Source organism: Mycobacterium sp. URHB0044 (genome assembly GCF_000620625.1).
In the GTDB taxonomy this organism is placed as follows: Bacteria; Actinomycetota; Actinomycetes; order Mycobacteriales; family Mycobacteriaceae; genus Mycobacterium.
In genome coordinates, this window is record NZ_JIAW01000012.1 from 57672 (window position 1) to 115342 (window position 57671).

At 65.9% G+C, this 57671-nt stretch carries 56 protein-coding genes (2 of these 56 cut by a window edge); 43 read left to right on the top strand and 13 right to left on the bottom strand.

The genetic code is table 11. The features are described 5' to 3' along the window. Window positions 1-965, top strand: partial view of a thiolase family protein gene (locus tag N536_RS0122850; protein WP_231514608.1) — the 3' portion only. It extends 199 nt beyond the left edge of the window; the window shows 965 of its 1164 coding nt (coding positions 200-1164); the start codon falls outside the window, past its left edge; it ends in the stop codon at window positions 963-965. Window positions 966-1023: 58 nt separating this feature from the next. On the opposite strand, the gene N536_RS0122855 is transcribed toward N536_RS0122850, so the two are convergent. Together N536_RS0122855 and N536_RS0122860 are read right to left on the bottom strand one after the other, a co-directional pair. Then, on the bottom strand, window positions 1024-1914 hold the full coding sequence (locus tag N536_RS0122855) for an SDR family NAD(P)-dependent oxidoreductase (RefSeq protein WP_029115739.1): 891 nt from the start codon (window positions 1912-1914) through the stop codon (window positions 1024-1026). Between the two features lie 24 nt (window positions 1915-1938). After that, a complete protein-coding gene (locus tag N536_RS0122860; protein ID WP_029115740.1) occupies window positions 1939-3408 on the bottom strand; it encodes an aldehyde dehydrogenase family protein in 1470 nt (489 codons plus the stop codon). A gap of 265 nt (window positions 3409-3673) precedes the next feature. On the opposite strand from N536_RS0122860, the gene N536_RS0122865 reads away from it, so the two are divergent. The 14 genes from N536_RS0122865 (at window position 3674) to N536_RS0122935 (ending at window position 13877) form a co-directional block, all read left to right on the top strand. Further along, window positions 3674-4060 carry a Zn-ribbon domain-containing OB-fold protein gene (locus N536_RS0122865; protein WP_081809345.1) on the top strand — a complete coding sequence of 129 codons (387 nt, stop codon included), beginning with the start codon at window positions 3674-3676 and terminating at the stop codon, window positions 4058-4060. A 2-nt stretch (window positions 4061-4062) separates the two neighbouring features. After that, window positions 4063-5208, top strand: coding sequence for a thiolase family protein (locus N536_RS0122870; RefSeq protein ID WP_029115742.1), 1146 nt, complete (start codon window positions 4063-4065; stop codon window positions 5206-5208). A 367-nt stretch (window positions 5209-5575) separates the two neighbouring features. Continuing rightward, window positions 5576-5716, top strand: a complete 141-nt coding sequence (locus tag N536_RS42290) for a hypothetical protein (protein ID WP_155948695.1) — start codon at window positions 5576-5578, stop codon at window positions 5714-5716. A 27-nt stretch (window positions 5717-5743) separates the two neighbouring features. After that, on the top strand, window positions 5744-6085 hold the full coding sequence (locus N536_RS0122880; protein ID WP_029115743.1) for a hypothetical protein: 342 nt from the start codon (window positions 5744-5746) through the stop codon (window positions 6083-6085). Between the two features lie 116 nt (window positions 6086-6201). Further along, window positions 6202-6846, top strand: a complete 645-nt coding sequence (locus N536_RS39225; protein WP_051574704.1) for a hypothetical protein — start codon at window positions 6202-6204, stop codon at window positions 6844-6846. Window positions 6847-6888: 42 nt separating this feature from the next. Then, window positions 6889-7902, top strand: coding sequence for a phytanoyl-CoA dioxygenase family protein (locus tag N536_RS0122890; RefSeq protein WP_029115744.1), 1014 nt, complete (start codon window positions 6889-6891; stop codon window positions 7900-7902). Further along, window positions 7899-8426, top strand: coding sequence for a nuclear transport factor 2 family protein (locus tag N536_RS0122895; protein ID WP_029115745.1), 528 nt, complete (start codon window positions 7899-7901; stop codon window positions 8424-8426). Before N536_RS0122890 ends, N536_RS0122895 begins: the two co-directional genes overlap by 4 nt. Next, window positions 8423-9505: a hypothetical protein gene (locus N536_RS0122900; protein ID WP_029115746.1), complete on the top strand. Its 1083-nt coding sequence runs from the start codon at window positions 8423-8425 to the stop codon at window positions 9503-9505. The genes N536_RS0122895 and N536_RS0122900 overlap by 4 nt, the downstream gene beginning before the upstream one ends. Beyond that, entirely contained in the window at window positions 9502-10695 is a 1194-nt protein-coding gene (locus tag N536_RS0122905; protein WP_029115747.1) for a cytochrome P450, read from the top strand. The genes N536_RS0122900 and N536_RS0122905 overlap by 4 nt, the downstream gene beginning before the upstream one ends. A gap of 47 nt (window positions 10696-10742) precedes the next feature. Further along, on the top strand, window positions 10743-11375 hold the full coding sequence (locus N536_RS40855) for a TetR/AcrR family transcriptional regulator (protein WP_051574705.1): 633 nt from the start codon (window positions 10743-10745) through the stop codon (window positions 11373-11375). Between the two features lie 58 nt (window positions 11376-11433). Beyond that, complete coding sequence (locus tag N536_RS39235; RefSeq protein WP_051574706.1) at window positions 11434-12045, top strand: TetR/AcrR family transcriptional regulator; 612 nt, start codon at window positions 11434-11436, stop codon at window positions 12043-12045. A 117-nt stretch (window positions 12046-12162) separates the two neighbouring features. Further along, window positions 12163-12411: a hypothetical protein gene (locus tag N536_RS0122925; protein ID WP_029115748.1), complete on the top strand. Its 249-nt coding sequence runs from the start codon at window positions 12163-12165 to the stop codon at window positions 12409-12411. 8 nt (window positions 12412-12419) lie between these two features. Then, the gene (locus tag N536_RS0122930) at window positions 12420-13094 is read left to right on the top strand and encodes a hypothetical protein (RefSeq protein ID WP_036437319.1); all 675 of its coding nucleotides are present in this window, start codon (window positions 12420-12422) and stop codon (window positions 13092-13094) included. A gap of 33 nt (window positions 13095-13127) precedes the next feature. Beyond that, on the top strand, window positions 13128-13877 hold the full coding sequence (locus tag N536_RS0122935; protein WP_029115750.1) for a deoxyribonuclease IV: 750 nt from the start codon (window positions 13128-13130) through the stop codon (window positions 13875-13877). Window positions 13878-13880: 3 nt separating this feature from the next. Here N536_RS0122935 and N536_RS40860 read toward each other — a convergent pair whose 3' ends face one another. Next, on the bottom strand, window positions 13881-18134 hold the full coding sequence (locus N536_RS40860) for an Ig-like domain-containing protein (protein ID WP_197040213.1): 4254 nt from the start codon (window positions 18132-18134) through the stop codon (window positions 13881-13883). Between the two features lie 395 nt (window positions 18135-18529). Beyond that, window positions 18530-22894, bottom strand: coding sequence for a tandem-95 repeat protein (locus N536_RS40865; RefSeq protein ID WP_051574708.1), 4365 nt, complete (start codon window positions 22892-22894; stop codon window positions 18530-18532). Between the two features lie 409 nt (window positions 22895-23303). On the opposite strand from N536_RS40865, the gene N536_RS39250 reads away from it, so the two are divergent. Next, a complete protein-coding gene (locus tag N536_RS39250) occupies window positions 23304-24434 on the top strand; it encodes a phosphatase PAP2 family protein (protein WP_051574709.1) in 1131 nt (376 codons plus the stop codon). 2 nt (window positions 24435-24436) lie between these two features. Beyond that, the gene (locus tag N536_RS0122965; RefSeq protein ID WP_029115752.1) at window positions 24437-25285 is read left to right on the top strand and encodes a PHB depolymerase family esterase; all 849 of its coding nucleotides are present in this window, start codon (window positions 24437-24439) and stop codon (window positions 25283-25285) included. Here N536_RS0122965 and N536_RS0122970 read toward each other — a convergent pair. Continuing rightward, complete coding sequence (locus N536_RS0122970; RefSeq protein WP_029115753.1) at window positions 25273-25608, bottom strand: cupin domain-containing protein; 336 nt, start codon at window positions 25606-25608, stop codon at window positions 25273-25275. The two genes, N536_RS0122965 and N536_RS0122970, sit on opposite strands and share 13 nt — an antisense overlap. Window positions 25609-25689: 81 nt before the next feature. Here N536_RS0122970 and N536_RS0122975 point away from each other — a divergent pair, with 81 nt between their 5' ends. The 4 genes from N536_RS0122975 (at window position 25690) to N536_RS0122995 (ending at window position 29902) form a co-directional block, all read left to right on the top strand. Beyond that, window positions 25690-27318, top strand: a complete 1629-nt coding sequence (locus tag N536_RS0122975) for an acyl-CoA dehydrogenase family protein (protein WP_029115754.1) — start codon at window positions 25690-25692, stop codon at window positions 27316-27318. 88 nt (window positions 27319-27406) lie between these two features. After that, complete coding sequence (locus N536_RS0122985) at window positions 27407-28345, top strand: crotonase/enoyl-CoA hydratase family protein (protein ID WP_029115755.1); 939 nt, start codon at window positions 27407-27409, stop codon at window positions 28343-28345. A gap of 49 nt (window positions 28346-28394) precedes the next feature. Beyond that, window positions 28395-29117, top strand: coding sequence for a PaaX family transcriptional regulator C-terminal domain-containing protein (locus N536_RS0122990; protein ID WP_036437420.1), 723 nt, complete (start codon window positions 28395-28397; stop codon window positions 29115-29117). Continuing rightward, on the top strand, window positions 29114-29902 hold the full coding sequence (locus N536_RS0122995) for a crotonase/enoyl-CoA hydratase family protein (protein ID WP_029115757.1): 789 nt from the start codon (window positions 29114-29116) through the stop codon (window positions 29900-29902). Before N536_RS0122990 ends, N536_RS0122995 begins: the two co-directional genes overlap by 4 nt. Before the next feature lie 16 nt (window positions 29903-29918). Here N536_RS0122995 and N536_RS0123000 read toward each other — a convergent pair whose 3' ends face one another. Both N536_RS0123000 and N536_RS0123005 read right to left on the bottom strand, forming a co-directional pair. Next, entirely contained in the window at window positions 29919-30329 is a 411-nt protein-coding gene (locus N536_RS0123000) for a DUF3060 domain-containing protein (RefSeq protein WP_036437322.1), read from the bottom strand. Between the two features lie 53 nt (window positions 30330-30382). Beyond that, window positions 30383-30760 carry a DUF3060 domain-containing protein gene (locus tag N536_RS0123005; protein WP_029115759.1) on the bottom strand — a complete coding sequence of 126 codons (378 nt, stop codon included), beginning with the start codon at window positions 30758-30760 and terminating at the stop codon, window positions 30383-30385. A gap of 145 nt (window positions 30761-30905) precedes the next feature. Here N536_RS0123005 and N536_RS0123010 point away from each other — a divergent pair, with 145 nt between their 5' ends. The 9 genes from N536_RS0123010 (at window position 30906) to N536_RS40870 (ending at window position 39273) form a co-directional block, all read left to right on the top strand. Beyond that, window positions 30906-31436, top strand: a complete 531-nt coding sequence (locus N536_RS0123010; RefSeq protein WP_029115760.1) for a DUF3558 domain-containing protein — start codon at window positions 30906-30908, stop codon at window positions 31434-31436. Continuing rightward, window positions 31436-31969, top strand: coding sequence for a DUF3558 domain-containing protein (locus tag N536_RS0123015; protein WP_029115761.1), 534 nt, complete (start codon window positions 31436-31438; stop codon window positions 31967-31969). Before N536_RS0123010 ends, N536_RS0123015 begins: the two co-directional genes overlap by 1 nt. Window positions 31970-32031: 62 nt before the next feature. Next, window positions 32032-32673 (top strand): TetR/AcrR family transcriptional regulator, encoded by a 642-nt coding sequence (locus tag N536_RS0123020; RefSeq protein ID WP_029115762.1) that lies wholly within the window; start codon window positions 32032-32034, stop codon window positions 32671-32673. Window positions 32674-32963: 290 nt separating this feature from the next. Beyond that, the gene (gene rpsL / locus N536_RS0123025) at window positions 32964-33338 is read left to right on the top strand and encodes a 30S ribosomal protein S12 (RefSeq protein ID WP_029115763.1); all 375 of its coding nucleotides are present in this window, start codon (window positions 32964-32966) and stop codon (window positions 33336-33338) included. Continuing rightward, window positions 33338-33808: a 30S ribosomal protein S7 gene (rpsG, locus tag N536_RS0123030; RefSeq protein WP_029115764.1), complete on the top strand. Its 471-nt coding sequence runs from the start codon at window positions 33338-33340 to the stop codon at window positions 33806-33808. Before rpsL ends, rpsG begins: the two co-directional genes overlap by 1 nt. 104 nt (window positions 33809-33912) lie before the next feature. Then, window positions 33913-36015: an elongation factor G gene (fusA, locus tag N536_RS0123035; protein ID WP_029115765.1), complete on the top strand. Its 2103-nt coding sequence runs from the start codon at window positions 33913-33915 to the stop codon at window positions 36013-36015. A gap of 92 nt (window positions 36016-36107) precedes the next feature. Further along, window positions 36108-37298 (top strand): elongation factor Tu, encoded by a 1191-nt coding sequence (gene tuf / locus N536_RS0123040; RefSeq protein WP_029115766.1) that lies wholly within the window; start codon window positions 36108-36110, stop codon window positions 37296-37298. A gap of 120 nt (window positions 37299-37418) precedes the next feature. Next, window positions 37419-38141: a PP2C family serine/threonine-protein phosphatase gene (locus tag N536_RS0123045; protein ID WP_029115767.1), complete on the top strand. Its 723-nt coding sequence runs from the start codon at window positions 37419-37421 to the stop codon at window positions 38139-38141. 277 nt (window positions 38142-38418) lie between these two features. After that, on the top strand, window positions 38419-39273 hold the full coding sequence (locus tag N536_RS40870; protein WP_029115768.1) for a hypothetical protein: 855 nt from the start codon (window positions 38419-38421) through the stop codon (window positions 39271-39273). Between the two features lie 8 nt (window positions 39274-39281). On the opposite strand, the gene N536_RS0123055 is transcribed toward N536_RS40870, so the two are convergent. Further along, on the bottom strand, window positions 39282-40655 hold the full coding sequence (locus tag N536_RS0123055) for an MFS transporter (protein ID WP_231514609.1): 1374 nt from the start codon (window positions 40653-40655) through the stop codon (window positions 39282-39284). 140 nt (window positions 40656-40795) lie between these two features. On the opposite strand from N536_RS0123055, the gene N536_RS0123060 reads away from it, so the two are divergent. The 5 genes from N536_RS0123060 (at window position 40796) to N536_RS0123080 (ending at window position 46289) form a co-directional block, all read left to right on the top strand. After that, a complete protein-coding gene (locus tag N536_RS0123060) occupies window positions 40796-41665 on the top strand; it encodes an SHOCT domain-containing protein (protein WP_029115770.1) in 870 nt (289 codons plus the stop codon). A 163-nt stretch (window positions 41666-41828) separates the two neighbouring features. After that, on the top strand, window positions 41829-43274 hold the full coding sequence (locus N536_RS0123065; protein WP_029115771.1) for a basic amino acid/polyamine antiporter: 1446 nt from the start codon (window positions 41829-41831) through the stop codon (window positions 43272-43274). A gap of 17 nt (window positions 43275-43291) precedes the next feature. Continuing rightward, the gene (locus tag N536_RS0123070; protein WP_036437327.1) at window positions 43292-44557 is read left to right on the top strand and encodes an arginine deiminase; all 1266 of its coding nucleotides are present in this window, start codon (window positions 43292-43294) and stop codon (window positions 44555-44557) included. A 73-nt stretch (window positions 44558-44630) separates the two neighbouring features. Then, entirely contained in the window at window positions 44631-45485 is an 855-nt protein-coding gene (locus N536_RS0123075) for a mycofactocin-coupled SDR family oxidoreductase (protein ID WP_029115773.1), read from the top strand. Between the two features lie 72 nt (window positions 45486-45557). Next, window positions 45558-46289, top strand: coding sequence for a dienelactone hydrolase family protein (locus N536_RS0123080; RefSeq protein WP_029115774.1), 732 nt, complete (start codon window positions 45558-45560; stop codon window positions 46287-46289). Here the strand turns inward: N536_RS0123080 and N536_RS0123085 are convergent. Genes N536_RS0123085 through ddaH form a run of 4 tightly spaced genes read right to left on the bottom strand, consistent with a single transcriptional unit; the run spans window position 46286 to window position 50830 of the window. Next, entirely contained in the window at window positions 46286-47167 is an 882-nt protein-coding gene (locus N536_RS0123085) for a universal stress protein (protein WP_029115775.1), read from the bottom strand. The genes N536_RS0123080 and N536_RS0123085 overlap by 4 nt on opposite strands. After that, window positions 47164-48675, bottom strand: a complete 1512-nt coding sequence (locus N536_RS0123090) for an amino acid permease (protein ID WP_029115776.1) — start codon at window positions 48673-48675, stop codon at window positions 47164-47166. The genes N536_RS0123085 and N536_RS0123090 overlap by 4 nt, the downstream gene beginning before the upstream one ends. Before the next feature lie 38 nt (window positions 48676-48713). Beyond that, the gene (gene rocD, locus N536_RS0123095; protein ID WP_081809349.1) at window positions 48714-49979 is read right to left on the bottom strand and encodes an ornithine--oxo-acid transaminase; all 1266 of its coding nucleotides are present in this window, start codon (window positions 49977-49979) and stop codon (window positions 48714-48716) included. Continuing rightward, window positions 49952-50830: a dimethylargininase gene (ddaH, locus tag N536_RS0123100; RefSeq protein WP_029115778.1), complete on the bottom strand. Its 879-nt coding sequence runs from the start codon at window positions 50828-50830 to the stop codon at window positions 49952-49954. The genes rocD and ddaH overlap by 28 nt, the downstream gene beginning before the upstream one ends. A 124-nt stretch (window positions 50831-50954) precedes the next feature. Between ddaH and N536_RS0123105 the strand changes: the two genes are divergently transcribed. Then, window positions 50955-51401, top strand: coding sequence for an Lrp/AsnC family transcriptional regulator (locus tag N536_RS0123105; protein WP_029115779.1), 447 nt, complete (start codon window positions 50955-50957; stop codon window positions 51399-51401). Between the two features lie 22 nt (window positions 51402-51423). Beyond that, window positions 51424-52629, top strand: coding sequence for an NAD(P)/FAD-dependent oxidoreductase (locus N536_RS0123110; RefSeq protein WP_369798463.1), 1206 nt, complete (start codon window positions 51424-51426; stop codon window positions 52627-52629). Window positions 52630-52697: 68 nt separating this feature from the next. On the opposite strand, the gene mftR is transcribed toward N536_RS0123110, so the two are convergent. Beyond that, window positions 52698-53309: a mycofactocin system transcriptional regulator gene (gene mftR / locus N536_RS0123115; protein WP_029115781.1), complete on the bottom strand. Its 612-nt coding sequence runs from the start codon at window positions 53307-53309 to the stop codon at window positions 52698-52700. Between the two features lie 92 nt (window positions 53310-53401). Between mftR and mftA the strand changes: the two genes are divergently transcribed. The 6 genes from mftA to mftF all read left to right on the top strand — a co-directional run. Next, window positions 53402-53497 carry a mycofactocin precursor MftA gene (gene mftA / locus N536_RS41665; RefSeq protein ID WP_081809350.1) on the top strand — a complete coding sequence of 32 codons (96 nt, stop codon included), beginning with the start codon at window positions 53402-53404 and terminating at the stop codon, window positions 53495-53497. Window positions 53498-53499: 2 nt separating this feature from the next. Beyond that, entirely contained in the window at window positions 53500-53799 is a 300-nt protein-coding gene (gene mftB / locus N536_RS0123125; protein WP_036437331.1) for a mycofactocin biosynthesis chaperone MftB, read from the top strand. Beyond that, window positions 53796-54986, top strand: a complete 1191-nt coding sequence (gene mftC, locus N536_RS0123130; protein WP_029115783.1) for a mycofactocin radical SAM maturase — start codon at window positions 53796-53798, stop codon at window positions 54984-54986. Before mftB ends, mftC begins: the two co-directional genes overlap by 4 nt. Window positions 54987-54988: 2 nt before the next feature. Then, entirely contained in the window at window positions 54989-56182 is a 1194-nt protein-coding gene (gene mftD / locus N536_RS0123135; RefSeq protein WP_029115784.1) for a pre-mycofactocin synthase MftD, read from the top strand. Between the two features lie 134 nt (window positions 56183-56316). Beyond that, the gene (mftE, locus tag N536_RS0123140) at window positions 56317-57048 is read left to right on the top strand and encodes a mycofactocin biosynthesis peptidyl-dipeptidase MftE (protein WP_029115785.1); all 732 of its coding nucleotides are present in this window, start codon (window positions 56317-56319) and stop codon (window positions 57046-57048) included. Then, window positions 57045-57671, top strand: the beginning of a protein-coding gene (gene mftF, locus N536_RS0123145; protein WP_029115786.1) for a mycofactocin biosynthesis glycosyltransferase MftF. Its footprint extends 786 nt past the window's final position; only the first 627 of its 1413 coding nucleotides appear in the window; it begins with the start codon at window positions 57045-57047; its stop codon lies off the right edge, out of view. The genes mftE and mftF overlap by 4 nt, the downstream gene beginning before the upstream one ends.

Sequence of the window (57671 nt, forward strand, 5' to 3'; positions counted from 1 at the left end):
TCGGGCTACCGCGCGTGACGTGGTTCGGGAATCCCGTGATTCCCATCGTCGATCACATCGCCACCGCGGCCGCTGCCGTGTATGCGGGGCTATGCGAGACGGTGCTCGTCTACCACGCGGCCTACCGTGCGGCATGGAATACCAGCGGAGCGTTGAAGGACCCCTTCCGACGCATCGCGACGCCTGGGCTCACCGAACCGCAGCCTGGACCCGACACCGTGGCGGCCGGAGTCGGCTACACGGCGTGGGCGTCCCGGTACGTGTACGAATTCGACGTCAAGCGAGAAGATTTCGGAATCGTGGCGGTCAACGCGCGGGCGAACGCCGTGCGGAATCCGGCCGCGGCGATGCGGGAACCGTTGTCGATGGACGACTATCTCTCCGCTCGAATGATCCGCGATCCGCTGTGCTTGTACGACATGGATCCCGCCGTCGACGGTGGCGATGCGTTCATCGTGACCACCACGGAGCGGGCAAGAGACCTCCGGCTGGCCCCGGCCCTCATCAACGCCGCTGTGCTGGGCCAGGTCTCGCCGAACAAGGAAGACCAGACCACGAGTTTGCGGGCCAATGGACAGCAGGTCGTCATCGATACGCTAAAGGCCAAGGGTGACTTCTGGCTCGACGAGGTCGACGTCTACTTCCCCTACGACGGCTTCACACCGATCACCCTCAATTGGATCGAGAACGCGGGGTGGTGTGCCCCTGGGGAGGGCGGTGCCTTCCTTCGACAGCACTGGGACCCGGCCGAGGGTCGGGTGCTCATCAACGGTCGGATTCCGGTGAACCCGCACGGAGGATCGTTGTCGGAAGGTGCAACGCAGGCATCCGGCCACATTCGTGAAGCGGTGCACCAGCTTCAGGGCATGGCGGGGGAGCGCCAAGTCGAGGGTGCGCAGCGTGCGCTGATCACCGCCGGCGGCTTCTTCTTCAACGCCCAAGGGTTGATGCTGCACACCGTCTGATCCGACATCAGAGAGATTCGGCCCGCCATCGCTGGCGGGCCGAATCAATGAGGGGGCCTTAGCGATCGATGGTCTCGCGCAGCTCATCCGGAAGGACACCTGCGGTGATGTCCTCCGACTGGCCCAGATCGGTCGGGAAGATGATCGACGTCCGCGCGAACTGGCCACCGTCGGCCGAGTGCAGCGTCTGCCCCGACATGTACGCCGATTCGTCCGACGCCAGGAACAAGGCGACATTTGCGTTGTCGCGCAACGTCGGTGGACGGTCGAGCCGCAGCGGCATCGCCCGGTTGTCCGGATTCCAGGGCATCATCTCTTCGTACGACTTCCCCAGCACGTCCGCGTCGGGCGGCAGTGCGAAGTTCACCGACATACCGTGCGTCGGAGCGAAGCCGATCGCACGGATCCCGTGCTTGCCGAACTCCAGTGCCGCCGCGCGGACCAGGCCGTTGGCGGCGGCCTTCGACGCCGTGTACATCGGAAAGCCGGGGTAGGCCGTGAACGCCGCGGCCGACGTGGTGGCCAGCAGCGTGCCGATGCGGCCATTGGCGATCATCCACTGCGCGGCATGCTTCCAGGCGAGGTAGATCCCCGTCACGTTGACCGCGAAGATGTTGTTCCAGTCCTCCAAGCGGGATTCGTTCAGTGGTTGCATGCCGAACCCCGGCTCGGGAATTCCTGCGTTGCCCCACATCACGTCCACCCGGCCGAACTTCTCCACCGTCGTCGCGACCAGTCGTTCCATGTCGGCTTCCACGCGGACGTCGGCATCGATGCCGATCGCGTCTCCGCCTGCATCGATCACCTCTTGCGCCACCTTTTGCGCCCGACCCGGTACCACGTCGCTGGTGACGATGCGAGCACCCTCGGACGAGAACAGCAGCGCCGCTTCCCGACCAAGGCCGGAGCCCGAACCGGTGATGGCTATTACCTTGTCACGCAACCGCATTGTCGTACTTCCTTCGGGTGATGGTCAGCCGACCGGGCTGGCGATGGTCTTGATGCGAAGGTACTCACGGAAGCCTTCGATTCCGTGCTCCACGCCGTCGCCGCTGATGCCGAAGCCGCCGAACGGTGCGTCGGGCGCCAGATAGAACGAGTTGTTGATGTTCACCGTGCCCGCCTTGAGCTTGCGGGCGACCGCCCACGCCCGGTCCTCGTTCGCCGACTGCACGTATCCGGACAACCCGAACTTCGAGTTGTTGGCCACCCGGACCGCTTCGTCGTCGTCACCGTCGTAGCGGATCACGCTGAGCACCGGCCCGAAGACCTCGGTTTGTGCGATCTCCGAGTTCTCGTCGACGTCGGCTACCACGGTGGGCTCATACCAGAAGCCCTTGCCGTTGACGTCGCCACGTTTGCCGCCGCACAGGATGCGCGCACCGGCGTCACGAGCGCGGTTGACGAGGCCCTCCATGCGATCGAGTTGCTCGGCCCGGATGATGGGGCCCACCACGTTGCCAGGATCGGTCGGATCGCCCCACGGCAGATTCCCCACCAGGTTGGTGAGCCGCTCGAGCACTTCGTCGTAGATGTCGGCGTGCACGATCATGCGGGTCGCCAGCGCGCAGCCTTGGCCGCTGCTGGACATGCACATTGCCACGCCGAGTCCGCAGGCCATGTCGAGGTTCGCGTCGGGCAGCAGTACGTTCGCCGACTTGCCGCCCAGTTCGAGCACCGTATGACGAATGCCGTTCGCGGCGCGCTCGGCGATGCGCTGGCCGACCGCGGCCGAGCCGGTGAAGTGGAACAGGTTGATGCGCTGATCGGCCGTCATGGCGTCGCCGACGACGCCCTTGTCCCTGGCGCTCAGGGTATTGATGACACCGGCAGGGATGTCGGTGGTCTCGGCGGCGATTCGCGCGAGTAGCGCGGCGGTGAGTGGTGTGTCGGGAGCGCTCTTGAGCACCACGGTGTTGCCGGTGGCCAGTGCGTGGTGCACCTTCCAGATCGCCGTCATGAACGGTGCATTCCACGGGGTGATCGCGCCGACGACGCCGTAGGGCTCGTAGCGGACCTTGTGATTGCTTGGCATTCCCATGATCTCGTATGGGGGCAGGTCCGACTCCCACGGGAATGACGTGCACAGGTCGTTGAAGTAGTCCATGCCGTCGATCCAGAAGTCGACGTGGGTGACGATCACCGACGATGCGACGCCGGCTTCGGCAGTCACCAGCTTGCGAATGTCGTCGGTCTCCTTGCGAAGGCCGAGCTGCAGCTGCTCGAGGCAGCGCCGACGGAACTCGTGGTTGGTGGACCAGTCGGTCTCGTCGGCGGCGCGCCGGGCCGCGGTGATGGCGTCGTCGACGTCCTCGAGGGACGCATCTGCGGCGGCGCCGACGACCGACTCGTCGGCTGGGCTGAGTACGTCGAAGCGCTTACCGGAGCGGGCTTCCCGAAACTCACCGTCGATGAAAAGCCGGCCTTCGTAGCTACCGTCCATGGGTTGTCCCTTCTGTTCAGTGAATGCGACCCACGCGAAGGAGCGGCCGCCCTCACGCGACCGCACTGATCAGTGGTAAACGCTGCTCGCCACTTAACCTTACGCTGTAACGTGATGTCAAGCACACTACGGAGGATGCGTGCTTGACTACACATCCTTGCACTGGCTTAATCATTTAGATATTAACCATCTACGCGGTGCGGCCACGCCCACCAGCCCTAGCATCTGTGAAAGAGGTACGGCGTTGAGTGCCAGCCAGCAACCTGTGGCAGAGGGCCTGTTCACGTGGCCCTCCGAGGAGCCACGCCTCATCGGCTCGGAACGCGACGGCCGGTATTCCTTTCCCGCCCGCCAGGGTGAAACCGAAGTGCTGCTCGAGCCGAGAGGGACCCTGTGGGGGTTCACCACTCAGCAGTTCCGGCCGCCATCGCCGCCCTACGACGGCGATGACACGGCGGAGACCTTCGTGCCCTACGCCCTCGGATATGTCGAGCTCGCCGGCCAGTGCCTCGTCCAGGCCCGGTTCACGGAGTCGGATCCGAACAAGCTGACCGTCGGCCAGCCGATGGAACTGCGGATCGTGCCGTACACCACGCGTCCGGACGGCACCGAGGTGCTCACCTACGCATTCGCGCCTGTAGAAGGGAAATGACCATGACGGATGTCGCCATTGTCGGTGTGGGGCTACACCCGTTCGGTCGCCACGGCGACAAGCTCGCCCTCCAAATGGGTGCTGAAGCGGCCCAAGCCGCGCTCGCCGACGCAGGCACGGATTGGAACCGCGTGCAGTCGGCCTTCGTGGGCAGCTACGAGGTGTCCAATCCCGATGCGGTGGTGAGTTGGCTCGGTTTGACCGGTATCCCGGTGCGCGGCGTGTTCAACGGATGCGCGACCGGAGGCGTCTCGCTGCAGATGGCCGTGCAGGCCATTCGCCACGGGGAGGCCGACGTCGCCATGGCGATCGGCATGGACAAGCACCCCCGTGGCGCCTTCGCGGCGGACCCATCGGTGGTCGGGTTGCCGAGTTGGTACGGGCAGACGGGGATGTTCCTCACGACCCACTTCTTCGGCACCAAGATCAACCGCTACATGCACGACCACGGGGTTTCCGCCGAGTCGCTCGCGCGCATCGCCGCGAAGAACCTTGCCAACGGCGCGATCAACCCGCACGCCTGGCGGCGCAAGGCCGTTGGCTACGAGGAGATCTTGAACTCCGAAGTGGTCAACTACCCATTGACCCGGTACATGTATTGCAATCCCGACGAGGGAGGTGCGGCCGTGGTGTTGTGCCGCGCAGACATCGCGCACCAATTCACGTCCACCCCGATCTTCGTGCGTGCGGCCGAGCTTCGTACGCGGCGTGAGGGCGCCTTCGAATTGCAAAGTCCCTCACTGCCATTGACCAGCGCACCCAGTCCCACCGTCGATGCCTCCCGTGCGGCCTACGAATTCGCCGGTCTGGGGCCGGAGGACGTCGACGTAGCGCAGCTGCAGGATACCGACGCGGGATCCGAGCTGATTCACATGGCGGAGAACGGCTTCTGTGCCGATGGGGAGCAGGAGAAGTGGATTGCTGATGGCGACACAGAGATCGGTGGCCGCCTGCCCGTCAACACCGATGGCGGGTTGATTGCCAACGGCGAGCCGATCGGCGCGTCGGGCCTGCGCCAGGTGTACGAGATCGTGCTCCAGCTGCAAGGTCGGGCGGGCGAGCGGCAGGTGCCCAACGATCCGCGGGTCGGCTACACACACCTCTACGGCGCGCCTGGCGCATCGACGGTGTCGATCCTGTCGCGCTGATCGAACCGTCGCTCGTCGGATTCGCCCGCGGTCGACTGGTACCGCAATTGAGTGCTGCGTTGTGTAGATGCGGCCATGTTGGCCGTCGGATACCTTGAGCGCGACCATGTTTCGTCATGACTGACGCCTTCCGATGGTCAGGCATCGATTGCAGTGAAGATGGCCGGGCGATGTGCAGCGGCACTCGCCCGGATGCTGGCGAAACTCAAGTTGGCTTGTTTCACGACAAGCATTGACTCCACTGTTCACTTGTCATACGGTAAGCGAACTAGCCATAAGGTGTTCGGCGCGGGGTTCTCATGAACATCAACTCACCTTCGTTAAATGCCTGCCCCACGCGCTAGTGCGATCTGACCAAGGAGCAACGATGCCCGATGATTCGCAGGAGTACAAAGACCGCGTCCGCGGGGTATGGATATTCGTCGGTAGCTATTTCGCGCTGATGTTCGCGTTCTTTGTCGTCGCCATGATTGTCAGCTTTGGGCCCGGCCCGGCCAATCCCTTCTGAAACTAGGCGAACGATAGGCGGTCACCGATGATTCGACTTTCCGACATACCCGACTACCTCTTGCTGGTGGTCGTCGACGTCGCCATCCTGCTCTTTTGGTGGAAGCTCATGGCGCTGCTCGGCGATCGCCGCATGATGCCGTCACCAGAGGTCAGTTCGTTCACTGATGCCGAACCGGCAGAGGACAACCAGGTCGACGGGTCGCCTGCCTTTGCGACGAATTGGCGAAGAGATCCCACGTGGGGAAATTTCCCCGCGGTCGTCAAATTGACCATGATCGTCGCGTTGGTCGTATCCGTGGGAATACTCATCGAGGGGGCAGTGCTCATGCCGTACGGAGTCGCAACGTGGGGATGGCAAGTACCGTGACCGATGAATTGTTGAGCCGAACAGGCAACACAGCGAGCGACACCGAAGTGTTCAATGCGGCGCTCCAAAAGAAACACCGTCGAGGAGAGCTCGTATTCTTTGCCGGCGTGCTGTTAATGGGCACCGTATTTCTTGGCCCGGTCGGTATTCCGCTCGTCATTTGGGGCTGGCTGCAAAGCCGACGTGCCGAACGACAAGGCGCAATCCCCACGATCCCGTGGCACGTGGCGCTGGTCGGAGGCTTCGCGATCGGAGACTCGGCCGCCAACTTCATCGGGTGGTCCATCGACCTGTTCGCCGGGCGCGCCATCATCACCCACACCGCCGAAATGACCTACGGCCGACTGTTCGACGGCGGATACATCAACCACATCAACAGCACCGACGTCGGCGGTGTGATCCTCGGTGGGGTCAACAGCCCCGGGGAGAAGGCGTTGATCATCGCAGCGGTGCTGCTGGTATGGCCATGCCGGCTGGCTGCGGCGTGGGGCTTCCTCAAGATGAAGCCGTGGGCGTTGGGCTGGATGATCACATCGACTTGGATGATGGTGGTGTACTGGGTGATCTGGGTGGCCAACTCCGTGGTCGACTCGGAGAATCGCTTCAGCGGATCGCTCGGGGTAGTAGGGATGTTCGTGTTCAACGGCGTCTACATCATCGGCCCCATTCTGATGATTCCGTATCTATATCTCGTCGATCACCGCCCGTGGCTACGCGGAGCACTTCGCAACTCAGGTACCGGCCGCCGGCAGATGGCCTAATTCACCTCGCCAGCAACGCTTTCGAGCCTTGGAAGGTTTCAGATGACCTACGACCTGGAGACGGCACCCGCGTCGTCGGATGTGATCACCATGCCCGCCCCGGTGACGGACATTGCCGCCGGTAAGGCCACGCTCGATGAGTACGGACTGGTGGTCCACGAGAACGTGCTCACCCGCGAACAAGTAGAGGCGCTAAAAGAACGCCTCGACGAGCAAGCCGAGCTGGAACGCAAATACGATGTGGCGCTTGTCAGCAACCAGAGTTTCACCGGAACCACGTGGTACGGCGGGGCGGACGGTCGACTGCCGGCCTGGCAGAACGTCACGATGCTGGTGAACAAGGGGCGGATCTTCATGGACCTGATCCTGAAGAATCCGTTGGTCCACGAGTACTGCGCGCACGCGTTCGGCGGCGTTCCGTACCAGCTGTCCTCGACGTCGGGAATCATCCAGCGCCACGGTTGTGAAGCCATGACCGTGCACACCGACCAGCAGTGGGTACCCGTGGCCACCGCGACGCCGGTCTTTCTCAACTTCTTCTTCTGCTTGAGCGACTTCGACGAGGACATGGGGGCCACGCGGGTCGTCCCGAAGAGTCACCTGGGCCCACCGCCCGAGCTCGTGTTCGATCCGAATAGTGGTGCACACAGCGTCCAGGAGGCAGAAACCCTTCCCATCGTGTGCGAGGCGGGGGACATGTTCTCGTGGGAGGGCCGTATCTGGCACCAATCCGGAGCGTCGTCCTCTGAGAAGGTGCGGTACTCGGTGGGATGCATCTGGGGGCAGAGCTGGGTCAAGCCCATCGACAACTTCCTGCAGTCCTTGCACGACGACGTGTACGAAGGCCTGTCGCCTGAAGAACTCGACTTGCTGGGTTTCAGGGTCGATGCCGCGGGAAGAATGGCGCCTCGCCGAATCGGGGATCGGCAGTCGACCAACCGGAAGGTGCCCTACATTCCCGAACTGCGTCGCGGGGCCGACAACGTCATAGAACGTGCGCCCGGAGAGCGCGGGAACGTCGACTCCTTCGGCGCGTTGAAGTCTGGTTCCGCATGACCGACGTCCACCCCAACGTCGCCCTGGTACGCGGACTGTTCGAGCGAGCCGATGCGAGCGCCGACCCCATTGCGATGGACGGCTACCTCGAGGGTGGGTGGGACACGCTTTTCGCCGACGATGTGAGCTACTGCGGAACGAGCTCTCACGGCAATCTGCAGTTGGCGCTGGGCAAACAGGCGGTCTTTGAAATATCCCGTGAGGCAGCGCAATTCATGGAGCCTGATGAGCGGGGCGAGGAACTGCTCGACTGCGTGGCCTTCGGCGACGAACTCGTGGCCGTTCACACCAGATGCCACCGCTTGATCCGCAACACCGGCGAACGGGTCAGTTACGAGTACGTCATGGTCGTGCGAATCGAAGACGGCGTCATCACACGCGGCGTCGACGTCGGCGAACGCAAGATCGACGACGTCTACCTGCGTGCACGTGGCCGGATTACTACGCCGAATGTTCCCGCAACGGCCGTCCTCTCGGCCGTGCCGCGACAGCCGAACGGGCATTTCAAGGAGACCTCCGAATGACGCTGAATCTTACGAACGTCGACCTGTCCGCAGAAGGTGAGTCATACAGCCACCCCGAGCCTGGCCAAGAGTTCTGGCAACAGAATGGGTACACCTTCGTCGGTTCGTCGGACGGCATGGACTTCCTGTTGTGGACCCGCATCTGCATCATCTCTGGACGTGAAGGGGGGCAGTGGCTGCACACCGGGCAGACCGTCGAACACGCGACCACGCTCATCATGGTCCCGTCCGAGCGTCGCGGAGCGCTGAGCGAGCACACCTTCATCGCCAACGGCGCTCAGGCGGCGCAACTTCGTGCTCGCTCCGATCTCACCATCGTCGCGGACGACGAGGCAGTCTCGTGGTCGATAGGAGGTCGCGTCTACAAGGCCACGCCTGACATGTGGCATATCCGCGGCGAACACGCCGGCGTGGATCTCGACTTGACCTTTACCCCAACGCATCCGCCGCTGTGGCCCTGGGGAAAGTCGGACGACGCGGCCGTCGTGCCGATTTGGTATGACGTCATGAGCGAGGTCGCTGGCACGATCACCGTCGACGGCAAGCCGTATACCTTTGCCGCGCACGGGATCCGAGAGCACATGACGGTCGGCAAGGAGACCAACAACATCGGCAACAACGCACCCTACGACCCCATTTACTGGAACTGGTTGATCAACCCCGACATCTCGGTCTGGTTCTTCCGGTACCCGGGCCCAGGGCTTGATCTTGGCTTCGTCCGCGTCGACGGCGAGGACATTGCCTATGCATCGGGCCAGATCACCAATACGGTCGTGGAGCATTGGTCCGACCGCCGGAGTGGGCTATCCCTTCCCTGCAAGTGGAACCTGGTCCTCGCCTCTGGCCGCGGCACGCTGGTGCTCGACATCGCCGCTCACGGCCGGGCGTTCTTCCCGTGGGTGCAAGTGTTGGGTGTCCGGCTGGAGATCTGGATGTTGTGTTCGGCCAGTGGCACGTTCCATCACGCCGACGGGAAGGTGACGGTGATCGACGAGCAACTCATGTGCGTGAATCCGCTGCAGTTCCTGACCTACGCGGAGGAAAGCACGAGCGGGAAGATCGGTGCGCTGCCGTCATGACGACATCCGCTGCGCCGTTCGACTCGCGCCTGGCCCCGATCTTCACGGAGGTCAAAGGAGACGGTGAACCCCAACATTTTTGGCATCGAAAGGCCAACGACGTCCGCATGGAGCGGCTCGACGGAATCGTCCACCTCTACCGTTACACGGATATTCTGACCGTAAATCGCCACCCCGCTGTCCTCGGCCAAGGCGGCCGCGGGTCGATACTGGGTAGCAACAGCGCCCTCATTCCGTTGGAACTCGACGGCCCCGGCCATGTGAAGTATCGGAAGCTCCTCGACCCGTTGTTTGCGCCGAAGCGTGTGGCGCTACTCGAAGCCAGCTTCCGCGCATTGGCGCGTGAACTGATCGATAGCTTCAGCCACGAGAAGACGGTGGACCTGTACGACCGGTTCTGCGTTCCCTTGCCATGCCTGACGTTCTTGCGACTGCTCGGTGCGCCCACCGAAGATCTCACCTTCTTCCTCGAGTTCAAGGACGCGGTGATCCACGCGAAGGGAGATACGGCAGAAGAGAAGACGGCATCGGCGGCGGTCGCCGGTGCGAAGCTCTATGAGTACCTCAACGCGCTCATCGACGCGCGTCGCGAGCACCCGCCACGCGATGACCTGCTCGGTGCTCTCATGCAGGGGACTGTTGACGGTGAGCCGGTGTCGCAACTCGAGTTGTTGAACATGCTGTTTCTGCTGATGTTCGCCGGCCTCGACACCGTCACTGCTTCGATGTCGTGCATCTTCGCCTGGTTGGCACGCCACCCCGAACAGCGGGACCGTTTGGTGCGCAACCCGGAGGCCATCCGGGCCGCGGTGGAGGAGCTGCTGCGATACGAATCGCCGGTGCCCGCGGGCACGCGGTACGCGACCGAGGACATCGACCTAGGCGGTGAAGTGATCCACGCGGGCGAAGCCATCCACGCGATTTGGTCTGCGGCCAACGTCGATCCAACGGCCACCGAGAGTCCCATGGACGTCAAGTTCGATAGACCTCGCAACGTGCACATGGTATTCGCGAGCGGAACGCACCGATGTCTGGGCTCGCACCTCGCGCGGCTCGAACTGCGCTTGGCAATCGAAGAACTCCATCGACGTTTTCCTCGTTATGGCATCACCCGAGACGACGAGCCGCGGTATGACAACATCGCCGTCCGGATGGTCGAGTACCTGCCGATCACCTTGGACGTCGGATGACGGCACTGCAGAGCATCGCTGGAATCGTATAGAGGAGTGCACATCGCATGGCCGGCAAGCGGGAAGCGCAGCGCGAGAATGCCATCGACCTAATGTGTCAGGTGGCCATTCACGCGATTGGTAAGGGTGGTTACGCCGCAATGACACTCGCCGAAGTCGGGGAGTTGGCGGGCTATAGCCGCGGCTTGGCGACCCACCACTTCGGGTCGAAAGCGGGATTGCTGACGGCGTTGCTCGACAGGGTGCTCGACAAGAATGGGGTTGAGTTTCGAAAGGCCACCGAGGGTAAGCGGGGACTCGCGCGACTTGCTGCGGTCGTGGACTGCACCCTGTACCGCTGTATTCAGACGCCCGATGAAGCGCGGGCATATCTAATGTTGGCATTGGAGCCGACAGCGAAGTGGGCTGCTGCACAGGTGAGGGAGCAGACCGCCGCCTTGCGTGAACAAGCTGAGAGTTCAGCGCGCGAAGCCATTGCACTGGGCGAACTTTCACCGCAATTCGAACCGGCCGAGGTTGCGAGCCTCACCTTGTCGATGGCACGCGGATATGCCTACGAGTGGGCCGCGGATCCCAGCACCGATTTGAACGCCGCTCGACGACGTATCAACCACTACATCAGCTCATTGGCGGAAAGTGGCGGGCCACCCGTGAAGCGCAAGGCTTCGTCGGACGAATGAGCGCAGCAGTGCGGCGACCTCTTGCGCTTCATGGCGAACGCTGTTTACTATACGGCGTATGGTTGGCAGGCCCCTGGTTCGCAAGGACCGTCTGAACGAGCGGGTGATCGTTGCCGCGGCGCTGAAGCTGGCGCGCAATCGCGTGACTGAGCTGACGATGCGGTCGCTGGCCGACGAGCTGGAGGTCTCGGTCGGCGCCTTGTACAAACACGTTTCCGGCCGCGACGAACTGTTGAACCTCGTCGTCGAGGGGGTCCTCGACGAGGCGCCGCGAATGGGCGCCGAAACCCTCGACGGGTGGCTGGCACTGCGGGCCCAGGTGCTCGGCGTTCAGGCGCTGATGGACCGCTACCCGGGCTTGGATGACGCGATCATGGTGCGCTCGGCGAGCTCACCGAAGGCGAACGAACTCCGCCGAGAAGGCATGGAGGCGTTGCAACGCGAGGGCCTCACCCTCGACGAAGCGCACAAGGTGTACCGCGCCGTGACGTGGTTGTGGTTGGGTTCCCGAGCGGCGTTGGAGGGGCGAGCGCGCAGGCAGGCCGACATCGACACGTTCGCCGAGGCCCTCGACATCCTCATTGCCGGACTCAAGGCGCACATCAATCACATTGAGAAGAAACAGGATCGAGTCCGGTCATCAGATCGGCGAGTCGAGGAGGAGCGTTGAAGATACCAACATCCAAAGGAGCAGCCGTTGCGCTGTTCTTCATTCTGGCCGCGGCCTGGATCGTCACCATCGTGACGGTGCAGTCGCTGCAGGCAACGCAGTACGGGTAGGCGCGCGATGTTGCACGATGGACTGATACTGGCAGGCATGGTCGTGGCCGACTTGGCCATCCTCGGCGTGTGGTGGTTCCTCGGTAGCCGCCTGGTTCCCGCGGAATCCAGCCCGCCCGCGGAAGAGTCGACGCGTACGTCGACCCCGCTGCTACACAAGGTCTTGACCGTGGTCTGCTTCCTGCTCCTCGTAGGTCTGCTCGTCGAATGCATGGCAATGTTCCCCGCAATCCTAGTGAGGTTCGGATGGTCCTGAGAGAGAACATGATTGACGTCGCCGGCACCACGGCGCCTGCGGAGCCGAAGCGATGGGTGGAGGAGGCCGACGGATGGCTGCTCGTCGGTTGCATCCTGTCGGGCACGATGATCCTCGGGCCCATCGGACCGGCCGTGCTGGGCATCGCCCTCTGGAAGTTGTTCAAGTCGGTAAAGGCAGGCACGAACGCACGGCCGTGGGCGGTCACGATCATCGGAACCTTCTGCATGGTCGACGGCTTGATCAACTTCTCTCCGTGGACCTTTGACACCTTCGCGCACAGCACGGTGCTCGGTCAGACGTTCATCACCGGTTATGGGCGCTTCTTCGACGGTGCGTTCTTTCTCGATTACAACAGCGGCGCGTTGGGCGGCGTGGCGAACACGTCGGAGAAGATGTGGCAGTACCTTGCGGTCTTCATCCTCATGCCGATGCGGGTGGTCAGCGCGTGGGCGTTCATGCAGATGCGTACCTGGGGGTTGCACTTCATGAAGGTGTCCGCCTGGCTGTACCTGTTCCTGTGGGTGGGGTACACCATGGCGATGAGCCTCGACTTCTCCGAGCGGATGGCCGTCTCCGAGTTCGGCGTCGCAGGGTGGTGGACGTTCAACCTGTTCTACCTGTCTCCGGTGTTCGTACTGCCCTTTCTCTACACCGTGGACAAGAGCAAATGGCGCCGCTAGGACCCGTCGGACCCCAGACCTAGACTGGGGCACGTGCTGATTGGTTCGCATGTTCACAATGAAGATCCCCTGGCCGCCGCGGACGCGGACGGCGCCGAGGCCGTGCAGTTCTTCCTCGGTGACCCGCAGAGTTGGAAGAAGCCGAAGCCACGGGAGGACGCCGACGTGCTGAAGGCGTCGACCACCCCGCTCTACGTGCACGCGCCGTACCTGATCAACGTCGCGTCGGCCAACAACCGGGTGCGCATCCCGTCGCGCAAGATCCTCCAGGACACGTGCGACGCGGCGGCCGAGGTCGGGGCCACCGCCGTGATCGTGCACGGCGGCCACGCCGACGACAAGGACATGGAGGCCGGGTTCGAGCGGTGGGTCAAGGCGCTCGACCAGCTCAAGACCGACGTCCCCGTCTACCTCGAGAACACCGCCGGTGGCGACCATGCGATGGCGCGCCACTTCGACACCATCGCCCGACTGTGGGACCGCATCGGCGACAAGGGCATCGGCTTCTGCCTGGACACCTGCCACGCCTGGGCGGCAGGCGAGGCACTCATCGACGCCGTCGAGCGCATCAAGGCCATCACGGGGCGCATTGATCTGGTGCACTGCAACGACTCCCGCGACGCCGCCGGCTCAGGCGCGGACCGGCACGCGAACTTCGGCACCGGCCAGATCGATCCTCAGTTACTGGTAGCGGTGGTCAAGGCCGCCGACGCGCCGGTCATCTGCGAGACCGCGGACGAGGGCCGCAAGGACGACATCGCCTTCCTGCGCGACAACGTCTGACGCCTACAGGACGTTCTGCGCCGCCTCGATGGCGTTGTTCTCGGCGATGACGGCCTCCACCGTCGAGGCGGCCGGCTTCGGTGTCCAGTCCGGGTAGAACAGGCCGAACGATGCCTCGGCAGGGTCTGCATCCGCCCTGTCGACGAGAGTGTGGATGAACGCGGGCCCGGCGAAGGACAGGGTCCGCCATCCGCGCAAGAAGTCGCCGAGATACGCGGCCTGGTTTGCGTCGCCCGCGGCCGAGGACGGCTCCCCGTATTCCGTCGCCCAGATCTTCTTGTAGCCGTCGCCGTTGGCGACCATCAGGTCATGGATCCGGTTGACCTGAGTGAGCGGCGAGTCGTAATAGATTCCACCCTGTGTGAAGGGCGTCGTGTACTGGTACGGATGGAATGACAGCGCGTCGAAGTAGCCCGCCGCGCCGGCGTCGTACATCTCCGAGACGAATCGCACCGGGTTCACCGTGAGGCCGAACCAGTCGAGCGTCGCACCCACCGCTGCCGCGACCACGACCGCGTCGGGGTCCGCAGCCTTGATCGCCGGGTAGGCCGCCTTCAGCAGCGCGGTGTACTGGGCGGCGTTGGGCCCGGGTTGCCAGAACATGACGGCATTGGGCTCGTTCCACACCTCCCATGCCGTGACCTTGCCCTTGTAGCGCGCGGCGGCGAGCCCCGCGAACGCGGCGAATTGCGCGTTGTCGCTGGGCATTCCGGCCAGCGGGTACGTGTTCGGTACCGCCGCCCACGTCGGCGTGGAGTTGAGCACGCCGAGCACCTTGATGTTGCGCGCGGCGGCGCTGTTGATCACGCGGTCCACCGCGCTCCAGTCAGCCCATCCCTGTACGGGCTCGACGGCCGCCCATGGCACCAGTACGCGGATGTCGGTGACGCCGACGGACTGCAGCGCGTCCAACGCGGTGTCGATCTCGGCCTGCGAGTAGAACAACAGATCCGGCACATGAATGGCGACGCTGGTCGCACGCTGGTCGATGGCGTTCGCCGCCGGCGGCACGATCGTGACCGACACCGTGGCGGTCGTCGACGCGCCAAGCGCATCCTTGACCGTCACGGTGAACACGTCGGTGTCGACGCCCGGAGTCACCAGCGCGGTATAGCGGGCGTCCACCGTGGGCGTGTAGGTGTACGCGCCCGTAACGGCGTTGACCTTGACGACGCCCTTGGCCGGCCCGCCGATCACCGTGTAGGTCAGCGCGTCACCGTCGGGGTCGGTTGCCACCACCGTGCCCGTGACGGTGCCGATCGCCGACGATGAACTGCTCACGGTCGCAACGCCGGTCACTGGCGGGCGGTTGCCGGTCGTGTACGGGGTGATGGGTGCGGTCAGGGTGAACGTAGCCGTCCCGCCGTACCCGTCGGCAACGGTGATCGCGATTGCCTCGGCCTTCGTGGCCGGGTCGGCGTTCGGCGCGGAAGCGGCGTCACGCGCCGCGGTCGTCGGAGTGTAGGTGAAGCCGCCGTTGGCGCCGATTGTCAGCGTGCCCTTCTGTGGTGTCGCTGAGGTGAACGTCAATTTGTCACCGTCGAGATCGACTGCACTCAGGACCCCGGTGACCGCTCCCGTGGTCGAGTTGACTTGCGTCACCGTGCCGTTGCCGCCGGTAGGTGCGGCGTTGGTGGGGCTGATGCTCACGGTGACCGAGGTGGCGACGACGCCTCCGTGCCCGTCGTTGACCGCGATGGTGAAGGTGTCCTGCTTGTCGGCGGCGGTCGCGCCGAGCTGCTGCGCGGCGTGACGTGCGACGGCCGTCGGGGTGTAGGTGAAACCGCCTGTGGCCGTGAGCGTGACGGTGCCCTTGGTGGGTGCGGCGGACTGCGCATAGCTGACGACGTCATTGTCCAGGTCGGTGCCCTTGACGCTGCCCGTGACGACTCCCGTCGAACTGTTCGGCGCGCCGACCACGAGGGTCGCCGTCGGCACCTTGTTCGTCGGGCTGACGTCGACCGTGATCCTGGTGGTGACGACGCCGCGCCTGCCGTCGGTCACGGTCACAGTGAATGAGTCGGTGGTGACGCTCGAGGGCGCGCCGACCGTCGAGGCGGCGTGCCGGGCAGCGGCGGTCGGGGTGTAGGTGAACGTGCCGTTCGCGCCGACGACCACGGTTCCACTGATCGGCGCCCCGGATACGGTGTAACTCAACGGATCTCCGTTGGGGTCGGTCACGCCGACGGTTCCGCTGATAGCACCCGTGGTCGCGTTGGGGGCGCCCTTCGTCGCGGTCCCTGCCACCGGATTCGCATTCGGCGCAGTCAACGAGACGACGTGCACGACGCCGGCTGGGCGGTCGGTCACGTACAGCTCGGTGCCATCGGGGCTGACGGTGGACCCTGGGCTTTGCGAGATGTCCATCGTCGGGCGAGTGGCGATGGCGACGAACAATCCGCCGTTCGCGGCGTTGAACGCACCGACGCGACCGGCGGCATCGGTCACGATCAGTGTGCTGCCGTCACCGCTGACGGCCAGCGCAGCGGTGGGCAACCCGCCGGTCTGGATGACTCCAATCAGGGCACGGGTTTTGGTGTCGATGACCGACACGCCCCCGTCTTGGGTACCGACGTAGAGCCTCCCGTTGTCCGGGCTGACCGTCAACGCGGTTGCCTTGCCGGCCAATTTCGCCAATTGAGTAGTTGTCGTGGAGGTCGGCCCGAAGGTCAGGACCGCGGTGCCGCCGGTGGGCGTGTCGGTGGTGACGTAGACCCGTGTGTTGTCGGGGCTGGCCGCGATACCGGTCGGGCGGTACCCGGTGGGCAGTGTGGTGGTGGTGGCGACCGTGTTGGTCGAGGTGCTGATGCGCAGCACCTTGGCCGTGTCGTAGCTCGTCACGTACACGGATGCGCCGCCGGGGGCCATGGTGATCGCAGTGGGCTTGGCGACGGCGATGGTGGCCTTGACCGCTCCGGTCGCCGTGTCGAGGACCGTCACCGTGTTCTTGGTCGAGCTGGACACGTAGAGCCTCGTGCCGTCCTGCTTCACGGCCAAGCCGTCAGGTGCGACCCCCGCGGCGTAGGTGCCCACCACTGTGGCGGTGACCGTGTCGATCACGGTGACGGTGCCCGCGTCCCGGTTCGCCACGTAGGCACGGGTATTGGTGGCGGCGACCGCACCTGCTCCACTCACCCCGCCGACGTCGGTGCGGACGCCGATCAGGACGGCCGAGACGGGGATGTTGATCTGTACGGGCACCTTGTTCACGCCGTCCGAGACGGTGACGGTCATGGCGATCGTGCCGGACTGCGGGTTGGCTCCAGCAAGAATCCGCTGCGCCGCGGTGGGGGTATAGGTGAACGTGGCCGCGGTCGTGTTGTAGACCAGCGTCCCGAGGGCCGGCTTGGTAGTCAGGGTGATGGTGGGCGTCGTGCCCTCTGGGTCGGTGGCGACCACCTTTCCCGTCACCGCACCCGTGAGCGGGTTGGGCGTCGAGAACGTGCCCACCGCCGTCGGTGCCTGGTTCACGACGGCCGTCGCGACGACCTGGGTAGCGGCCATCCGCATGGCGGTCGGTGCGACTTCCGTAACCGCCTCCGTCCCGACTTCGCGGCGGGCTGCCGCGAGGAACATCCACGCGAGCGGAGACTCCGTCACTCCGCGCTGCAGCGCCGCGAGGAACGACGACAACACCGGCGCCACAACATTTCTCAGAACCGACGTGATGGTCGTTTCGATGGGGCGCAGTGCCGGCGGCGGCGCGATGGTCGGTGCCGTCGTCGAGACCGAGAGTTGCGTCGCGGTGACGGCGCCGGCGGCTGGTGCCTTCGCGTTCATCGACGAGAGCGACGGGGCGACACCGTCATCGGTGGCAGTGCCGCGGCTGGAGGTGTGCTCGAGGGTCGACGTGGTTGGCTTTGGGGCGGGGGCCGACGACACACCGGTCGTCGACGTCTTTGCGCTGTCGCGGAACTTGTTGTGTGACGGCGGGATTGCCGGTTTGGCAGCGGTGCCGTCGGTCGGCTCGTCGTTTGCGTTCGACCCAGTACCGTGGGTCGACGACTGGGCGCCACCCGAGGAGGACACCGTCACGCCGGGTGCCACCTCGACGGTCTCCGAGGAACCCTTGTCGACGTCAGTGGTCGCCGACGTCGCGTCCGGTGGTGAGTCGTCTGTCGGTCCGGGCTGCGCGGCGGATGGCTCGGTGGCGCCGGTGCTCCCAGCGGCAACCTGGCCCTCCGCCGACGGTGATTCAGTCGCCGTGTCGGGGTTCGCCCACGCGATTCCCGCCGGGGCGGCGATGGCTGATCCCACGCCCAATGCGACCGCGAGCGCTCCAATTCGACCTACGAAATTGCCGTATTCCATCCCCACGACCCCCCGGTCGGTACTCGACTTCCCGCGGTCGCGATCGCGATGCAGGTCAGATTCTTCGCTGACGTCGACGTCAGTTTAACCCACTCGCCGCGTTGCTAGTGGCATAACTAGACATTTGCCATAGAAGCGCATCGCCGCTGTTTGTCGTGGTGACAGACGTGACTTCGAAGTTGCGCTCGGTTTCTGATCTTGTTTGCCCAAGGCGCAGGCCTCTCAAACCAGCAAATCGATGAACCTGCGCCCGGTAGACACGCGAACCTCCACTGTGCGCGTCACGACGAAGTCGGCCCGAGAATCTCGTCACGTTCACAGTCGGCGCTTTGAGCTCTTGCCTACAGGACGTTCTGCGCCGCCTCGATGGCGTTGTTCTCCGCGATGACCTGCACGACGGTGGCCAACACCGGCTTCGGCGTCCAGTCGGGGTGGAAGAGCCCCATGGACGCTTCGACGGGATCGGAACCGGTCGTATCGAGCAAGGTGTGCAGGAACGCGGGCCCCGCGAACGGCAGGTCGCGCCAGGTCCGCAGGAAGTCGCCGGTGAACGACGCCTGATTGGCCTCGGACACCACCGATGACGGCTGCCCGTACTCGGTTGCCCAGATCTTCTTGTTGCCGTCGCCGTTGGCGACCATGAGGGCGTAGATCCGCTTGGCCTGATTCAGCGGCGAGTCGTAGGCGCTGCCTTGGGAGAACGGGTTGTTGTACAGATACGGGTGGAATGACAGTGCGTCGAAATAGCCCGCCGCACCAGCCGCGTACATCTCCGAGATGAAACGCACTGGATTCACCGTGAGACCCGGCCAGTCGAGCGTCGCACCGACGACTCCGCCGATCACCATCGCGTTCGGGTCGGCGGTCTTGATCGCCGTGTAGGCGGCCTTCAGCAGCGTGGTGTACTGCGCTGCGTTCGGTGTCGGCATCCAGAACTGGATTCCGTTCGGTTCGTTCCAGACCTCGTAGTTCGCCACCTTGCCCTTGTACCGGGTGGCGACGAGGCGGGCGAAGTTCGCGAACTGCGCCGGATCGTTCGGTTGGCCGGATATCGGCAGCGTGCCCGGGGCAATCGCCCAGATCGGTGTCGAGTTGAGGATGCCGAGCACCTTGATGCCGCGCAGCGTCGCGCTATTGACCACCCGATCGACGGCGCTCCAGTCGTACCATCCGGGCAGGGGTTCGACCGCCGCCCACGGAATCATGACGCGGACCGTGTCGATTCCGTTGTCCTGCAAGGCTTGGAGGGCGCGATTGAGGTCGGTCTGCGAGTAGAACAACAGGTCGGGGGCGTGGATGGCGACGTTCGTCGGGCGCTGATCCACGGCGGTTGCCGACGGCGGCGCAATCGTGATGCCGACGGTCATCACGGTGGTCCCACCGAGGCCGTCGCTTACCGTGACCGTGAACGTGTCGATGTCTACGCCGGGGGTCACCAGCGCCGTGTAGCGGGCATCCACGGTCGGGGTGTAGCTGAAGGCGCCCGTCGTCGGATTGAGCGTCACGACGCCCTTGGTCGGTCCACCCGTCACCGTGTAGGTCAGCGGGTCGCCTTCGGGATCGGTGGCGCTCACCGTTCCCGTCACCGTGCCGATGGCCGACGTCGACGTCGCGACGGTGGCATGGCCGTTGCCCGGCGGGCGGTTGCCAGGCGGGTAGGGCTCGATCGACACCGTCAGGGTGAACGTGGCTGTCCCGCCGTAGCCGTCGGTCACGGTGATGGCGATCGCCTCGGCCTTCGATGCCGCGGTTGCGTCCTCCGCGGAAGCTGCGTCGCGTGCCGCCACCGTCGGCGTGTAGGTGAAGCGGCCGTTGGCGCCGATGACGAGCGTCCCCTTCTTCGGCGTGGCCGCGGTGTAGGTGAGCGCGTCACCGTCGAGGTCGACGGCGGAGAGGTTGCCGGTGACGACTCCGGTCCTCGGATCCGTCTGTGTGACGGTGCCGCTGCCGCCGGTGGGCGCCGCGTTCGCAGGACTGATCTTCACGGCGACCGTGACGGTGACGACGCCACCGTGCCCGTCGGCGACGGTGACGGTGAACGCGTCCTGCTTGTCGGCGGTCGTGGCCCCGGGCTTCATCGCGGCATGACGCGCCGCCGCAGTGGGCGTGTAGGTGAATCCGCCTGTGGCCGTGAAGGTCACGGTGCCCTTCGCAGGCGCCGTCGGCGTGTAGGTGACGACGTCGTAGTCACCGTCGGTGCCCTTGACGCTGCCCGTGACGACCCCGGTGCTGCTGTTCGGCGTGCCGACGGTCGTGCTCACCGTGGGCACCTTGTTGGTCGGGCTGATGGCGACGGTGATCGTGGTGGTCACGACGCCACGTCGGCCGTCGGACACCGTGACGGTGAAGGAGTCGCCTGTGACGGTCGACGGCGCGTTCACCGCCGAGGCGGCGTGCCGGGCAGCGGCCGTCGGCGTGTAGGTGAAGGTGCCGTTGGCGTTCAGAACGACCTTGCCCTTGGTGGGCGCTCCGGACACGCTGTAGGTCAACGGATCTCCGTCCGCATCGGTCACACCGACGGTTCCCGTGATGGCCCCGCTCGTCGTGCTTGGAACTCCCGTCGTCGGTGTTCCCGCGGTCGGGCGGGCGTTGGGTGCGGTGAGCGAGACGACGTGCACCACGCCGGTGTCGTAGTCCGTGACGTACAGCTCGGTGCCGTCCGGGCTGATGGCCGCCGCAGGCCGCTGTGACAGCGGGCCCGACGTCCCGCGCGTGGCGACGTCGTCGAGCATGGTCCCGCTGGACGCATCGAAGGCCGCAACCCGACCGGCGTCGTCGGTGACGACGATGGTGGTTCCGTCCTTGCTGATGGCCACGCCGGTCGGGACGCCACCCACCTGGATGGTCCTGACGACGGCGCGGGTCTTGACGTCGATCACGGTGACGCTACCGTCGGCCGCGCTGACATAGAGTTTGGAATTGTCGGGGCTAACCACCAAACCGGTTGCCGAGCTGGACAATCCGCCGATCACGGCGGCAGTTCTCGAAGACGACGCAAAGACCAGCACCGTGGTGGCGCCCGTCTCCGTCGTGCTGGTGACGTAGATCTTCGTGGTGTCTGGACTGACCGCGATGCCGGTCGGGTGGGATCCGATTGGCAGTTTGATGGTGGCGTCGATCTTGTTCGTCGACGTGCTGATCCGCGTCACCGTAGCGGTGTCGTAGTTGGTCACGTAGACCACGCCGCCGCTGGGGCTCATCGTCAGCGCACTCGGCGTAGCGACGGCGATCGTGGCCTTCACCGCGCCAGTGGCCGTGTCGATGACGGTGACCGTGTTGTTGGTCGAGCTCGACACGTAAAGCCGTGTGCCGGTCTGCTTTACCGCGATGCCATCCGGTGCGACTCCCGCGGCGAAGGTGCCCACCACGGTCCCGGTGAGCGTGTCGATCACTGTGACGGTGCCGGCATCGCGGTTCGTGACGTACGCGCGCGTGTTGGTCGCGGCGACGGCTCCGGCACCGGACACTCCGGGAACGTCGGTACGCACGGCGATCGGAATCGCTCCGATGGGGATGTCGATCTGAACGGGCACCGTGGTGGTGCCGTCCGATGCGGTGATGGTCATGGCGATCGTGTCAGCCTGCGCGGTGGCGCCGGCGAGGATTCGTTGCGCCGTCGTGGGGGTGTAGGTGAACGTTGCGGTGGTGGAGTTGTAGACCAAGGTTCCGACGGTCGGTTTGGCCGTCAGCGTGAAGGTGACCTTGGCGCCCTCCGCGTCGGAGCCAACGAGTCGGCCCGTCACGGCGCCCGTCGTCGGATTGGGGGTCGTGAAGACGGCCTGAGCGGTCGGGGGTTCGTTTACGACGGCCGTGCTCACGGTTTGGGCGGCAGCCATCTGCAGGGTCCCCGCGTCGGCCGTCGGAGCAGTGGTCGGACCCACCTCGCGGCGCGCCGCTGCGAGGAACATCCACGCCAGCGGCGACTCGGTCCACCCGCGTTGCAGTGCCGCGAGGAACTCCGAGAAGACCGGCGTGACGATGTTTCTCAAGACCGTCGTGATGGTCGTTTCGATCGGGTTCTGCGCTGGGGGAGCCGCGGCGGTCGGCGCCGTGGCGACCGCGAGTTCCGTCGCGGTGATCGTGCCGGCGGCTGGCGCGGACCCGCTCGTCGGGGAGACCGGTGGGGTCACATCGTCAACGGCAGTGGTGCCGCCGCCGGAGGTCTGCGCGGCAATCGACGTGGTCGGCTGTGGCGCGGGGTCCGATGCCGCTGCCGCTCCCGACGGCCTCCCGCTGTCGTTGGAGTGTGACGGCGAGGCCACCGCAGTGGGCTTGGGGGTCGATGGGTCGGGCTCCGGGGCCGATGCGTCGGGCACGGTTTCCTCGGGCGCGTCGGATTGTCCCTCGGTGTCGTCGGTGGACGCGTCCTCTGGAGTCGGCCCGCCATCGTGCGTCGACGCGGTGGCACCTCCCGAGGATGACACCGTGACGCCGGGTGCCACCTCGACGGTCGTGGACGACCCCTTGCCGGCGTCCCTGGTCGCCGGTGTCGTCGGGGCCGATGGCGAGGCGCCCGTCCCGCCGGGCTGTGTGGCTGTTTCGCCGGCGGTCGACGGGCTCGACGTGTCGGTGCTGCCTTCGGCGCCCTGACTGCCCACCGACGGTGAGTCGGTCGTCGTGTCGGGGTTCGCCCACGCGATTCCCGCGGGTGCGGCGATGGCGGAGCCCACGCCCAGAGCGACTGCGAGGGCACCAATTCGGCCCACGAAATTACCGTATTTCAACGTCCCCAACCCCCAAGGCCAGTACTCACCGCCCCGCGGGCGCGATCGCGCTCGCAGGTCAGATCCTTGAATAAAGCTGTTGACGTCGAGGTCAGTTTAGCGCTTGGGTGAGCATTGCTACAGGGCAATCAAAAATATTTGCCCAGCGCTCGAAATGGCGTTCTTTATGCAGCTCAAGGCCTTGAGCGCCGAGCTACCCTTCGTTTCTAAATTTGTTTGCTCATGTACGTTTATTCGACGCCGTCGTCAAATAGGTTCACGAGCACCACCGAGACGGCGGGATCGTGGTGTGGCAACGGTTCGCTAACCAAACGATCGTGAAACGACGGGTGGCGACACGGTTAACTACGCTAAGCGCGGGAATCACTCCTCCCGGTACCGAGAGGCTGATGTGTCCGCAATTGACGAGCAACCGCCGATCGTCTTGACGCGCGCCGAGGATTCCAGTTCGGCGCGTGAGCGACGGCTGACGATCGTGCGGTGGGCGGCGGTCGTCGCATGGGCTGCTGCGGTGATCTACCGGACGGTGACCGATGGATTCGCGTTCAACCGAGAACTGTTGTTGCTGTACATCGCGACGGGCCTGTTGGCGGCGAGCGTCGGCCGCGGCCGACGCATGCTGTACGTCATCCGCGACTGGCTGCCATTCGCGTTGGTGTTGCTCGCCTATGACCTGAGCAGGGGAGCGGCGACGCTGATCGGCCGGCCGACGCTGTGGCATTGGCAGGTCGACGCCGACCGCTGGCTGTTCTTCGGAACGATGCCGACGGTGTGGTTGCAGGAGCGGCTGAAACTGTCCCAGCCGCCGTGGTGGGAAGTGGTGATCAGCTCCGTTTACATGTCGTTCTTCATCCTGCCGTACATCGTGGCGGGCGTGCTGTGGCTGCGTAATCGGGAGGAATGGAAGGCGTTCGTCCGGCTGTTCGTCGGGCTGTCCTTCAGCGCGCTGATCATCTACGCGCTGCTGCCCGCCGCACCGCCGTGGGCTGCCGCGCGATGCACGGCCGGTGACGTGGCCGACGGTCCGTCCGGCCCCGCGTGCATGTTTCGTTCCGCAAGGGGTGTGCCCGACGGCGGCCTCCTCGGTGCGATGCAGACCAGTCAAGGTGGCGCGAACGCATGGGTGGAGCGGATCGTCGCCCGCGGCTGGGGCAAGCTGAATCTGCACTCCGCCACCGCGCTCATCGACCAGGGGCAGTCCAGCGTCAACCTCGTCGCGGCCATTCCGTCACTACATGCGGGGATGACGGCGGCGGTGGCGGCGTTCCTCTGGCACCGCGTGTATCGCGGGTGGCGGCCGGTGCTGGTGGCCTACGTACTCGTCATGGCGTTCACGCTGGTCTATACCGCCGAGCACTTCGTCGTCGACATCCTGCTGGGCTGGGCGTTCGCCGCGATCGTCGTCGTCGTGATCAACCGGTACGACGCGTGGCGGCGGCGACGGGTGAGTACCGGCGCCGAAGACCTGGCGGAGGAGTCGTTCGCCGGCAGGCCGAACGAGTGGACGGCACCTACCGTGTAGTGGTGGTTGCCCGACTGACCGTCTTGGTCGTGATGCTTCTCGCGGTCGCCGGCTGTGCGACGCCCGGTTGGGCCGCGCCGCCCACGTTTACCGAGGGCTCGACGGCCCACTCGATGAGGATCGGCGGGCTGGATCGCGACTACCGGCTCTACATCCCTGCCGGTGTGGAGTCTCCCGCTCCGCTGGTGGTAATGCTGCACGGTGGCTTCGGCAGCGCTGAGCAGGCCGAAAGATCCTACGGTTGGCGCGAATTGGCCGATCGTGCGAAATTCGTGGTGGCCTACCCCGACGGTGTCGGCCGCGCGTGGAACGTCAACGGCTGCTGCGGGCGCCCGGCACGGCAGAACGTCGACGACGTCGGTTTCGTCGGCGCCGTGGTGCGCGACATCGCCACGAACGTCCCCATCGATCCCGACCGCGTCTATGCAACCGGCATCAGCAACGGCGGCATGATGACGTACGCGTTGGCCTGCAATACGGATCTGTTCGCGGCGATCGGGCCCGATGCCGCGACCCAGCTGGACCCATGCGCGTCGCCCCGTCCGACATCGGTAGTGCACGTTCACGGCACTGCGGACCGGATGATCCGCTTCGACGGTCAAGCCGGCGCAGGCTTCGCAAGCATCGACGGTCCTCCGGTCGAGGAGGTCAACGCGTTCTGGCGCGACGTCGACCGCTGTGCTCCGCCGATCGTGACCACCGACGGTGCGGTGTCGACGTCCACCGCCGACTGCGCGGGTGGCCGTGGCGTCACGTTGATCACCGTCGACGACGGTGGCCACGACTGGCCGCCGTTCGCAACGGAGGCACTGTGGCAGTTCTTCGCGAGCCATCCGCGTCAGGCGAGGTAGACCTTGCGCAGCGTCTCGGTCACCGACCAGACCGTCCGCGCGCCGGCAGCGAGCCGCACCACGTCGCCGACGACCAGCTGAATCGTCTCGCCTCCGTCGGCGAATTCGACCGTGGCAGAACCCGACAGCACCACGAAGACCTCGTCCGACTCGACGTCGCTCATCACGCCGGGCGTCATCTCCCATACGCCGACTTCGACACCGCCGAACTCGGTCAAGGCGTGGAAGCCGGTCCGTGGTTGGCCGCTCACCGTCTGATCGGGAGCGACCAGTTGTGGGTCGAGGTCGAGTGCGGTGGCGCGGACGGACGTATTCGGCTTCACCGCAACCACAATGCCCGCTGACGGCGTCCAGCACCGTGTTACGACTCTTGTGCGACTGTCGAAAAACTGTAACATCGGGGCATGGCAGATACGCACGTCGTCACCAATCAGGCCCCGCTGCTGGAGAACTACAACCCGGCCACGTCACCGGTACTCACCGAGGCGCTGATCCGCGAGGGTGGCCAATGGGGCCTCGAAGAGGTAACCGAACTCGGTGCCTTGTCGGGTGGCAGTCAAGCGCAACGCTGGGGTGAACTCGCCGACCGCAACCAGCCGATCCTGCGCACCCACGATCGCTACGGCCACCGCATCGACGAGGTCGAGTACGACCCCGCCTACCACGAACTGATGACGGTCGCGGTGGCCAACGGGTTGCACGCCGCACCGTGGGCCGACGAGCGTGCCGGTGCCCACGTGGTGCGTGCCGCGAAGACCTCGGTGTGGACACCGGAGCCCGGCCACATCTGTCCGATCTCGATGACCTACGCCGTCGTTCCCGCGCTGCGGCACAACCCCGAACTGGCGGCGATCTACGAGCCGCTGCTGACCAGCCGGACCTACGATCCCGAGCTCCGGGTGCCGACCACCAAGGCCGGTATCACCGCCGGGATGTCGATGACCGAGAAGCAGGGTGGCTCCGACGTCCGCGCCGGCACCACCGAGGCCACCCCCAACGGCGACGGCAGTTACCGCCTCACCGGGCACAAGTGGTTCACCTCGGCCCCGATGTGCGACGTGTTCTTGGTGTTGGCCCAAGCTCCCGGCGGATTGAGCTGCTTCTTCCTGCCGCGTGTGCTGCCCGACGGCACCCGCAACCGAATGTTCTTGCAGCGCTTGAAGGACAAGCTCGGCAACCACGCCAACGCGTCGAGCGAGGTCGAGTACGACGGCGCGACGGCGTGGCTGGTCGGCGAGGAGGGGCGCGGCGTCCCGACCATCATCGAGATGGTCAACCTCACGCGACTGGACTGCACCCTGGGCAGTGCCACCAGCATGCGCAGCGGCCTCACTCGCGCCATCCACCATGCGCAGCACCGAAAGGCGTTCGGCGCGTACCTGATCGACCAACCGCTCATGCGCAACGTGCTCGCCGACCTGGCGGTCGAGGCCGAGGCGGCCACCATGCTGGCCATGCGGATGGCCGGTGCTACCGACCACGCGGTGCGCGGCGACGAGCGCGAGACGCTGCTGCGCCGGATCGGTCTGGCCGCCGCCAAGTACTGGGTGTGCAAGCGAGCGACCCCGCACGCCGCCGAGGCTATGGAGTGCCTTGGCGGCAACGGCTACGTCGAGGAGTCCGGCATGCCGCGGCTCTACCGCGAGGCGCCGCTGATGGGAATCTGGGAAGGTTCCGGCAACGTCAGTGCGCTGGACACGTTGCGCGCCATGGCAACCCGGCCGGAATGCATTGACGTCCTGTTCGACGAGCTGGCCCGCACCGCCGGCCAGGATCCGCGGCTGGACTCCCACGTGACGTCTCTGCGCGCGGAACTCGACGACCTCGAGACCATCCAGTACCGCGCACGCAAGGTGGCCGAGGACATCTCGCTGGCCCTGCAGGGGTCGCTGCTGGTCCGGCACGGGCACCCGGCCGTCGCCGAGGCCTTCCTGGCCAGCCGGCTCGGCGGTCAGTGGGGCGGTGCGTTCGGCACGCTGCCCACCGGACTGGACCTCGCGCCCATCATCGAGCGGGCGTTGGTCAAGGGATGACTTCTACGGCCGAGCAGACGCAAATGTCCCCCAAAGTGCCCGTTTTGGGGGACATTTGCGTCTGCTCGCGGGGGAAGGTGACCACCATATGACGCACGCCATCAGGCCCGTCGACTTCGACGATCTGAAGACCATGACGTACGAGGTCACCGACCGGGTCGCGAGGATCACCTTCAACCGCCCCGAGAGGGGTAACGCGATCGTCGCCGACACGCCACTGGAGTTGTCGGCGTTGGTCGAGCGCGCCGATCTCGATCCGAACGTTCACGTGATCCTGGTGTCCGGCCGGGGCGAGGGATTCTGCTCCGGATTCGACCTCTCCGCCTATGCCGAGGGCTCGTCGTCCGCGGGCGGTGGCAGCCCGTACAGGGACACCGTGCTCTCCGGGAAGACACAGGCCATCAACCACCTGCCCGATCAGCCGTGGGATCCGATGATCGACTATCAGATGATGAGCCGGTTCGTGCGGGGCTTCTCCAGCCTCATGCACGCCGACAAGCCCACGGTGGTCAAGATTCACGGCTATTGCGTCGCCGGCGGCACCGACATCGCCCTGCACGCCGACCAGGTGATCGCGGCCGCGGACGCCAAGATCGGCTATCCGCCGATGCGGGTGTGGGGTGTGCCCGCCGCCGGACTGTGGGCACACCGCCTCGGTGATCAGCGCGCGAAACGTCTTCTGTTCACCGGGGATTGCATCACCGGCACGCAGGCCGCCGAGTGGGGTCTGGCGATCGAGGCGCCCGAACCGGCCGACCTGGACGAGCGCACCGAACGGCTCGTCGAGCGCATCGCGGCGATGCCGGTCAACCAGTTGATCATGGCGAAGCTGGCGCTCACCACGGCACTGCTGCAGCAGGGCGTGGCGACCAGCCGGATGGTCAGTACCGTCTTCGACGGCGTCGCGCGGCACACGCCGGAAGGACATGCGTTCGTCGCCGAGTCGCGCGAGCACGGCTTCAGGGACGCCGTGCGCAACCGTGACGAACCGTTCGGCGACGCGGGCCGCAAGACGTCCGGGGTATAGCCCGATGCCCAAGCCCGATGCAGGGAAGCGCGGTGCCCCTGGCGTCGCGCTGTCTCGGCTGACGGCGCGTTCGGTGGTGCTCAGCGTGCTGCTCGGCGCTCATCCGGCGTGGGCGTCGGCGAGCGGACTGATCAGGCTGACAGCCGATTTCGGCATCAAGGAGCCGACACTGCGGGTGGCGCTGACCCGGATGGTCGGCGCGGGTGATCTGGTCCGGTCGGCCGACGGCTACCGGCTCTCCGAGCGGCTGCTGGCCCGGCAGCGGCGCCAGGACGATGCGCTGGACCCCCGGCTGCGAGCCTGGGACGGCACCTGGACGACATTGGTGATCACCAGCGTGGGCACCGACGCCAAGACCCGGGCGCTGCTTCGAAGCACGTTGCAAGACAAGCGGTTCGGCGAGCTGCGCGAGGGTGTTTGGATGCGGCCTGCCAACCTCGAGCTGGACCTGACCGACGCGCTGCGCAACCGGGTGCGCGTGTTGGCGGCGCGCGACGATGATCCGGTCGGGCTGACCGCGCGGCTGTGGGACCTGCCCGCCTGGGCGGCATCCGGACATCGGCTGCTTGCCGACATGTCCGCTGCCGGCGACGTTCCGCAGCGCTTCGCCGCCGCGGCGGGCATGGTTCGGCACCTCCTGACCGACCCGGTGCTACCCCAGGAACTTCTGCCCGACGACTGGCCGGGCGCCCAGCTGCGCTCGGTCTACCACGACTTCGCCACCGAATTGGCGGCACGGCGAGACGACACCGAACTGATGGAGGCGACGTGACCGATCCTCAAGGCAGCGAAGCGAACGGGGGCGTTCGGGTCGAGCGCAACGGACCCGTGACGACGGTGATCATGAACCGGCCACATGCGCGCAACGCCGTCAACGGTCCTGCCGCCGCCGCGCTGTTCGCTGCGTTCGAGGAGTTCGACGCCGACGACTCCGCCTCGGTGGCAGTCCTGTGCGGTGAGAACGGAACCTTTTGCGCCGGAGCAGATCTCAAGGCGTTCGGCACACCCGACATGAACCCGGCGCATCGCACCGGCCCGGGACCGATGGGTCCGAGCCGAATGGTGCTGTCCAAGCCGGTGATCGCCGCGGTGAGCGGCTACGCCGTGGCGGGCGGACTGGAGTTGGCGCTGTGGTGTGATCTGCGGGTCGCCGAGGAGGATGCCGTCTTCGGCGTCTTCTGCCGACGCTGGGGTGTACCGCTGATCGACGGCGGCACCGTCCGGCTGCCCAGGTTGATCGGCCACAGCAGGGCGATGGACCTAATCCTGACCGGGCGGGCCGTCGAAGCGCAGGAGGCGCTTGCCATCGGGCTGGCCAATCGCGTCGTGGGCAAGGGGGAGGCCCGGCAGGCGGCAGAGGCCATGGCCGCCGAACTCGCGGCTCTACCGCAGCTGTGCCTGCGGGCGGACCGGCTCTCCGCACTCAACCAGTGGGGCATGTCGGAGGCCGACGCGATGGACGCCGAGTTCGCCAGCCTCTCGCGTGTCGCGGCCGAATCATTGGCCGGGGCCAAGAGATTCGCCGACGGCGCAGGCAGACACGGCGCGCACGCCTGACCGTTGCGCTAGGGAATCAACCCTTCTTGACCGAGTTCCCGGAGCCGACGTCGTTGAGCTTGGGATCGCCGTCCTTATAGGTGATGGTGTTGTTCAAGCCGAGGACGCTGAGGTCCTTGTCCACCTTCTCGAAGGTGATCTTGTTGTCCGCGCCGCCGATGTTCACGCTGGCGCAGGTGCCCTTGACGGTCAGGGTGTTGTTCGAGCCGCCGACATTCAGCGATTTGCCGTCGGCGCAGTCGATCTCGGCCGTCGTGCCGAACGATCCGTAGTTGATGGTGTTGCCCACCTCGACCTGCGCGCCCGACGTGCCTGCCGTCGCGGTCGGTGTGTTGGTGTCCTTGCTCTCCGAACCGCAGCCGGTCAGCCCGACCACCAGGAGGCCGACGCCGATGGCTGCGACGAGTCCGCGGGAGTGCGCGCGCATGGATTCCTTACTTCAGGGGCGGTGCACGGCGCGGTCCGCCGTGGCTCCCCAGACTACGCGGGAACCCGGTCGATGCGGTTGGTCATGCCGAGCTCCCGACCGCGGTCCCAGACCGAGGGTTCACCGTTGTGGTAGAACACGGTCTGGTCGGTTCCGTACACCACGATGTCGTGGACCACGTTGTCGGCGATGACGATGTTGGCCGATCCCTGAACCGCTATCGCCCAACAGGATCCCTTCGCGGTGACGTAGTTTCCGGTGCCCGTCACGATCAGCGTCGACTCGTTGCAGTCGAGGGTCTGGCTGATGCCTTGGCCGGTGATGTGGGTGTCGCCGTTCTTGGCGTACGCCACGGGCGACCCGAGCGCCACCGTCGCCGTCGCCGCGACCATGCCCGTGGCCAGTAGTCCGCCCAACGTCCTGATTCGCATTCCGCGCTCCCTTCGCGTCGGCGGTTCCGATCACCGCAGCCTACGTTGCTGGGTTGCCGCCACGACAGCGGTTCGCCGGTTCCGTTTGGGGTAGGCCGGTCGTAGGGGTCGCTCGCTCGTGCCGGGCTCGGTAGCGTGTGCAGCGATGCGATGCCGAGTCAAGGGACTTGCTGCTGTGGCGGTCGCCGCGGCGGTGACAGCGGGGTGCTCGCAGACCGTCACGGGCGCCGCCGAACGGGCGCGACCCGCCGCCCCCGACCCGGACCGCAACTACGGCTACGTCGATGACCGCTGCGGGTTGCTGACCGACGAGACGATTCAACAGACCCTCGGCGCCGACAGCGTGGTTCGGCCCTACAGCGGTGCCGTCTGCCAGTACGTGCTCGCCGGGAAGGCCGGGCTCACCGACGTCGTCTTCTCGTGGTTCGAGACCGGCAGCTTCGACCGCGAACGCGGGTTGGCCGCGCAGCGCGGCGCAACGATCACCGACACCGACATCGAGCGCCACCCCGCCTTCCTGGCATCGCTGGCCAGCAAGAACCCATCGTGCTCGGCGACGGCGGCGGCAGGCACGGGCGTCGTCGCGTGGTGGGTGCAGTTCCGTCCGCAGACCGGGGCCGATCCATGCCAGGCCGCCGAGAAACTGCTGGCCGCTACCTTGTCCGCGGACCTCTGATGGCGACGTCAGCGGGACGCGTCGCCGCGCTCGGGGTCGCCTGCGCGGCCGTCCTGATGGGTTGCGGGCCGGACCAGACGGCAGCACCCTCGACACGTCCCGCGGTCCCGGCACCCGACGCCGGGTTCCGCAGCGAGCCCTGCAACGGCGTCACCGACGCCGACGTCACGAAGGTGATCGGGTCGACGCTGTTCACGAAGGTCGTGGACAGCGAGGCAGGCTGCTTCTGGCAGGAGAACACCGCCATCGGCACGTTCGGCGTCGGCATGGGGATCTCGACGTGGTGGTACCGCGGCAGTGACCTGGACACCGAGCGGACGCTCGAGCACAACGCCGGCCGCGAACTCACCGAATTGTCGGTCGACGGCAACAAGGGCTTCAAGGCCTTCGACGACAATGCGTGCAGCATCTACGTGGCGAAGGGCGACGACGTCGTCACCTGGTCGATCCAGACGATGAATCCGGCGATGCTGCCCGATCTCTGCTCGATCACCGAACAACTGGCCCACCTCAGCCAACAGCGGGTGAACTAGAGTCATTCGTCGGCCCAATTGCGGACCCACCGATGACCAACCCAGTTAAGGATGACGCGCACATGGCAGGTCGGCCCGAGTCGCAGTCGGCCGGCGCCGCCCGGCCGGCGACGTCGGGGGCAGCCGGCCGACCCAGGGGCCCGGCGCGCACCACGAAGCTCAGCCGCGAGTCCATCGTCAACGCCGCGCTGACCTTCCTCGACCGCGAGGGCTGGGACGCCCTGACGATCAATGCGCTCGCCAACCAGCTCGGCACCAAGGGCCCGTCGCTCTACAACCACGTCCAGAGTCTCGACGACCTGCGGCGGACCGTCCGGATGCGGGTGATCGACGACATCATCGGCATGCTCACCACGGTCGGGGACGGTCGTACCCGCGACGACGCCGTCACCTCGATGGCCAGTGCCTACCGGAGTTACGCGCATCACCATCCGGGCCGCTACTCGGCGTTCACCCGCATGCCCCTCGGCGGTGACGACCCCGAATACACCGAGGCCACGCGGGCTGCGGCGGGGCCGGTCATCGAGGTGCTGGCGTCGTACGGACTCGACGGCGAGAACGCGTTCTATGCGGCACTCGAGTTCTGGTCGGCGCTGCACGGATTCGTCCTGTTGGAGATGACGGGCGTGATGGACGACATCGACACGGACGCAGTGTTCACCGACATGGTTCTGCGGCTGGCGGTCGGCATGGAAAGGCGCTGAACTGGCAGCTGGCCGGGCGGGTCCGACGCGCTTTGACCTGCGCCACCGTGGACGGGTATCGTGGTCGATCGTGCCTGGCCGAGGCGCCTGCGGCTGAGTAGTTCCGCAAGCATGCCTGCACGCCGGGCCAATTCGCATGTCCACGGCGCATCGATGACATCGATGTTCTCCGGGTGCGTGCGACACGCCCGGTTGCGGGGTACGCGATCGAGCGAAACCCGCAGTACACAGACTTGAGAACGACCGAATACAAGCAGAAGCACCACGGAAGCAACACAGAAAGCCGGTACATGCCAACCATCAACCAGCTGGTCCGCAAGGGTCGCCGCGACAAGATCGCCAAGGTCAAGACCGCGGCCCTCAAGGGCAGCCCGCAGCGCCGCGGAGTGTGCACCCGCGTGTACACCACCACACCGAAGAAGCCGAACTCGGCACTTCGGAAGGTCGCGCGCGTCAAGCTCACCAGCCAGGTCGAGGTCACCGCATACATCCCGGGTGAGGGTCACAACCTGCAGGAGCACTCGATGGTGCTCGTGCGTGGCGGTCGTGTGAAGGACCTCCCCGGTGTCCGCTACAAGATCATCCGCGGGTCGCTCGACACGCAGGGCGTGAAGAGCCGCAAGCAAGCCCGTAGTCGCTACGGCGCCAAGAAGGAGAAGAGCTAATGCCACGCAAGGGGCCCGCGCCGAAGCGCCCACTGGTCAACGACCCGGTTTACGGGTCGCAGCTGGTGACCCAGCTGGTCAACAAGGTTCTGCTCGACGGGAAGAAATCGCTCGCCGAACGCATTGTCTATGGTGCGCTCGAACAGGCCCGCGACAAGACCGGCACCGATCCGGTGGTCACTCTGAAGCGCGCTCTCGACAACGTGAAGCCTGCACTCGAGGTTCGCAGCCGCCGCGTCGGTGGGGCGACCTACCAGGTTCCCGTCGAGGTGCGCCCGGAGCGTTCGACCACGCTGGCACTGCGCTGGCTGGTCAGCTTCTCGAAGAACCGCCGCGAGAAGACCATGGTCGAGCGTCTGGCCAACGAGATTCTCGATGCCAGCAATGGCCTGGGTGCCGCCGTCAAGCGACGTGAGGACACCCACAAGATGGCCGAGGCGAACCGGGCCTTCGCGCACTACCGCTGGTGATAGCGCGCCCGTAAGGCGCGGATCCGCTCCGGCGGCCACCTTCGGGCACCGCTGCCCGGGCGTAACGACAACAGCAATCAAGCAAGCGAGAGTGGGAAGAGTTCGTGGCACAGGACGTGCTGACCGACCTGACTAAGGTCCGCAACATCGGCATCATGGCGCACATCGACGCCGGCAAGACGACGACGACCGAGCGCATCCTCTACTACACCGGTATCAGCTACAAGATCGGTGAGGTGCACGACGGCGCCGCAACGATGGACTGGATGGAGCAGGAGCAGGAGCGGGGGATCACCATCACCTCCGCCGCCACCACCTGCTTCTGGGACGGCAACCAGATCAACATCATCGACACCCCCGGGCACGTCGACTTCACCGTCGAGGTGGAGCGCAGCCTGCGCGTCCTGGACGGCGCCGTAGCCGTCTTCGACGGCAAGGAAGGCGTCGAGCCGCAGTCCGAGCAGGTTTGGCGCCAGGCCGACAAGTACGACGTGCCGCGCATCTGCTTCGTCAACAAGATGGACAAGATCGGCGCGGACTTCTATTTCACCGTGCGCACCATCGAGGAGCGCCTGGGCGCGAACGCGCTGCCGATCCAGCTCCCGATCGGGTCCGAAGGTGACTTCGAAGGCATCGTCGACCTGGTCGAGATGAACGCGAAGGTGTGGCGCGGCGAGACGAAGCTCGGCGAGACCTACGACACCATCGAGATTCCGGCCGAGCTGGTCGATCAGGCGCAGGAGTACCGGACCAAGCTGCTCGAGGCGGTCGCCGAGACCGACGAGGCGCTGCTGGAGAAGTACTTCGGCGGTGAAGAGCTCACGGTCGCGGAGATCAAGGGTGCGATCCGCAAGCTGACGATCAACTCCGAGGCCTACCCGGTGCTGTGCGGTAGCGCGTTCAAGAACAAGGGCGTGCAGCCCATGCTCGACGCGGTCATCGACTACCTCCCGACGCCGCTGGACGTGGCCGCCGCCATCGGTCATGCACCCGGCAAGGAGGACGTCGAGGTCGTGCGCAAGCCGTCGACCGACGAGCCGTTCTCGGCGCTCGCGTTCAAGGTCGCCACGCACCCGTTCTTCGGCAAGCTGACCTACGTCCGGGTGTACTCGGGCAAGGTCGACTCCGGCGCCCAGGTCATCAACGCCACCAAGGGCAAGAAGGAGCGGCTGGGCAAGCTGTTCCAGATGCACTCCAACAAGGAGAACCCGGTGGAGACCGCGGCGGCGGGTCACATCTACGCCGTCATCGGCCTGAAGGACACCACCACCGGTGACACCTTGAGTGACCCGAACCAGCAGGTCGTGCTGGAGTCGATGACCTTCCCGGATCCCGTCATCCAGGTCGCCATCGAGCCCAAGACGAAGAGCGACCAGGAGAAGCTGTCCCTGGCCATCCAGAAGCTGGCCGAGGAAGATCCGACCTTCAAGGTCAACCAGGACCACGAGACCGGCCAGACCATCATCGGCGGTATGGGCGAGCTTCACCTCGACATCCTGGTCGACCGCATGCGTCGCGAGTTCAAGGTCGAGGCCAACGTCGGCAAGCCGCAGGTGGCCTACAAGGAGACCATCAAGCGCTCGGTCGACAAGGTTGAGTTCACCCACAAGAAGCAGACCGGTGGATCGGGTCAGTTCGCGAAGGTTCTCGTCAGCATCGAGCCGTTCACCGGCGAGGACGGCGCGACCTACGAGTTCGAGAACAAGGTCACCGGTGGCCGCATCCCGCGCGAGTACATCCCGTCGGTTGACGCCGGTGCGCAGGACGCCATGCAGTACGGCGTGCTGGCCGGCTACCCGCTCGTGAACCTGAAGCTCATCCTGCTCGACGGCGCGTACCACGACGTCGACTCGTCGGAGATGGCGTTCAAGATCGCCGGTTCCCAGGTCCTGAAAAAGGCTGCGGCACAAGCGCAGCCGGTGATCCTGGAGCCCGTCATGGCCGTCGAGGTCACCACGCCCGAGGATTACATGGGCGACGTGATCGGCGACCTGAACTCCCGCCGTGGTCAGATTCAGGCCATGGAGGAGCGCAGCGGTGCCCGCGTCGTCAAGGCGCATGTGCCACTGTCGGAGATGTTCGGCTACGTCGGCGACCTTCGGTCGAAGACCCAGGGCCGGGCCAACTACTCCATGGTTTTCGATTCGTACGCCGAAGTTCCGGCGAACGTGTCGAAGGAAATCATCGCGAAGGCGACGGGTCAGTAGTCAGTAAGCTGACCCCTCGGTTCGTGGGACCACACAACTGAATAAAACAGCACTGCTTAACCAAGCACCAACAAGTCCAGGAGGACACAGAAGTGGCGAAGGCGAAGTTCGAGCGGACGAAGCCGCACGTCAACATCGGGACCATCGGTCACGTTGACCACGGCAAGACCACGCTTACCGCAGCAATCACCAAGGTTCTGCACGATAAGTACCCCGAGTTGAACGAGTCGCGCGCATTCGACCAGATCGACAATGCGCCCGAGGAACGTCAGCGTGGTATCACGATCAACATCTCCCACGTGGAGTACCAGACCGAGAAGCGTCACTACGCGCACGTCGACGCCCCCGGTCACGCTGACTACATCAAGAACATGATCACCGGTGCCGCCCAGATGGACGGCGCGATCCTGGTGGTCGCCGCCACTGACGGTCCGATGCCGCAGACCCGCGAGCACGTGCTGCTCGCCCGCCAGGTCGGCGTGCCCTACATCCTGGTCGCGCTGAACAAGGCCGACATGGTCGACGACGAGGAGCTCCTGGAGCTCGTCGAGCTGGAGGTCCGCGAACTGCTGGCCGCCCAGGAGTTCGACGAAGACGCCCCGGTCATCCAGGTGTCCGCGCTGAAGGCGCTCGAGGGTGACCCGAAGTGGGTCAAGTCCGTCGAGGACCTCATGGACGCCGTCGACGAGTCCATCCCGGACCCGGTTCGCGACACCGACAAGCCGTTCCTGATGCCCGTCGAGGACGTCTTCACGATCACCGGCCGCGGCACCGTGGTCACCGGTCGCGTCGAGCGTGGCGTGGTCAACGTGAACGAGGAAGTCGAGATCGTCGGTATCAAGCCGACCGTCACCAAGACCACGGTCACGGGTGTCGAGATGTTCCGCAAGCTGCTCGATCAGGGTCAGGCGGGCGACAACGTCGGCCTCCTGGTCCGCGGTGTCAAGCGTGAGGACGTCGAGCGTGGCCAGGTCGTGGTCAAGCCCGGCACCACCACGCCGCACACCGAGTTCGACGGCAGCGTCTACATCCTGAGCAAGGACGAGGGCGGCCGCCACACGCCGTTCTTCAACAACTACCGTCCGCAGTTCTACTTCCGCACGACGGACGTGACCGGCGTGGTGACCCTTCCCGAGGGCACCGAGATGGTGATGCCCGGTGACAACACCGACATCTCCGTCAAGCTGATCCAGCCCGTCGCCATGGACGAGGGCCTGCGGTTCGCCATCCGTGAGGGTGGACGTACCGTCGGCGCCGGCCGCGTGACGAAGATCAACAAGTAGGCTCCGCCTGCAACGGAAGCGGCGCTCACCCTGCGGGGTGGGCGCCGCTTTCGTTTCCCGTGTGGGGAGGTCCCATTGATGCTTGCATGGGGGCTCCGGCAACAGTGAGGACAACTGCAGATGACGCGGTTCACCGTCCGGGCGTTCACTGACGTCGGACTGCTGCGCAAGCGCAACGAGGACGCCGTTCTGGTGGCGGGCTGGCAGTGTCAGGCACGCGACGGTTCAGTCGCCACAATGCATTTCGACCCTGAACCGCCGTTCGTGTGTGCGGTCGCCGACGGCATGGGCGGCCACGCGGGTGGCGACCTCGCCAGCCGGGTGGCGCTCAACCTGATCGGGCAGGTGTCGCCGGGCTGGCGCAGTGCGCAGGACGTGTCGTCGGCGCTGGAGATGGTCAACGAGCAGGTGCGCGCCGTGGGGGCTGGCAACGATTTGGGCGGGCTCGGGACGACCGTCGCGGGGCTGTGCGGCCTGGCCGACGAGTTGATCGCCTTCAACGTCGGCGACAGCCGCATCTATTCGATCACCGCAGGCGCGGTCGAGCAGATCTCCGTCGACGACTCGGTCTTCGACGCGACGGGCAGGCCGACGAACATCATCACGCAGTCACTGGGCCAGCCGGGACCGGTTGGGCCGCACGTGCTGACGATGGCCCTGCAGTCGGGCACCTATCTGATGTGCTCCGACGGCGTCAGCGGGATGATGTCGGACGACGAACTCGCCGCGGCCGTCCAGCAACCCGATCTCGACCGCTGCGCCGCCCGAATCATCGAAACCACCCGTGCCAACGGTGCGGAGGACAACTTCTCGTTCCTGATCGTCGACGTCGTGGCAGAATGACGCGCGATATTGTCGAAACGGGCAATTACGGGCAGCTTGCGATTATCGCGTGGGCCGTGGATGTTCCGTCGGCTCGCGGTCATTCAGCAACGTGCCCCGGTCCCCGCGATGCGCATGGGTGCCCGCCGGATTGCGCTGCGCCGTAAGCGATCTAACCAATCCAAGACCCGCGTCGATTCGTCGCAAGTGTTAATCTGGCGGTCCACTGTAAACGTGTGAAGCACGCTCGCGGCCTGCAAATGTCTGGCGGAATCGTAGTGGGATCGGGGAGACGCTCATGATATTGGACCGGACAGAGCCGATGCGGGCCATCGCATTGCCGCCGTCTCGTGTGCTGGGAGTCGCCGTATTCGTTGGCATCTCAGGGATCGTCGCGCTGCTGACGGCCGTCGTCGTGCTCATCTGGACGGTTACCGGCGTATCGCAGCCTGCGGCGCAGCCGCAGACCGTCCGGACCGACATCGCGGCGCTGCCTGCCGTCGCAGCCCCGGCTGGTGCGCTGCAACCGGCAGCTGTCCCCGCGCCGGCACCTGCGCCCGCTCCCGTCGCGGCGCCCGTTGCGCCACCGGCCGCCGTGCCTGCCGCCAATGCCGCCGGTACCAACCCGGGCCTCTTGCAGAACCCCACGATGGCCGCCATCGCTCCGACGGCGCCGTCGTCGAACGGGACCGTCCCGACGATCGACTGGCCCAACGCCACAGTGCCCAACCTCAACTGGAACGACCTCAACTCGAATCTGCAGAACGCCGCGGCCTCCTATCTCTGGCAGAACTCCGGCGCTGATGCCACGACCGGCGCCATCATCGGCGCTGCCACCTCGATCGGGAACAACGCGTTCAACTTCGTCGGCAACAACACGTTCGACCTGATCACCACGCTGATCCTGGCCAACGCCGGCTTCTACGGAGGCAATGGTTCCGGCGTGGGAGTGCCCGGACTCGATCAGGTCGCGGCCCTTTCGGTCCCGGCGTTGCCGCAGATCGGCCTACCGAAGTTGCCTGCACCTCCGCAAATCGGCCTGCCGCAGTTGCCTCCGCCGCCGCAGTTCGGCATGCCGAAGCTGCCACCGCCGCCCAAGCTGCCGGGCATCGGGATCGGGATTCCCGGAACCCCGATCGGCATCGGCTTCTGACCCTGCATTCAGTCAGCTGACGCGGGCCGGCGCCGGTAGCACAACACCGCCGCCGACGCGGGCAGCAGTACTGCCGCCAGCACGAGAAGGATCGCGGTAATCCCTCCTCCCATCGACATGCCGCGCTGCTGCAGCATCTCGAGCACGGCACCCGATACCGCAACGCCGACACCCGCAAACGTGACCAGCGACGTCAACGTCAGCCCCGCGGCCGCGCCTGCGCGTTCCGGCGGAACGACCGCCTGCGTCGCCACCGTGGTGAATGCGTACACCAGGCCCATCGTGAAGCCGCACATCGTCAGGGCGCTCAGGTAGGGCACCCAGTCGTCGGTGATGGCCAGTGCCGCAAGCGAGATCGCGGCGAGCACGCCGGTGCCGCCGACGACCACGAGGGGAGCCAACCTCGTCGCGAGTCTGCCGGACAGGACGCCGCCGATCGCCGCACCTGCCGACGGGCCAAGGAACGCCAGACCGGCCACGAGGGGATCGAGGCCCCGAACCTGCTGCAGGTTCAGCGTCGACAGGTAGATCGTGATGGCGTAGGCGATGTTGCAGACGGTGCCCGCGACCACCACGACCACGAAGCGGGAGTCGCGAAGGAGCGAGAGGTCGACCAGCGGCCAGCGGATCCGTCTTTCCGCGATGACGAACGCGACCAGCAATCCGGCCGAGACGATGAACGCCGCGATCGTGGCGGGTGACAGCCACCCCCACGCCGAGGCTCGGTCGAAGGTCAACGTGAACAAACCGATCCCGATTGTGATCAGGGCAAGGCCGGTGACGTCGATGCGCCGCGGCACCGTGCTGTCCGAAGACTCGGTGATCGTCAGCGCGCCGATGGCGAACGCGCTTGCCGCCAATGGAACCAGCAGCCAGAAGACCCACCGCCAACCGACCGTCTGTGTCAGCAGGCCGCCGAATACGGGGCCGGCTGCATTGCCCAAACCCGCTATGCCGTAGGCCCATCCGATGGCACCTGCGGCCCGCGCAGCCGGGAATGCGTTGGTCAGCACACTCACCGACACCGGGAAGATGAACGCTGCGCCCAAGCCTTGCAGCGCACGGAAGATGACGACCGCGCCCACGGACGGCGCCAGCGCACAGAACACCGACGCGACGGCGAACAGCGCAATGCCACCCAGCAGTGCCCGGCGGCGCCCCAATACGTCGCCGATCCGTCCGGCCGGCACCATGAACGCCCCAAGCGTCAGCATGTAGACACTGATCACCCACTGCAGGTCGGTGGAGCTGCTGTGCAAATCTCGAGCCATCCGCGGCAGGGCCAGATTCATCGCGAAGTAGTCGATCTGCACGCAGAACAGTGCGGTCGACACGGCAGCCAGCACCCACCGGGACCGGGTGGTGCTCGCCGCCGGAGGCACGCACCGACGATATCGCGGCGGTGACGGCATCGATGTTAGCCACACAGTCACGCAACTCGGCCAAAAATCGCGACTTGACGTTACTCTGACCTGCAAGAGTGCCCGGCTGACGACGCCCGGCTGACCGAGGGGGATGGCAGATGTTGGGTCGCTATCTGAAGGCGCAGCTCATGGTGCTGCTGTGTGGTGGCCTGGTTGGGCCGATCTTCCTGGTGACGTACTTCTGGCTGGGTCAGATGAGCATCATCAAGTGGATGTTCTGGGTCGGTCTGCTGATCACCGCGGCCGACGTGCTGATCGCACTGGCGCTCGCGAACTACGGCGCCAAGTCCGACCACAAGACCCAGATGCTGGAGGCCACCGGGGTCTTGGCGCTGGCGCAGATCACCGGCATCAAGGAGACCGGAACCCGGATCAACGACCAGCCGCTGGTGAAGCTCGACCTGCATATCGAGGGGCCGGGTCTGACACCGTTCGACACGCAGGATTCGGTGATCGCCTCGGTGACGCGGCTGCCCATGATCACAGGACGCAAACTGGCCGTCCTCGTCGACCCGGTCACCAATCAGTATCAGATCGATTGGAACCGAAGCGCTTTGGTGACGGGAATCGTGCCTGCGCAGTTCTCCCTCGCCGACGACAACCGAACCTACGACCTGTCGGGGCAGGCCGGGCCGCTGATGGAGATCATGCAGATCCTCAAAGCCAACAACGTGCCGATGAACGGCACCATCGACATCCGGTCCAATCCCGCGGTGCGCCAGCAGGTGATGGACGTGGTACGTCGCACCGCGGCCCAGCAGGTGCCGCCGCCTGCGCACATGGCACCCCCGCCTGCGCCACCCCAGCCCCCACCCGTCGGCGCGTGGACTCCGCCGGTCGCAGCCATGGCGGCCCCGCAGCCGTCGACCGCACAGCGGTTGCAGGAACTGGAGACACTGCGCGCGATGGGCACCATCTCCGATGCGGAGTACGCGACGAAGCGCCAGCAGATCCTCTCCGACCTGTAGAAAGTTTGCTGGCGTAATGCCACCACGTCGGAACCACAAGGGATGCACCGGTTTCGGCAGTTCCAGTTGATCGATGCGGCCACCACGGCCGCGTTGATCGGATATTCTGCCCAGGTTCGAGGTCGTGGCAGTGTTGCCTCACTGAGAAGCCGGGGTGTGGACGATGGCAACTACCGAAGTGGAGACTGCACCGAAAGATCAGAAGGTCAGTCTTCCGACTCTGACGGCGATGGTCATCGGATCGATGATCGGATCCGGCGTCTTCCTCTTGCCGCGTCGGTTCGGCACCGAGACCGGCGTGCTCGGCGCCGTCATCGCCTGGACCATCGCCGGTACTGGAATGTTGATGCTGGCCTTCGTCTTTCAGCGCCTGGCGATGCGCAAACCGGATCTGGACGCGGGCATCTTCGCGTACGCCAAGGCAGGGTTCGGCGACTACGTGGGATTCAATTCGGCCATCGGATACTGGGCATCGGCCTGCGCGGGAAACACCTCGTATTGGGTGCTCATCACCGCAACGCTGAGCGCGCTTGTGCCGGGCTTCGGCGGCGGCGACACGGTGCTCGCAGTGGTGGTGTCCGCCATCTGTGTGTGGCTGTTCGCCCTGCTCGTAATGCGCGGCGTCAAGGACGCCGCGGTCATCAATTACATCGTCACCATTGCCAAGGTCGTGCCGATCTTGGTGTTCATCGTGATCGCGATCATCGCGTTCAAGGCCGACGTCTTTGCCGACAACTTCTGGGGCGGCGAGGGATACACGTTCGCGTCGATCTGGGACCAGGCCACCGGGACCATGCTGATCACGGTCTTCGTGTTCCTGGGCATCGAAGGCGCGAGTGTCTACTCGCGGATGGCGCGCAAGCGCGAGGACGTCGGACGGGCCACCGTCATCGGGTTCCTCGGTGTGCTGAGCGTTTTCGCACTGGTCACGCTGGTGTCGTATGGCGTGATGCCACAGGGCGAACTCGCCAACGTCAGTCAGCCGTCGATGGCGGCGGTGCTGGAATCCGTTGTCGGGCATTGGGGATCGATCTTCATCCGAGTGGGTGTGATCGTGTCCGTGCTGGGCGCCTATCTCGCTTGGACGCTGATGTCCGCCGAGGTTCTCTACATTCCCGCCAAGACCGATGACATGCCGCGATTCCTTGCCCGCACGAACAGTCACGGCGCGCCGGTCGCCGCGCTGATGATGGCGGCCGGGCTGATCTCGCTGCTGCTCGTTGCGCTGTTGTTCGCCTCTGACGCGCTGGATTTCATGCTCGACCTGACTGCCGCGCTATCGCTGATTCCGTATCTGCTCGCGGCCGCCTATGCGCTGAAGTTGACCGCAACCCGTGAGACCTACGGGGGTGGCAAATCGCTCGTTCCAGACATGGTGATCGCCGCGGTGGCAACGATCTACACGTTGTTTCTGATTTACGCGGCGGGATTCGACAAGCTGCTGCTGTCGTGCATCCTGTACGCGCCCGCCGCCGCGCTGTACTTCAAGGCCCGGCGCGAACGCAGTCTGCGAGTGTTCAGCCCCGCCGAACTGGTGTTGTTCGCCATCATCGTGGTGGGCGCCCTGGCCGGCGTGGTGAGCCTTGCAACCGGTGCGATCGAGATCTAGCGACGAAGGGACCGACCATGACGCAACCCACGAGCGCCACGCAACCCTCACAGGCCTACGGGGTGCACTCCGAGGTCGGCAAGCTGCACAAGGTGCTGGTCTGCTCGCCCGGCCTGGCCCACGAACGGCTGACCCCGACCAACTGTGACGAGCTGTTGTTCGACGACGTGCTGTGGGTGCAAAATGCGCGCCGCGACCACTTCGACTTCATGGACAAGATGCGCGACCGCGGCGTAGAGGTCGTCGAGTTGCACGACGTCCTGACCGAAACCGTCTCGGACCCGGCGGCGAAGGCCTGGCTGCTGGACCGCAAGATCGTGCCGAACGAGGTGGGCCTCGGGCTGGTCGACGACACCCGCGGGTTCCTGGACTCGCTGCCCTCCAGCCGGCTGGCCGAACTCTTGATCGGCGGCCTGTCCACGCGCGATCTGCCCGCCGAGATCAACTCGGGTTACCGGGCGCTCGCCCGCGAAGCGAGCGGTGTCACCGAATATCTGATGCCGCCGCTGCCCAACACCCTCTACACCCGCGACACCACTTGCTGGATCTACGGAGGCTTGACGCTCAATCCGTTGTTCTGGGCTGCCCGCCACGACGAAACCTTGTTGATGAAGGCGATTTACGAGTTCCATCCCGACTTCGTCGGCTCGCGGGTGTGGTGGGGCGATCCCGAAAGTGTCTGGGGGATGGCCACAATCGAGGGCGGCGACGTGTTGGTGCCGGGCAACGGGGTCGTCATCATCGGCATGAGCGAACGCACCTCGCGGCAGGCGATTACCCAGGTGGCCGCGACGTTGTTCGCCGAGGGCGCCGCCGAGAAGGTGATCGTCGCGGGCATGCCCAAACTGCGCGCGGCAATGCATCTCGACACCGTCTTCACCTTCGCCGACCGCGACGTGGTGACCATCTATCCGGACATCGTCGACAACATGCAGACCTTCACGCTGCTACCCGGCGACTCGGCACACGGTGTCGACGTGGTCGTCGAGTCGAAGCCGTTCGTCGAGGTGGTGGCCGCGGCGTTGGGTCTGGCGGAGTTGCGGGTCGTGGAAACGGGCGGCAGCCGGTACGACTCCGAGCGGCAGCAGTGGGACAGCGGCAACAACCTCGTCGCCGTCGAACCGGGCGTGGTGTTCGCCTACGACCGCAACATCCACACCAACTCGCTGCTGCGCAAGGCCGGAATAGAGGTCATCACGATCGTCGGCGCCGAACTGGGCCGCGGGCGGGGCGGCGGGCACTGCATGACCTGCCCGATCACCAGGAGCCCCGTCGACTACTGACTAGAACACGTTCCAGTTTTGCTGCTAGCCTGAGCGCAGTTATGCGCACCAGGCGGTGACGAAAGGACTGGCAATGGCGGCAGTTGACGGAACGCTCGAAGGCCGGGTGGCATTCGTCACCGGAGCGGCCCGCGGGCAGGGTAGGGCCCATGCGGTGCGCTTGGCCGCCGAGGGCGCCGACATCATCGCCATCGACGTCTGCGGGCCCGTCGCCGAGTCGATCACCTATCCGGCGGCGACGTCCGAGGAACTGGCCGAGACCGTGCGTGCGGTCGAGGCAGCGGGACGCAAGGTGCTCGCGCGAGAAGTCGACATCCGCGATCTCGCGGCCCAGCAGCAGGTGGTCGCCGACGGCATCGAGCAGTTCGGTCGGCTCGACATCGTGGTGGCGAACGCGGGCGTACTCAGCTGGGGCCGGATGTTCGAGATGTCCGAAGAACAGTGGGACACCGTCATCGACGTGAACCTGAACGGGACGTGGCGCACCATCCGCGCCGCGGTGCCCGCGATGATTGAGGCGGGCAACGGCGGGTCGATCATCGTCGTCAGTTCGTCGGCCGGGCTCAAGGCCACCCCGGGCAACGGCCACTACGCCGCGTCCAAACACGGTCTGGTCGCCATCACCAACGCGCTCGCACTCGAGGTGGGGGAGTTCGGAATTCGGGTCAACTCGATCCACCCCTACTCGATCGACACCCCGATGGTCGAGCGCGACGCGATGATGGCCGTGTTCAGCAAGTACCCGAACTACCTGCACGCCTTCGCGCCGATGCCGCTGCATCCGGTCAACCACGAGGGCAAGAAGGGGCTGCAGGAATTCATGACCCCAGAAGAGGTTTCGGACGTGGTGGCGTGGCTGGCCGGCGACGGCTCGGCAACCATCTCCGGATCGCAGATCGCCGTCGACCGCGGGACGATGAAGTACTGATCGTCGCGCCGACCGATAAGCGCTGAGCGAACGGCGCTGTCGTCACCGCTGGTGTCTCGGTACGTTCACGGCATGACTGCAGTGAGCACTTCGACGTTCGACTACGCCTACGACGGCCTCGACCTGGAGGCGGTGGTGGTATCCGGCGAAGATCCGAATGTGCCAACCGTGCTGGTGTTCCACGGCATGGAGGGCCGCAGCGACGCCCAGGTGGAGTTCTGCCACCGGCTCGCTGCGACGGGCTACCGGAGCGTGGCCGTCGACCTGTTCGGCATTGGCGTCAGCCGGGCCGTCGCCCTCGACGGCATGGACGCGGGTGCCGCCGCGATGACCGCCCTGATGGAGGACCGTGAGATGTTGCGCGACAGGATGTTCGGCGTCGTCGACATTCTCGCCGGGTCGCCTGGTGTCGAGCGCGACGCGATGGCCGCGATCGGTTTCTGCTTCGGCGGCCTGTGCATGCTCGACCTGGCGCGGCACGGAACGCACCTCAAGGCCGTCGCCAGCTTCCACGGCATACTCACGCCACCGCCGCAGACCCCCGATTCGCCGATCTCCACCCGCATCGCGGTCTACCACGGCTGGGAGGACCCGTTCGCTCCACCGGCCGACGTCGTCGCGCTGGGGGCCGAGTTGACTGCGCGGGGTGCCGACTGGCAGGTGCATGCCTACGGCCATGCGATGCACGCGTTCATGGCGCCGTTCGCCAACGCCCCCGAGCGGGGCATTCAGTACGACGCGACCACGGCGCGGCGCGCGTGGGCCAGCCTGCTCGACATGCTGGGGGAGACGTTCGACCGTTAGTTCGGTAGTGCCAGCACCGGGACCGGGCTGTGCCGGATGATCTTGGCGCCCTTGGAGCCCAGGAAGACCCGGGCGATCGCGCCCTGCGGCGACGTGCCGATGGCCAGCAGTTCGCCGTCGATCCATTCCGCGGCGTCGAGCGCCTGATCCCAGCCGTTGCCGGTGACCACCTGCAGTTCGACGTCGTCACCGACCAGCCCGCCGGTCTTCAACTCCGCCAACGCCTCTCGCGCATTTGCTGCCCAGGATTCGAGGATCGAATCCTCGGCGTGAAGTCCCACCTCGGGCGGGTACATGGTGCGGCCACGCACGGCGAACGTGATGACCCGCATCGGGACCTCGAGCCGTGCCGCGAGCGCCGCAACCCGCTCCACCACGTGCCGCGACTCGGGCGTGCCGGGGTACGCGCAGGTGATCCGGGTCAGTCCGTGCGTCTTGGAGCCGCGGTAGCCACGCGGGCTGATCGCCAGCGGCACGGGCGACGAGTGCAGCAGCCGGTCCGCGGTCGACCCGATCACGACCTGCCCGAGCTTGCCGTCGGCCGCAGAGCCCAGTACGAGCGCGTCGGCCTTCAATTCCTCGGCGGCGATGAGCAGACCCCCGGGCGCCGAGCGGTGCGCGTACTTGTGGAAGCCGACCTCGAGTTCGGCATCCAGTGCGCCGATGAGCTGCCGAGCCTGGGCCGCTGAGTCCGCCGCGAGTCGGTCGGCGTAATGCGCGTACTCGGCGTCGATGCGGGCCGGCGACGGCGTGGTCCACGGCTTGGGGACGACGGTGACGACCGCAAGCGACGTCCTCAGCGTCTTGGCCGCCTCGACACCGAGGTGCAGCGCCCCAAGCCCGCCCTTGCCGGCCAGGTAGCCGACGACGACGGTCATTGACCATCCCTCGGCGGAGTGAGTTCGTCTGGCGGCAGGAGCACTTCGTCCTCCGTCGGCGCGGCGGTCGGGATGAGGCCGTCGCCCCCGTCGTTGAGCGCGCTGTGATGCCTGCTCCACAGCAAGTAGAAGACCAGCGCCACCGCGACCCAGATGCTGAACGCGATCCAGGTGTACCAATGCAGGCTGTAGAGGATGTAGCCACACGCGAGGATCGACAGAACCGGTGTGACCGGGTACAGCGGCACCTTGAACGCGCGGGGCAGGTCTGGCTCGCGGACCCGCAGAATGATCACCCCGAGCGAGACGATGATGAATGCGACGAGGGTGCCGATCGACACCATGTCGGCAAGCTTGTCGAGCGCCACGAAGCCGGCCAGGATCGAGACCACGACGGCAACGATGATGGTGTTGCCGACCGGCGTCATCGTCTTCGGGTTGACCTTGGCGAACCGGGCAGGCAGCAGACCGTCGCGCCCCATGGCGAAGAGGATGCGGGTCTGTCCGTACATCACCACCAGGGTGACCGAGAAGATGGAGATCACGGCACCGGCAGCCAAAACGGTGCTGGCCCAGGTGCTTCCGGTGACGTTGTCGAGGATGGTGGCCAGGCCGGCCTCCTCCTGATTCTCGAACTCCTGCCAGGGCTGGGTGCCGAGAGCGGCGACCGTCACCAGCACGTACACGCTGGTCACGATGATCAGTGCGGCGATGATGGCCTTGGGCATCGTGTGCTGTGGATCCTTGACCTCGTCGCCTGCGGTGGAGACGGCGTCGAGACCGATGTACGAGAAGAAGATCGTGCCTGCAGCCGCGCCGATGCCCGCTACTCCGAAGGGGGCGAAGTCGGCGAAGTGGTCGGCGTTGAAGGCGGTGAACGCGATGATCGCGAACAGCGCCAGCACGCCGAGCTTGATCACCACCATGACGGTGTTCACGGCTGCCGACTCGCTGGCGCCCCTGATCAGCAGAAGTGCACACATCACGATCAGCGCGATCGCGGGCAGGTTGACCCAGCCGGGATCGGCGTCCCATGGCGCCGCAGTGAGAACGTGCGGTATCTGCACGCCGAACAGGTTGTCGAGCAGCTTGTTGAGGTAACCGCTCCATCCCACGGCAACCGCGGCGATCGATACGCCGTACTCGAGGAGCAGGCAAGCCGCGACGCCCATCGCGACGAATTCGCCGAGCGTGGTGTACGCGTACGAGTAGGTCGAGCCCGAAACCGGTACCGCCGACGCCAATTCGGCATAACAGATGGCGGCAAGCCCCGCAGCGATGCCCGCGATGATGAACGAGACGACGACGGAGGGCCCGGCACCCGGCACCGCCACCGACAGCACGAAGAAGATGCCGGTGCCGACCGTGGCGCCGACACCGAACATCGTCAGCTGGAAGGTTCCGATTGTCCGGTGGAGGTGATCGGATGCCCCATGGGCGACGGGTGCTCCGATCACGGGTCGACGCCGCAGCATCTGCTCGGTGAGGCTTACGTTCGGCGATGTCATGGTGCCTCCTGAGCAGGCTGCGGAGCTGTGAGTCGAACTTAACCCTGTTCTGCCAGTACGGCAGCGAAACGATCCACGGCCCAGTCGATCTCCGACTCCGTGATGACCAGCGGCGGTGCAAAGCGCAGGGTGGACCCGTGGGTGTCCTTCACCAGGACGCCACGCTCGGCCAGCAGCAGGCTGACGTGCTTGCCCGTCCCGCGCGCGGGGTCGAGGTCCACACCGGCCCACAGCCCGCGTCCACGCACCGCAAGCACGCCGTGACCGATCAGATCACGCAGCCGACGATGCAGATGATCACCGAGTTCGGTTGACCGGGACTGGAACTCGCCGCGCGCGAGCATGGCGACAACGGTCGCGCCGATTGCGGCAGCCAGCGGATTGCCGCCGAACGTGGAGCCGTGCTCGCCGGGATGCAGGACGCCGAGGACGTCGCGGTTGGCTACCACTGCGGACAGCGGAACGACGCCGCCACCGAGTGCCTTGCCGAGGAGGTAGACGTCGGGCACCACGCCCCAGTGGTCGCACGCGAAGGTGCGCCCCGTGCGGGCAAGGCCGGACTGGATCTCGTCGGCGATCATCAGCACGTTGCGCTCGGTGCACAGCGCACGCACCCGGGGTAGGTACTCGTCCGGCGGCACGATGATGCCCGCTTCGCCCTGGATGGGTTCCAGTAGTACCGCGACGGTGTTCTCGTCGATCGCGTCGGCCAAGGCGTCGGCGTCACCGAACGGCACCGCGCGGAACCCCGGCGTGTACGGGCCGAAGCCGCGGCGTGCCGTCTCGTCGTCGGAGAAGCTGATGATGGTCGTGGTGCGACCATGGAAGTTGTTGTGCGCCACGATGATATTGCCTTGACCGGCCGGTACGCCCTTGACGTCGGTGCCCCACTTGCGGGCCACCTTGAGGCCGCTCTCGACGGCCTCGGCACCGCTGTTCATCGGCAACACCATGTCCTTGCCGCACAGCTGCGCCAGCGCCGCACAGAACGGGCCCAGCCGGTCGGAGTGGAACGCGCGACTGACCAGGGTGACGGCGTCGAGTTGGGCGTGCGCCGTTGCGGTGATCTCCGGATTGCGGTGCCCGAAGTTCACCGCCGAGTACGCCGCAAGGCAATCCAGGTAGCGACGTCCCTCGACGTCGGTGATCCACGCACCCTCCGCGGAGGCGGCGACGACGGGCAACGGCGAATAGTTGTGCGCCGCGTACCGATCGTCGACCGCGATCGCGGCCTCCGTGATGCCACCAGGACGGGTCGTCACGGTATCGAGGATGGTCACGAGTACACCTCCAGCGTGCAGCATTTGACGGATCCGCCGCCCTTGAGCAGTTCGGAAAGGTCGACGCCGATCGGTTCGAAGCCGGCGTCGGCGAGTTGCGCGGCGAAGCCGACCGCCGCCGCGGGATGGACGACGTGCAGGCCGTCCGATACGGCGTTGAGGCCGAGTACGTACGCGTCGGCAGTGGCCACCTCGATCGCGTCGGGGAACAGTTCCCGAAGCCGGGCCCTAGACGCGTCGCTGAACGCGGGTGGGTAGTACGCGATGGTGCTGTCGTCGAGAACCGCCAGCGCCGTGTCGAGGTGGTAGAAGCGGGGATCGACCAGTTCGAGGCTGACGAGCGGCATGCCGATCATCTCCGCGATCTCGTCATGCGCCCGGCGATCGGTACGGAAACCGTAGCCCGCCAACACCATCGGGCCGACGACGAGCAGGTCGCCCTGGCCTTCGTTGGTGTGCTTGGTGTGCAACGGCGGGTAGCCGTAGCTGGCCATCCACTCGGCGTACGCGATTGCTTCGTCCGCGCGCTGGGGATAGGCGAAGCGGGCGACCACTGCGCGGTCGCCGACCATCAGACCGCCGTTGGCGGCGTAGACCATGTCGGGCAGACCGGCGACGGGCTCGACCACCGCGACGGTGTGGCCCAGCGACTCGTAGGTGCGGCGAAGAACGTCCCACTGCCGGGTCGCAAGATCTGCGTCGACCGGCGTCGAGGTATCCATCCAGGGGTTGATCGCGTACTCGACGGTGAAGAACGCGGGAGGGGTCATGGCGTAGTGGCGGAGGCTTGCGGTACGGGATCGCTGCGACGTTGCGGCGACATCTGACAGCGGGCCCGCTTCCGGAGCGGTGCCGGCGAAATCGGAAATCGTCATGTCATAGACGATATTGACCGCGATCGACGCAATCAATCGCCACTCATTGCGTATTGCCACGTGGTCTATTGCGCCAGAGCTATGATTGCGGCGATTTATTGTGCGAAATGGGAGTGTGGCTCAGATGGACCGTCTCGATGACACCGACGAGCTGATTCTGGCCGAGTTGGCGGAGCACGCCAGGGCCACGTTCGCCGAGATCGGGCAGCGGGTGAACCTGTCCGCACCCGCCGTCAAACGGCGCGTGGACCGGATGCTCGACAACGGCGTGATTCGAGGCTTCACCACCATCATCGACCGCAACGCGATCGGCTGGAGTACCGAGGCGTACGTACAGGTGTACTGCCACGGCACGATTGCGCCCGACGAACTGCGCGACGCCTGGGTCGACATCCCGGAAGTCGTCAGTGCCGCAACGGTGACGGGCACGTCCGACGCCATCCTGCACGTCCTCGCCCGCGACATGCGGCACCTGGAGGTCGCGCTGGAACGCATACGCTCGAGCGCGGACATCGAGCGCAGCGAGAGCATCGTCGTTCTGTCGAACATCATCGAGCGCACGCGCCCGTGAACGCAGGGTGGCGCACATCTCGCTGCGGCCATCGTGTAAGAAAGCGCACGTGACTACTAGTGGGGGAATCGTCATCGTCGGTGGTGGGCTGGCCGCGTCGCGGACTGCCGAGCAGCTGCGCCGCGCCGCGTACACCGGACCGATCACGATCGTCAGCGACGAAGACCACCTGCCCTACGACCGGCCGCCGCTGTCGAAGGAGGTGCTGCGCGCCGAGACCGACGAAGTCGCGCTGAAGCCGGCCGAGTTCTACGAAGAGAACGACATCACGGTGCTGCTGGGTGCGGGCGCGACGGCGCTGGACACCGCGGCGCAAACGGTCACGCTGGCCAACGGCGACGTCATCTCCTACGACGAGCTCGTCATCGCGACGGGCCTGGTGCCCAAGCGCATTCGCTCGCTGCCCGACCTCGAGGGCATCCGGGTGCTGCGCACCTTCGAGGAGAGCCTCGCGCTGCGCAAGCACGCCGGTTCGGCCAAGCACGCGGTGGTCATCGGCGCCGGATTCATCGGCTGCGAGGTCGCGGCCAGCCTGCGCACACTCGGGGTCGAGGTCACCCTCGTCGAGCCGCAGCCGTCGCCGCTGGCGTCGGTCCTCGGTGAGCAGATCGGCGGGCTGGTCGCCCGGCTGCACCGCGCCGAGGGCGTCGACGTGCGCTGCGGGGTGGGGGTCACCGGCGTCACCGGTACCGACCACGTCGAGAAGGTGGTGCTGTCGGACGGCACCGAGCTGGACGCCGACATCGTGGTGGTCGGCATCGGCTCCCGGCCGTCGACCGACTGGCTCGAGGGCAGCGGCGTCGAAGTCGACAACGGCGTGGTCTGCGACGCGGCAGGTCGCACCTCGGCGCCCAACGTCTGGGCGATCGGCGACGTGGCGTCCTGGCAGGACGTCTCCGGTCACCAAGTGCGCGTGGAACATTGGAGCAACGTCGCCGAGCAAGCCAGGACCATCGTGCCGACGATGCTGGGCAGCGAAGCGCCGACGGCCGTGGTGGTGCCGTACTTCTGGAGCGACCAGTACGACGTCAAGATCCAGTGCCTCGGCGAACCCGAGGCCGACGACGTGGTGCACGTGGTGGAGGACGACGGCCGCAAGTTCCTCGCCTACTACGAGCGCGACGGCGCCGTCGTCGGCGTGGTCGGCGGCGGCATGCCGGGCAAGGTGATGAAGGCGCGGAACAAGATCGCCAACGCCGCGCCCATCTCCGACGTCCTCCCCGCCTGACCCTCCAGCGATTCGGGCACACGCAGTCGCGGTCACCGCAACCGCGTGTGCACGAACCGTGAGGGGGTTTAGTGCTCCGTGCGCCCGAGTTCGGCGAGGCCTGCGCTGACGGTGTCGAACGCCTCGCCAAGCGCCTGCGGGAGTGACTGCGATTCGTCGGCCAGCCAGTGCCCATAGGCCGATAGGGCGACGCCGAGCATGGTCCAGGCGACGGTCTGGGGCATCAGATCCTCGGCCTTGGCGCCGACCCTGCGGGCGACGAACGCGGCGACGACGCCGCGCCAGCCCGCGTACATCGTCATGGAATACGCCTGCAACGTCGCGGTCTCGAGAATGAGGCGCATGCGCTTGCGATGAACGGCGGTCTCTGCGTCGTCGAAGCTGTTGAACGCCAACAGCGCCGAGCGCAACGCGACACTGACGGGCACGTCCTTGGGCACTTCGTCGAGCAGGTCGCGCATGTGATCGAGGTAGGCGTCGAAGTCACCCCACGGGATGGCGTTCTTCGACGAGTAGTAGCGGAACAGGGTGCGACGGGCGATCCCGGCGGCATGCGCGACGTCGTCGACGCTCACCTCGTCGAAGCCGCGACTGGTGAACAGATCGAGCGCGACGTCGGTGATGTGATCTTGAGTGGTCGAGCGGCGTCGTCCCACGCGAGGGCCAAGATCACGGCGCATTCGATCCCACCCTTCCATTTAGGCACTCGATGCCATATTATTGCGACCTCGGTCACATTATGCCGAGACACACGACCCGAAAGGTAGTCCCCATGGAGCCGAATCAGCAGGTGGAAGCGCAAGAAGAGCTCGTCACCGAGTCGCTGGTCGAAGAGGTTTCGATCGACGGCATGTGCGGGGTCTACTGATCGTGTCGGCTCCCGCTGCCGACGCAGTGGCGTTCGACTCCGATCTCGGCTGGCGGCTGCACCACCAGGTGGCGGTGCGGCCGGAGCCGTTCGGGGCATTGCTGTATCACTTTGGCACCCGGAAACTTTCGTTTCTGAAGAACCGCACCATCCTCGAGGTGGTGAACTCACTCGACGAGCACGCCGACGCCCGCTCGGCGCTGCGCGCGGCGGGGGTCGACGATGAGCAGCAAGCGCCCTACCTGCACGCGCTGAGCGTGTTGGTTTCATCCAAGATGCTGGTACGCAAGGAGACGACATGACCACCATGCAGCCAGTACCCCGGTTGGTCGACCAATTCGAACACGGGCTGGACGCGCCGATCTGCCTGACCTGGGAGCTCACGTACGCCTGCAACCTGTCGTGCGTGCACTGCCTCTCCTCGTCGGGCAAGCGCGACCCCCGTGAACTGTCCACGCGGCAGTGCATGGACATCATCGACGAGCTCGAGCGCATGCAGGTGTTCTACGTGAACATCGGCGGCGGTGAACCGACTGTGCGGCCGGACTTCTGGGAACTCGTCGACTACGCGACCGCGCATCACGTCGGCGTGAAGTTCTCGACCAACGGCGTACGGATCACGCAGGAGGTCGCTGCCAAGCTGGCCGCCAGTGACTACGTCGACGTGCAGATCTCCCTCGACGGTGCCACGGCCGAGGTCAACGACGCGGTGCGTGGCCCCGGCTCCTTCGCGATGGCGGTGCGCGCGCTGGAGAACCTCGCGGCCGAAGGATTCAAGGACGCGAAGATCTCCGTCGTCGTCACCCGCCACAACGTCGACCAACTCGACGAATTCAAGGCGCTCGCAGACCAATACGGCGCAACGCTGCGCATTACCCGGCTGCGGCCGTCGGGTCGCGGCGCGGACGTGTGGGACGAACTGCACCCGACCGCCGCGCAACAGGTCCAGCTGTACGACTGGCTGGTGTCGCACGGTGACGGCGTGCTGACCGGTGACTCGTTCTTCCATCTGTCCGGACTCGGCGAACCCGGTGCGCTGGCCGGTCTGAATCTGTGCGGGGCCGGCCGGGTGGTGTGCCTGATCGATCCGGTCGGTGACGTGTACGCCTGCCCGTTCGCCATCCACGACAAGTTCCTCGCCGGAAACATCCTGTCCGATGGCGGTTTTGACAACGTCTGGAAGAACGCTCCGTTGTTCCGTGAGTTGCGCGAGCCGCAGTCCGCAGGCGCGTGCGGCAGCTGCGGGCACTACGACAGCTGCCGCGGCGGCTGCATGGCCGCGAAGTTCTTCACCGGCCTGCCGCTCGACGGCCCCGACCCGGAGTGCGTGGTCGGCTACGGTGAGCCCGCGCTGGCGCGGGAGCGGAACAAGCCACGACCCAGCGGCGACCACTCCCGCAGCGGTGGACGCAAGGGTCCGATCCCGCTCAAGCTCCTGGCTCCTCCATCCAAGCCACCCAAGGCTTACTGCGACGAAAGTCCCGTCTGATCATGGCCCGCGACACCTGGTTCGAAACCGTAGCCATCGCCCAACAGCGTGCGAAGAAGCGGTTGCCCAAGTCCGCCTACTCGTCGCTGATCTCCGCGAGCGAGAAGGGCGTGTCGGTCTCCGACAACGTCGAGGCCTTTGCCGAGCTGGGCTTCGCCCCGCACGTCATCGGCGCGACGGAGAAGCGTGAGATGGCGACAACGGTTATGGGACAAGACATTTCGATGCCCGTCATCATCTCGCCGACCGGTGTGCAGGCGGTCCATCCGGACGGCGAGGTGGCCGTTGCCAGGGCGGCGGCCGCCCGCGGCACCGCGATGGGACTGTCGTCGTTCGCGAGCAAGCCCATGGAGGAAGTGACCGCCGTCAACGACAAGATCTTCTTCCAGATCTACTGGTTGGGCAGTCGCGACGAAATCGCCGAGCGGGTGCAGCGCGCCAAGGATGCCGGTGCGGTCGGCATGATCGCGACGACCGACTGGAGTTTCTCGCACGGCCGCGACTGGGGTAGCCCCAAGATCCCCGAGCGGATGGACCTCAGGACGATGCTCAAGATGTCGCCTGAGGTGCTCACCAAGCCGCGATGGCTGTGGAGCTTCGGCAAGCATCTGCGTCCGCCGGACCTGCGGGTTCCCAATCAGGGCAGGCGCGGCGAGCTGGGCCCCACGTTCTTCGAGGCCTACGGCCAGTGGATGGGAACCCCGCCGCCGACGTGGGAGGACATCGCGTGGCTGCGCGAGCAGTGGGGCGGCCCGTTCCTGCTCAAGGGCATGGTCCGCGTCGATGACGCGAAACGCGCTGTGGATGCCGGTGTTTCGGCGATCACGGTGTCCAATCACGGTGGCAACAACCTGGACGGCACGCCAGCGGCGATCCGTTGCCTGCCTGCGATCGCGGAGGCGGTCGGTGATCAAGTCGAGGTTTTGCTGGACGGTGGCATCCGCCGGGGCAGCGATGTCATAAAGGCACTGGCACTTGGCGCACGCGCCGTGATGATCGGCCGGGCCTACTTGTGGGGCCTGGCGGCCAACGGGCAGGCCGGCGTCGAGAACGTGCTCGACATCCTGAGCGGGGGCATTGACTCGGCGCTGCGGGGTCTTGGCAAGGCGTCGATCCACGACCTCTCCGCCGACGACATTCTGATCCCGCCGGACTTCGCTCGGGCTCTCGGCGTGCCCGGCGGCGGGACCGCCTGACGTCACCGCCTTCGCTGCGCGGCAATGCGGTGGTACAGGCGTGGCAGACGTGGCTGGCGTGGTCGCTTGCGGGGCTTGATCGGATGAATCCGAAATCAACGGCTACGCATACGCCAACAATTGGCGCACACCAGGTGAATTCGGCCTACCATCGGCGGGTGGCCTTCCCTAGCGAGCTCGGGGACTCGACGACGAGGCAGCTCCACAACCTGTCGCCCGCGTTGATTATCCCGCTCGGTTCTACCGAGCAACATGGGCCGCACTTGCCGTTGGATACCGACACGCGGATCGCCACCGCCGTTGCTAGAACTGCATCCGAGAAGTTGTCGGGTGAGTGGATGACGGCGCCGGCGGTTGCCTACGGTGCCAGTGGCGAACACGAAGGATTTCCGGGCACCGTGTCGATCGGTACCGCTGCCCTGCGACTTCTGTTGATCGAGTACGGCAGGTCCGCCTGCCAGTGGGCGTCCCGCTTGGTCTTCGTCAATGGCCACGGCGGAAACGTCCAGGCCGTTGCTGAGGCGACCGCGCTGTTGCGTGAGGAGGGCCGCGACGCGGCGTGGTGCCCGTGCACCGTAGCGGAGGGTGACGCGCACGCGGGCCATACCGAAACATCTGTATTGCTACATATTTCGCCGGAAGTCGTGTGGACCGACGAATGGGCACCGGGCAACGGGGCTCCGCTGGCGGAACTGATCGAGCCGATGCGTCGCGGTGGTGTCGCAGCGGTCAGCCCGGTCGGGGTACTGGGGGATCCGACCACCGCGTCGGTGGCCGAGGGCGCTCGCCTCTTCACCGAAATGGTCGACACGTGCGTCCGCCGGATCGAGGCGTGGAATCCAAATGGTGGGGGGATGCTGACGTGACGGGACCGCGCTTGCCGGACGGGTTCGCCGTACAGGTGGACAGGCGGGTGAAGGTGTTGGGCGAGGGCTCGGCCCTGCTGGGCGGGTCGCCGACCCGGCTGCTGCGACTGGCGCCCGCCGCGCAGACCATGCTCTCCGGTGGCCGTCTGGAGGTGCGCGATGCGCAGAGCGCGCAGCTGGCACGCACGCTGCTCGATGCCACCGTCGCCCATCCTCGGCCGGCGACAGGGCCGTCCCATCAGGACGTCACTGTCATAATTCCAGTGCGCGACAACGCATTCGGTCTCAACCGGCTGCTGCGGACGCTGCGCGGGATGCGCGTGGTCGTGGTGGACGACGGCTCGACGCAGCCCGTCAGTGCCGACGACTTCGACGGTACGTACTGCAAGGTGACGGTGCTGCGGCACGGCAGGAGCAGGGGCCCGGCGGCCGCCCGCAACACCGGGCTGGCGGCATGCGAAACCGACTTCGTGGCCTTCCTGGACTCCGACGTGGTGCCGCGCCGTGGGTGGCTCGAGGCGCTGCTCGGGCACTTCTGTGATCCCGCGGTCGCCCTGGTGGCGCCGCGAATCGTCGGCCTGCGCGAGCCCGAGAACCTGGTGGCCCGCTACGAGGCCGTCCGG

What these genes read in the sequence shown, in the direction of transcription:
- N536_RS40870 (WP_029115768.1), top strand. Translation starts at nt 38,419, where the DNA reads ATGATATTGGACCGGACAGAGCCGATGCGGGCCATCGCATTGCCGCCG.
- N536_RS0123000 (WP_036437322.1), bottom strand. Translation starts at nt 30,329, where the DNA reads ATGCGCGCGCACTCCCGCGGACTCGTCGCAGCCATCGGCGTCGGCCTC.
- N536_RS0123010 (WP_029115760.1), top strand. Translation starts at nt 30,906, where the DNA reads ATGCGATGCCGAGTCAAGGGACTTGCTGCTGTGGCGGTCGCCGCGGCG.
- N536_RS0122880 (WP_029115743.1), top strand. Translation starts at nt 5,744, where the DNA reads ATGATTCGACTTTCCGACATACCCGACTACCTCTTGCTGGTGGTCGTC.
- N536_RS0122975 (WP_029115754.1), top strand. Translation starts at nt 25,690, where the DNA reads ATGGCAGATACGCACGTCGTCACCAATCAGGCCCCGCTGCTGGAGAAC.
- N536_RS0123070 (WP_036437327.1), top strand. Translation starts at nt 43,292, where the DNA reads ATGACGCAACCCACGAGCGCCACGCAACCCTCACAGGCCTACGGGGTG.
- N536_RS0123080 (WP_029115774.1), top strand. Translation starts at nt 45,558, where the DNA reads ATGACTGCAGTGAGCACTTCGACGTTCGACTACGCCTACGACGGCCTC.
- mftA (WP_081809350.1), top strand. Translation starts at nt 53,402, where the DNA reads ATGGAGCCGAATCAGCAGGTGGAAGCGCAAGAAGAGCTCGTCACCGAG.
- N536_RS39225 (WP_051574704.1), top strand. Translation starts at nt 6,202, where the DNA reads ATGGGCACCGTATTTCTTGGCCCGGTCGGTATTCCGCTCGTCATTTGG.
- rpsL (WP_029115763.1), top strand. Translation starts at nt 32,964, where the DNA reads ATGCCAACCATCAACCAGCTGGTCCGCAAGGGTCGCCGCGACAAGATC.
- mftD (WP_029115784.1), top strand. Translation starts at nt 54,989, where the DNA reads ATGGCCCGCGACACCTGGTTCGAAACCGTAGCCATCGCCCAACAGCGT.
- N536_RS0123045 (WP_029115767.1), top strand. Translation starts at nt 37,419, where the DNA reads ATGACGCGGTTCACCGTCCGGGCGTTCACTGACGTCGGACTGCTGCGC.
- mftC (WP_029115783.1), top strand. Translation starts at nt 53,796, where the DNA reads ATGACCACCATGCAGCCAGTACCCCGGTTGGTCGACCAATTCGAACAC.
- N536_RS40855 (WP_051574705.1), top strand. Translation starts at nt 10,743, where the DNA reads ATGGCCGGCAAGCGGGAAGCGCAGCGCGAGAATGCCATCGACCTAATG.
- N536_RS0123105 (WP_029115779.1), top strand. Translation starts at nt 50,955, where the DNA reads ATGGACCGTCTCGATGACACCGACGAGCTGATTCTGGCCGAGTTGGCG.
- N536_RS0123020 (WP_029115762.1), top strand. Translation starts at nt 32,032, where the DNA reads ATGGCAGGTCGGCCCGAGTCGCAGTCGGCCGGCGCCGCCCGGCCGGCG.
- N536_RS0122985 (WP_029115755.1), top strand. Translation starts at nt 27,407, where the DNA reads ATGACGCACGCCATCAGGCCCGTCGACTTCGACGATCTGAAGACCATG.
- N536_RS0123090 (WP_029115776.1), bottom strand. Translation starts at nt 48,675, where the DNA reads ATGACATCGCCGAACGTAAGCCTCACCGAGCAGATGCTGCGGCGTCGA.
- N536_RS0122905 (WP_029115747.1), top strand. Translation starts at nt 9,502, where the DNA reads ATGACGACATCCGCTGCGCCGTTCGACTCGCGCCTGGCCCCGATCTTC.
- N536_RS0123085 (WP_029115775.1), bottom strand. Translation starts at nt 47,167, where the DNA reads ATGACCGTCGTCGTCGGCTACCTGGCCGGCAAGGGCGGGCTTGGGGCG.
- N536_RS0122855 (WP_029115739.1), bottom strand. Translation starts at nt 1,914, where the DNA reads ATGCGGTTGCGTGACAAGGTAATAGCCATCACCGGTTCGGGCTCCGGC.
- N536_RS0123005 (WP_029115759.1), bottom strand. Translation starts at nt 30,760, where the DNA reads ATGCGAATCAGGACGTTGGGCGGACTACTGGCCACGGGCATGGTCGCG.
- N536_RS0123065 (WP_029115771.1), top strand. Translation starts at nt 41,829, where the DNA reads ATGGCAACTACCGAAGTGGAGACTGCACCGAAAGATCAGAAGGTCAGT.
- N536_RS0122890 (WP_029115744.1), top strand. Translation starts at nt 6,889, where the DNA reads ATGACCTACGACCTGGAGACGGCACCCGCGTCGTCGGATGTGATCACC.
- N536_RS0122895 (WP_029115745.1), top strand. Translation starts at nt 7,899, where the DNA reads ATGACCGACGTCCACCCCAACGTCGCCCTGGTACGCGGACTGTTCGAG.
- ddaH (WP_029115778.1), bottom strand. Translation starts at nt 50,830, where the DNA reads ATGACGATTTCCGATTTCGCCGGCACCGCTCCGGAAGCGGGCCCGCTG.
- rpsG (WP_029115764.1), top strand. Translation starts at nt 33,338, where the DNA reads ATGCCACGCAAGGGGCCCGCGCCGAAGCGCCCACTGGTCAACGACCCG.
- N536_RS0122925 (WP_029115748.1), top strand. Translation starts at nt 12,163, where the DNA reads ATGTTGCACGATGGACTGATACTGGCAGGCATGGTCGTGGCCGACTTG.
- rocD (WP_081809349.1), bottom strand. Translation starts at nt 49,979, where the DNA reads ATGCTGCACGCTGGAGGTGTACTCGTGACCATCCTCGATACCGTGACG.
- N536_RS0122930 (WP_036437319.1), top strand. Translation starts at nt 12,420, where the DNA reads ATGATTGACGTCGCCGGCACCACGGCGCCTGCGGAGCCGAAGCGATGG.
- N536_RS0123015 (WP_029115761.1), top strand. Translation starts at nt 31,436, where the DNA reads ATGGCGACGTCAGCGGGACGCGTCGCCGCGCTCGGGGTCGCCTGCGCG.
- mftR (WP_029115781.1), bottom strand. Translation starts at nt 53,309, where the DNA reads ATGCGCCGTGATCTTGGCCCTCGCGTGGGACGACGCCGCTCGACCACT.
- N536_RS39235 (WP_051574706.1), top strand. Translation starts at nt 11,434, where the DNA reads ATGGTTGGCAGGCCCCTGGTTCGCAAGGACCGTCTGAACGAGCGGGTG.
- N536_RS0122870 (WP_029115742.1), top strand. Translation starts at nt 4,063, where the DNA reads ATGACGGATGTCGCCATTGTCGGTGTGGGGCTACACCCGTTCGGTCGC.
- N536_RS0122900 (WP_029115746.1), top strand. Translation starts at nt 8,423, where the DNA reads ATGACGCTGAATCTTACGAACGTCGACCTGTCCGCAGAAGGTGAGTCA.
- N536_RS0122860 (WP_029115740.1), bottom strand. Translation starts at nt 3,408, where the DNA reads ATGGACGGTAGCTACGAAGGCCGGCTTTTCATCGACGGTGAGTTTCGG.
- N536_RS42290 (WP_155948695.1), top strand. Translation starts at nt 5,576, where the DNA reads ATGCCCGATGATTCGCAGGAGTACAAAGACCGCGTCCGCGGGGTATGG.
- N536_RS0123075 (WP_029115773.1), top strand. Translation starts at nt 44,631, where the DNA reads ATGGCGGCAGTTGACGGAACGCTCGAAGGCCGGGTGGCATTCGTCACC.
- N536_RS0123060 (WP_029115770.1), top strand. Translation starts at nt 40,796, where the DNA reads ATGTTGGGTCGCTATCTGAAGGCGCAGCTCATGGTGCTGCTGTGTGGT.